Raw genomic sequence first — 57,671 nt, 5'->3', positions numbered from 1 at the left:
AATACGCTTCGGCAACAACGACCTGCTCGGCGCCATGGTCGCCAGCTTAAGCGACGCAGACCAATACCAGATTCTCTCCACCGCTCCGGGCCTCATAGACATGGACGGCGATGGACAAATAATCCCCGTCGTCGAAGAGATTACACCCGAGATCCAATCCCTCGCCAAAGGCACAAACTCGCCTACCGCCGTGGGAGGCATGGTTTCAAAGCTAGAAGCCGCCAAACTCGCCGCCGAATCCGGATGCGAAACCTTCATCGCCGATGGCTCAGACGAGAATATCATCCTCCGCATCATTGACGGCGAAACGATCGGCACTCGCTTCAAAGCGTCGGCTTCCCCCATGGGATCGAAAAAACGCTGGCTCGCCTACTTCCAACGCGCCAGCGGCTCTATCGAGATAGACCAAGGAGCCTGCAACGCTATCATCCAACGTGGAAGCAGCCTCCTCGCAGCAGGAATCACCGGAGTCCAAGGCCATTTCAAGGCGGGCGACGTGGTAGACATCGTGAACACCAAGGGCGAAGCGATCGCTCGTGGCGAAACGTCCTTCTCAAACTCCGAAATCGAAACCATCGCCAACAAGGGAGCCGAAGAACTCAACGAACTCTACCCTGACCGCAAGCGACTTGAAGCCGTACACCGCGATGCGCTTGTGCTACTGTAGAAGCCGGAGATAATACACTTCCGGAACCCAAGAAAACCGAATGGACTTTGACCTCAGCCCGACAAGCAACGCTTTTGACATTCCCGAAATAGACTTTCGGGCCGAGCTAAACGACGAACAATTCGCCGCCGTCACAGCCGAACCTGGACCACTTCTCATCCTCGCCGGAGCCGGTTCGGGCAAGACCCGCACCCTCACCTACCGTGTCGCCTACCTCTTGAGCAAAGGCGTTCGTCCCGGCGAGATCCTGCTCCTCACTTTCACCAACAAAGCCGCCAAAGAGATGCTCGACCGCGTCGAGGAACTCACCGCGGTAGAAGGTCGCAGCTTCTGGGGAGGCACCTTCCACAGCATCGGACACCGTCTTCTTCGCATGCACGGAGAAGCCATCGAACTCCCTAAGAACTTCACGATTCTCGACGCGGGCGAAGCGGAGACCGTCCTCAAGCACGCCGTCGAATCCGTCGACTCTAGCTTCTTCAAAAACAAGACGCACCCCAAGCCGGGCCCTCTCTCCTCCATCATCAGCATGGCCCGCAACACCTGCGAATCGATCGAACGCACGATTCTCGCTTTCTTCCCTCAACACCACGAGTTCATCGAACGCATCGAAGGATTCGCAGAAGCCTACGAGAAGCGAAAGCGCGAACAAAACGTGGTCGACTATGACGACCTGCTCGTCTTCTGGTTAAAGCTCCTCGAAACCGCTCCCGAAGTCGCGGAACACTACCAGAATCGCTTCCGTCACTGTCTCGTCGACGAATATCAGGACACAAACGTGCTCCAAGCCGCCATCGTCGACAAGATGGCTCCGCACCACCGCATCATGGCGGTCGGCGACGACGCCCAGTGCATTTACTCCTGGCGCGGCGCCAACTTCGAAAACATCCTAACCTTTCCTGATCGCCACCCCGGAACGGAGATTCTCCGCATCGAGACCAACTACCGCTCCACACCCGAAATCCTCACCATGGCCAACGCGATCATCCAGAATCGCACCAGCCAAGGTTTCGAGAAGGAACTCAGAGCACACAAGCCCTCTAGCCAGAAGCCATTCGTGGTACAGGCCATGGACACTCGCGAACAGGCCCAGTTCGTCATCACTCGCATCCGCGGACTCATAGACGAAGGCCGCGACCCACGAGAAATCGCCGTCCTCTACCGCTCCCATTTCGTCGCCCTAGACATGCAAATGGAGCTCTCCAGAGCGGGAGTCCCCTATCAAATTACCAGCGGCGTACGCTTTTTCGAGCAAGCCCACATCAAGGACCTCGTCGCCCACCTTCGCCTCGTCTACAACCCCGCCGACGTTACCGCCTTCCTTCGCATCTTCTTGCTCCTCCCCAAAGTCGGCGAGAAGACCGGGCAAAAGCTCTACGACCACACAATCGCCGTCGCCAAGAAGCACGAGATCGATTTCATCGATGCCCTCCATCACCCGGATACGATTAAGAAAGCCCCAGCCGCCGCCCGGGCAGACTTCGAATCCCTCGCCATCAGCCTGCGAGACATGAAGCAAATCGCCGACACCGGCTCGCCCGACGAGGTCGTACAGATGGGGATCGACGGCTGGTACTCCTCGTACTTGCAAGGCGCATACGCCAACTATTCCAATCGCCTCGAAGACCTCAACTCCCTCGTCGGTTTTGCGGCTCGCTTCGAAGAGATGCAGGAGCTGATCGCTCAAATCACTTTGCTCAACTCAGAGACCTCTGGACGCATGGAAGACTCGGACGAAGCAATCCGCCTCACCACCGTTCACCAAGCGAAAGGTCTCGAATTCGATATCGTATTCGTAATCGGAGCTGCCGACGGCTTTTTCCCCACCCGCCGCTCGATCGACGTCGGCGATACCGAAGAGGAACGCCGCCTCTTCTACGTAGCCGTCACCCGGGCACGCGACGAACTTTACGTCCTGTACCCAAAGATGAATACAAAAGGCGGCCCAAGCATGTTCCTAAACCCAAGCCGCTTTCTCCAGGAAATATCTACCGACCTTTTCGAGCCGATTCGAATTCGTCGCAACTACGGTTGGTAGACAAAGCCGCATCAATCCACCATGAAGACCCTTTTCACCCTCATCGCCCTTCTCCTATTTGCCGCCAGCGCAAACGCGGAGCTGACCATCATTTCTACCAACCACCGCGACGCCGACTCGTTCAAGCGATTCAGCGAGTTCTTCACCGGCAAGCACAGCGACGGGCGCTACTCCGTTTTCCGCAGCGACGAGACCAGTCGGGACGGTTTCTACGTGTCCTTGCTCGCCAAAGACAAAAGCATCTTGCCCAAAGTATCCGAAGTAAAAGTACAGTACGTCAAATCAGGAAGCCAAGACATCCACTCCTTCACTCTGCCCGTTATCGAACTGAACAAGAAACGAATCCTCGTAGGCTTCACCGGAGGCGAATGGGAAAGCGGCGACTCGCACCCAGTCGCGTGGAAGATCGAGCTCCTCGACTCCTCCAGCAAGCCGATCGATTCCGCCCAAAGCTTCCTCTGGTCAGAATAACCCGTAGCGCGGTGCTTCAGCCCGCGAACTCACATGCCAGATTGGACTCCCTGGAAAACGCTTCCCCTAAAAACGCCCTTCACTCCCGACACCCTTGCTGAAACCCTCGACGGAGGCCAAGCCTTTCGCTGGAACTTCCAGGAAGAAGAGAATTGCTGGCAAGGAATCTGGGGACAAAACGTAGCCCGCTTACGACTCTCAGAAGATGGTGAATTAAAGTACTCGCTCCCGAAACAAAGCAAGGGCACCAAGCAGGAACTCAAAACCTACCTACGCACCGACTTCGACTGGGACGCCGCCATAGACCAGCTCCCTTGGAGAAGCGATCCACACCTTGCCACTTCACTCAAAGCCTATCCCGGCCTGCGAATCCTGAAGCAGCCCTTTGCAGAGGCAGTTCTCTGCTTCCTTTGCTCAGCCACAAAGCAGATCCCACAGATCAAGGTCATGTGCGAACGCATGGCGGAATCGCTTGGCAATCAGATTCACCCCGGTATCCACGCCCTTCCTACATGGGAGCAGCTAGCAGCAGCGAGTGAAGCGGACCTCCGCGCCCTTGGTCTCGGCTTCCGAGCCAAAAATATCAAGAAGACCGCCGACCTTCTAGCAAACAACCCCAAGCTTCTCAATCAGATCGAAGCGGCACCTTACCAAGAAGCCAAAGAACGCCTTGTCCAACTTCCAGGAGTCGGTGAAAAAATCGCCGACTGCGCCCTCCTCTTCGGCGCCGCAAAACTCGAAGCTTTCCCCGTAGACACTTGGATTATCAAGGTCCTCGAAAAACGCTATAATTTAACAGGCTGGAACCCACCTCAACTCTCCCAATTCGGCCGCGTCCACTATGGAGACTACGCAGGCTTCGCACAGCAATTCATCTTTTCCTACGAACGCTCAAACCCATGAAAACCAGAGAGGACCTCACTCAGCACCTACAACGTATCGATGGGCGACCGTATCCAGCTTACAAAGACATTCGAGGTCGCTACGATTTCGGTTTCTTCAGCCTTTACGTCGACAAAGTCCAAGGAGATCCCTTCGCCTCCCCCTCCCGCCTCTCCGTCATTCTCCCGCACGTCGAGTCCGAACTCCCCACCGACCTTTTCTCAAACGCCTCCCGCCGTACTGGCACTGAAAACTACCTCGCCCTAGAATTCTCGAAAGCGTGCCGACAAGCCTCCGGCCGAATGGGCTCGGGAAAGTCTGGCCTCATCGCCATCGACACACCTGGCCAAGAACTCCTGCAGCGTAGCTGCCTCGAAATCGACGAGGACTCAACTATCATACGCTTCTCCGTCGGCCTCCCCGCAAACGGACGCCGTATTCGCGGGCGCTCCGCCGCCGAACTGCTATGCGAAGAGCTTCCTGGCATCGTCGAGGACACGCTCTGCTACGATCATATCGACACCTCGAAAATCAAGTCCTTCGCTGATACGGCTGAAGATGCCGACACCCTACGCTCCCAACTCGCAGGTCGCGGACTCGTAGCGTTCGCCGCAGACGACGCCATTCTCCCCCGAGCCTCCGGCATCGATCAACGCCCAATGCAAGGAGCCGTCCCTTTTCGCTCCCCCGATTCACTCCGCCAATCCTTCGATCTTCCTCACGCTGGAACCGTATCCGGAATGGCCATACCAGAAGGCGTCACCCTCATCGTTGGTGGCGGATATCACGGAAAATCAACCCTTCTTGCCGCCCTCGAACGCGGAGTCTACAATCACCGTCCTGGTGATGGCCGCGAACTCGTCGTGACAAGGAGAGACGCAACAAAAGTGAGAGCTGAAGACGGACGGTCCGTCGCCAAGGTCGACCTCTCTCCTTTCATCGGGCAACTCCCCGGCGGCAAAGACTCCTCCGCTTTTTCAACCGAAAACGCGTCCGGCTCATCATCCCAGGCAGCCTCCATCATCGAAGCACTTGAGGCTGGCAGTCGTACGCTCTTACTCGACGAAGACATATCGGCGACAAACCTACTCATTCGCGATGCTCGCATGCAAAAACTGATCGCACGCGACAAAGAGCCGATTACACCTTTCGTGCAACGAGCTCGCTCGCTCTACGAGGAATGTGGTGTATCCACTGTCATCGTACTCGGAGGTTCCGGCGACTATTTCGAACCAGCGAACCTTGTTGTCGCACTCGACAACTACATACCCCAAGATCTCACCGTCGAAGCCAAGGCCCTCTGCGATAGCCCTCGCAACGAGATTCCACTGGATCCCGAGACCCTAGCCTTGAGTCCGCAAGACTCCAAGCGCTTCGCGAGGTCCGAATCGATCAACCCCTACGCTCGCGGTCGCAGCCGCGTCAAAACCAGAGATAGCCGCTCCCTGACTTTCGGCGACGACGAGATCGACCTATCGCTCATCCCGCAGCTCATCGACAACTCCCAAGCCAAAACCATCGGAGCCGCCCTCCTCTTCGCCCTCGAAGAAGGCTATTTCGAAAACGCTCCTATCCCTCTCGCCTTGAACAAGAGCCTCGAGGCTGCCGAAACGGATCGCCTCTCGACACTTGGCAAGGGCGACTTCGCAGAAATCCGACTCCAGGAACTCACAGCCGCCCTGAACCGGCTTCGATCCCTCCAAATCAAGTAGCAATGCAGAGCAACTCCCTCTGTATCGTCGTTCTCACCGATTCCCTCTATTTGCCCGGCACCCTTCGTCTGATCGAATCCTGGAAGACCCGCAATCCCGAGCTGCCCGTCATCGCCTTAAGCCGCGACAGCGAAGTCCTCACCCACCCCTCGCTCATTGCTCAGTGCGAACAGCGCCACCGAATCGACAAATCCGAATACGACGGGATCCGCCCCTACAAAAAGAGTCGCTCCAAACGACACGCCGAAACCTTCTACAAGTTCGAGGCTTTTCAAGATTACGGTTACGAGCGAAACATCTTCCTCGATAGCGACCTCCTTTGCCTTCGCCCCGCTCCCCTTCTCCTCCAAGCCAGCCAGCATCAGCTTCTCGCCGCGATCGATACCGGATTTAGAAAGACCCGAGGCTACAAAGGACATGCCACCGAAATAAACACCGGAGTCCTCTCCATCCACAAGTCGATCCAAGGAAACGCCTCGGTAGAGCAGTTAAAAACAATCGCCCGGGAGAACCCAGGACGCAGCGGCTATAACGCCGGAGACCAAGGCATCATCAATAAGTGGATACAAAGCCAAAAGATCGATCTAGGCCTCCTCCCGACAGAGTACAACTTGATCAAAAAGGACTACTCGGACACAACCGAACTCGAAACCTGCCGACTCCTCCACTTTTGCGACCGCAAACCCTGGTTTGCTCCGCGAGATGCCCCGAGCGGACTGGAAGCTCTCTGGACTGGCAACACCGCTCGCCATAAGCCAGCGGACTAGACTGAATAAACATCAGAAATACTCCCCTCCACTCGCCACTCCCGGACGATCCGCCTGGCCGCTTTGACCTTGAGGCGAAGCCCCTCAAAGATAGCCTTCCACACAACCATCAAAAACAAGCATCGTGTCCTCAGCAGAAGATCCCAAAGACTTTCTAGAACCTACCCGCAAAACCACTGGACGCAGACGGGTAACCAGAACCCTCCGCAAACCGTCGGTCGACATCTGCGAAAACCTACGCCACTACCTCACCACCTACAACCGTGAGCAAGCCCTGCCCATTCGTTACAACCAGCTTGAACGATTCCAGATGGGAGCCCCTCTATACGATGCGAACGGAGAGGACACTCTTTGGGAAACCCTTATCTACGAGCCCTTTATCATGCGACAGCTCAACGAAGGGCTGAAGCGGGTGTACGCCATCCTAAAAGCGGGCGGAGACGAGTCCGTCATGGAGCACCTCTACGTGGACCGGATCGACTACTGCGTCTTCGGAAACTCAAAACCCTTCCGCATCCGCATCGTCAATTCCCGCAACGACAACCAAGACTACTTCTACGTCAAAAAGGCGGATGCCTCCCGCATCTACGGTCTCGAGCTCGAGCACCTGCTTTCCCCAAACCGCATGTTCTACATCACCTTCGGCGACACCCTAGTCGAAGAGCACGTGGTCGGACTGCCCGGAGACATATTCATCGACGACTGGATGGAAAGTAAACGGCTCAAAGCCATCCGTATCGCCAAGGAAATGATCAAGTTCAACGAGCGTTGCTTCGTAAGACTCCTTGGAGATATGCGCCCCTACAACTTCGTCGTCGGCATCACACCAGACTTCGAAGATACTCAGCTTCGTATCCGAGCCATGGATTTCGACCAACAGTCCTACGACGGCCGGAAAAACTTCTACCTCCCGCAGTTCTTCAAGGAAAACAACCCCATCGTCGAATTCTGTGCCCGCCACATCGATACAAAGACAGCCCTCCAGTATCAGCACGAGGAGCACGCCTTGATATCTCGACGGATCGACGCGATCCACCTCCGGCTCAAAGCCCTCCTGGATAGCATGTCAAACGATACGCTAGCCCCACGCGAAAACGTAATGCAGCTCCGGGAAGGCCTTGCCACACATTATAAAAGCGATCGCTTCCTGCGCTGCACGTCCATGGGAGCCCTCGTTAGAGAAAGCCTCGAACTAATGAGGGAGCGCGTAGTTGGCTAACACGTGGCTGCAATGATCGTCGACAGCCACATCCACCTCTACCCTCCGGAAGTCTTCAGCGCTCCTAAGGCTTGGGCGGAAAAGCGTGGCGAAACGTACTGGCTCTCTTGCGTCGCCCCTCCAAAGGGCAAAAGCCTTCAAGCCTGGAAAACAGTCGACGAGCTCCTCGAAGACATGGACGCAGCAGGGGTAGAACATGCCATCATTCTCGCCTGGTATTGGGAAAAACATGACAGCTGCGTCGAAAACCAAGCATGGCAAAAACAGTGGATTAGCCAACACCCGGACCGTTTGTCTGCCCTTGCTCCGTTCAACGCGTTGGGAGGAGAAGCAGCAATCGACCTCTTTAAGTCAGCCCTCGACTCCGGTTTCAAAGGCCTTGGAGAGCTTAATCCCCCCGCTCAAGGATACGCCTACTCAAATCCCATCCTGCATCAAGCGCTTGAGCTCGCAGGGCAATACGACGCAGTCGCAAACTTTCACGTTACAGATCCGACGACTCACGACTACCCGGGAAAAATCACCACTCCCTACTCCGAGCTTCTCAAACTCGCCAACGAACACTCTAGCACTCAGTTCATCTTCGCTCACCTCGGCGGCTGCGAAGCCTTTCGCGTCAAAGAATCAGCTCCCGCAAACGTCTATTACGATACCGCCGCCTGCCCGCTTCTCTACAAAGAGCCCGTGTATCGTAAATTCTGCGACACCATCAGTCCGGACAAAATCTTGTTCGGGACTGACTATCCGCTTCGCGTTTTTCCCAAGGACAAAAACTCTCCAGAGTTTTCAGCGCCCTTGGCTGAGCTGACAAACACCACTCTTACCTCTTCCGAAACCAAAGCGATCCTCGGGCTGAACGCCCGCAAACTCTTCAAATTATCATGACGCTCGAAGAACAATTCGAAACCTTCCTCGACAAGGACCCGCAAGTCCCAGAAAGCGCATACGTCGCTCCACAAGCGACCCTCATCGGCGACGTTCGGCTCGGCGAAAACGCCAGCGTATGGCCAGCTTGCGTCGTGCGAGGCGACATCAACTACATCGAAGTCGGCGACCGCTCCAACGTGCAAGACGGCACCATCGTCCATCTGGCCGACGACTATCCCGTCATAATCGGCAAGGACGTCACCATCGGGCACGCCGCGATCGTGCACGCCTGTACCATCGAGGACGAATGCTTGATCGGCATGGGAGCGACCGTGCTGGACGGAGCGGTCATCGGTCACAACTCCATCGTCGGCGCCGGAGCTCTCGTCACCCCTCGCACCATCATCCCTCCTGGCAGCATGGTACTCGGCTCTCCCGCGAAAGTGAAACGCCAGCTCACCGAAGAGGAACAGGCCAAGATCAAGAACTGGGCCGCCAAATACGTGAAAGTCTCCGCCGCCCATAAAGCGAGACAGCAGAAGGATTAGTTTAAAGGAGTTGGCAATCGTGCCCTTTTGTCGCTAGTCGACACCCCAATGAAACTGGTTATCCATCCCGGCTTCCCCAAGTGCGGCTCCTCAGCCATACAGACTTGCCTATACGACAACTGGCGAACTCTGCGTGACGAGGGCATCGCACTTCCCGACAAGGACTTCAAGAGCCCCTACGATTCCACGTATCCGGACAAAGCACTGGGTCCCGCACTACTCTTCCACTACCTCGCAGAGGGTTCCGATCCGGAGGAATACCGCCGCCAACTCGACACGTTCATCGAATCGGCCCGCAGCAATAAGGCGCACACAGTCGTCGTTTCAGCCGAAAACCTAGCGAACTTCGGCCCCGGATACGAACTCGCCCTGAACGAACTCGCCAGCCGCTTCCAAGAGATAGAGCTCGTCATGTACATTCGCAAGCAAGACGACTTCTTCCTCTCCGCCTGGACTCAATGGATCTACCACCAAGGCCAGTCATTCGATTCCTTCGTCGAAGAACGCCTAAATTCCCTGTATCCAAATTACGACACAAACGTAGAACGCGTCCTCAACTCCTTCCCGACCTGCCAAGCGAAAGTCATTCCGCTCGTTAGAGAAGCCCTAAAAGGCGGTTCCCTAATCGACGATTTCCTAGATAAAATAGGCTCTAAGCTTACGATAGAAAAACAGGACTACGCCGCCACAAACCGGTCCTTAAATCCCTACCTCTGCGAAGCCCTTTCAAAGGTGGGACGCTTGCAAAAAGAGCCATTCTCCAATCGCCTTCGCGTCCTTCTGGAAAGGTACGCAGACGAAGAGATCCTTTTCAGAAAACACCCTGAATTCGCCAGCTACTCAACCCGTACCCGAATCTTGGATGCGTTTGAGCCCTCCAACCGATCCTTGCACAAGAGATGGTTTCCCGAGATCGATTTCGACAGCGTGTTCAGCGTAGACCCTTCACTGCAAACAATTGAATCTGAGGAGCCCAATATCCGCAGAGAACGCCAAGCGGAAGCACTTCAGTTCTTCGCAGATCTTTGCGTCAGGCTATTCAGCGAAGTTCAATGACACCGCTTGCTGCCGATTCGCACGCTTAAGACTCCCTCAGCTTCGGGGCAACAAACCAGCAAGCAGCCAACAACCCCCAGCAAAGCCAGACGAACCAGTCACCGTGCTTCACATAAAAGGTCTCCTTCCCGATCCAGCGACGATCGCGAGTGATTTCCAAGGTCGCTGAAGATTGCACCCAAGGTTCGATCGCGCCCTTGATGCTGCCGTATTCGTCGATCCAGCCCGTCCATCCATCGTTGCCCACCCGCAAGACTGGACGCCGCGTTTCCACTGCCCTGAGGACCGAGTGAGAGCGATGCTGGGCTGCGGCCGAACTCTTTCCGTACCAAGCGCTATTCGTCGCCACGTAGAGAAGACTCGCCCCTTCCTTGACCGCCTCACGCGCAATCGCAGGAAAGACATCTTCAAAGCAAATTAATGAGCCCACTCGCAGAGTCGTATCTTCAAGGTGCAAGGGAAGAAGCTGCGTTTTCTCCCCTGGGAGAATATCTCCATTGATCGGGACCACCTTCTCCATCCACGGCCAAAGCGAGCGCAAGGGAATGTATTCGCCAAACGGAACAAGGTGCTGCTTCGAATAGTAAAGCGGAAACAAGCCGTACTCCGGACGAATCTGAAAGACGCTGTTAAACCAGTCACGATTCCCCGCCTCACCTTCGATGCCAAGCGCCCCAGCAAAGATAGGAACCCCCAGTTGTGTCGCAAGTCGGGTGCCCCAAGATTCCATCGGACCGTCATCGTTTAACGGATACGGCAGAACCGTTTCCGGCCAAAAAACGGCGGCGGGCCGCGCCCCTTTCATCCCCAAGGTATAACGCTCCAAGTCGCTAAGAATCTTTCGCTCCGCCTCCGCGTCCCACTTCTGGTCCTGAGGAACATTGGGCTGAACCACAGCGGCCCGAAACGTGTCTTCGCGCTCCTGCCCCGAACTGAGCCGAAGCAGCAAAAAGCTAATCCCGACCACAAAGGAGAGGGCGATGTAGAACTCAGGACAAATCCCACGCTTCCGCGTGCGAGCATACTCCACCAGACGGATCAGGTAGGCCGCGATTCCAAAATTGAGCAACACGAGGGCAAACGAAACAACCCAGCTCCCAAACACCGACGCGCTTTGCAGCATAATCGGCTCGTTCACCTGGCTCGCCGACAGCGGCAGCCAAGGGAATCCAGTAAAAATATGAGTCCGGATATGCTCGATAACCACCCACAGAGCCCCCGCTCCTATTGCCAAAGGCACACCTGACCAAAGCCCCTTCCCTTTCGCTCTCCTCGCAATGGCTGCCACAGCCCAAGCCCAAACCGCGAAATGCAGCCCCATAATCCCCGCAAGCATAATCATGCCCGCCCAAGTTACATTATGTAGCCAAAAGATGAGTACAATCCACGAGCCCCAGCCAATACCGAGCCCCGACAGAAACACCGTGCGAGAACGAGGGACGAAGCTCAACCAGACCACGAACGGGACCAGAAAGACATACGCAGCCTCGTTCACTTCGAACGGCGGGAAGCTCACGATATAGAAAAACGGCGTCAGCAAGCAGGCCAAAGCAAAGGCGATGCTTTGGTTGTGAGACTCGAACCATTCCGCGAGACGGGTGACCATGACCGGACTCTGCCCAAGAGCACTAAGCGGGCGAAGCTCAAAATACCCCAAATCGAAAAAGAAACGCTAGATCACTCGGGGATTCTCCAAGACGAGGGACAAAAAAAGGCGCCCCAGAGAAACTGAGGCGCCCGCGCTAAAGACAAGGGTTATGAAAAAGACGAAGTAGCTAGAACTCGAAGGTATTGCTCACCGTAAAGGTCGTCGGTTCCGCTATTCGGTACGCGGCCGGCGTACCATCCGGCTGCACCGTGACAGGGATCAGCTTCTTATCACCAAAGGCGTTTCTGATATTAAGCTGGATTCTCCAATCCACCGAGTCGTTCAAGATCTTCTGCGAGCGCCCTATCCAGAAGTCGAAGGAATCCTCCGTCGGTCCATAGTAACGCTTATTCGCGTCGTAGCCATCGAGGGTCGAGTTGAGCCCGAAACCAGTTACGTTCTCATCCTGCCAACGGTAGCCCATACCAACGTTGCTGCCCTTCATCACGCCATCGGAGAAGTCATAGTTAGCAACGAGGTTGAAACGCCATGGACGAAGCTCGGGCACATCGGTTCCATTGAGAGCCAAAGCGAGCAAGTATGCAGGATAGGTCTCGTTGTTGAACTTGTCGCGAACGGTTCCACCTGCTCCTGTTTGCAACGCCCAGTTGCCTGGACCCCAGAGACGCATATCACCCATAGGCCCGAGATAATCCTGGTATCTCTTTTCAATCCACTCGGAGTAAGCTCGGCCGAGATTGAGACGTTGCGCCTTGGTCTTGGAGCCATTGAGAGCGATGTTGAGATTCTCGGTCGGATTGAAGACCAACTCGAACTCAGTACCTTCAGAGAGCGTGTCACCCGTAACGGCAACCGAATTCATGCTCCATTCGCCGGTACCCATGTTGTAGCCTGACATACCCCAAGCGTTTTGGAACGCGTCAGGAACTGGCTTTGAAAGCCAATCCTCGGTAGACCTACGCTGGATGTCGTACTGCTCGTCGATGCCAGCTTGACTGAAGGTATTCTCATACCCGTCGGACCATGGCTCACGCCCTTCCGAATCGTTAACCAAGTAGTCGTAGGACGGTTCCCAACGGAGCGTATGGCCAGCGCCAAAGGCGGAACCTTCGGAAGTGGTACCGTAGTCTCCGTTACCCGGCCAGATGCCGTCATCTTGGCCAAGGTGGTAAGCAGCCGCCTGTCCCCAAGCTTCACCCGCGCCGATAAGGTAAGCGTTGCCGAGCTCGTCGGACAGGGTCGCATTGTTCACCAAGGTCTTGTACTTGTTGATCTTCAGGTAGAGCTTTCCTTCCAGAGCTGAGATGTTGATCCCGTAGTCTTCCGTTTCACCGGTTGGCGATGGGATCGCATTACCAAGAATGTCGCGACGAGATGCGTTTGGCTGGAAGTTCGCAGACTCGTTGTAGAAGGCGGACAAGGTCATGCCCCATGGGAGCTGCTCGGTAATCGATTCCGGCATGTGCACCACGATGCTGTATGTACGGGTCTGACCTTCGACTTCGTTGTAGAAATCAGAAGCAGGATCAGTCGCATACACCCAATCTGGATCCGCGTAGTTGGTGATCAGACCACCGACTTTGTTTGGAGCTCCAGCAGAACGGTTCAAGTCCGTGTCGCGTCTCCATCCCGCCATCGGGACAACATTGCCGCCGAACATGAAACCTTGCCATACGAGAACTTCCGAATCGATCTTGTCGATGAACTTGGAGGCCTGCGTGTAAGGACGGTTCGCATCGTTGTAGGAGGACGAGTTCGGGTTCACGATTGGCAGATCGTACTGGATGACGCTCGCCGAAGTGGAGTCCCACTGCATGATTCTGTCGCTCGCCGCTTCCTGGATAGCTGTGAGTCGAGAAAGGTTCAGACCTTTGTAAGTCGAGGAACCACGCAGATCCGGGCCGAGATATGTGATCGTAGTAGCGTCACGTCCCGCCTGACCGACTGCTACATCAGAGGTCGGACCGTAGCCGCTGCCAACAAACCAATTGTTCCAGCCTCGACGAAGCTCAGTGATCTCCTGAGTGGTGTAGTTCGCGGTAAACGAGTGCCTACCGAGAACTCTTGCCAGCATGGAGTCCGAATCGAGCTTGTCGCGGAAATCGTAGTTCGCGAACGCCGTGAAACGCTGCGTGCTTCTCTCACGATCAACGCGTCCGCTACCTGCAGATCCGCCACCGCCGATCAGCATCGGGCGGCCAACGTTCGGATTGGGAGAGCCATCGATGAGCGTTTCCATAACGTCCACCGAGATCGTAGCAGCATCCCACGCAAGGAAGTGCTTCCAGCTCCAATCAACGTCTTGCTCGTCGAACACGACCTCAAAACCAAGCTGGTTGTCGAAGAACGTTTGGCTGAGGTTGACATTGTAAGCATCGAACGAACTGCTGTTTCGACGATTTTCACCTTCGATCAGGTTGTTGTAAAAATCGAATACGGACGCGTCAGTCAGTGACTTCGACTTGTACGGGCTAACAACAGAACCTGGCAGATCGAGGTTCTTGGCGATGTTGTTGTAAGAAACGATGCCCTTGTAAGATCCGTTGAAAGGATTGTTCGTACCACCTTCTGGATAATTCTTGCCTGAAGCCGCAAACGCAAACGACTGCGAAGTCGCATCCGCGCTGTTGAAGGCAACCACGTTACCGTCCCAGATTCGGTTACCCGCCGCGCCGAGGTAAGGATTGTACTCATCCTCAGCCTTGTTCGTCAGGAGATTCGAATTTAACCAAGGAACTGTAAGCTGATCCATCGACTCGAACCATGGAGTGATCGCGTCCATTGGTGGAGAGAGTCGTGGATTGATTCCGTCGATATCGCCCGTCTCGAAATTAGCGCGGATCTCAGTGTGAGCTCCGTCAGCTGCAAACAATTCAGGCTCCCAACGCAGAGCGACAAAAGCGCGTTGATCCTCTCTGAAAGCAGGATCCTGACGGTATTGCTTATCGTCATACAATGCCGAGAACCGCACCGACAACTTATCCTCGATCAACACGCGGTTCACATCGAGCGTTGAACGGAATGAGCCAAAGGAGCCGAACTCTACACCGATCTTGTTGGAGTTCTCGAAATTCGCACTGTTGATCGAGCTATTGATAATACCCGCTGGCGAACCGATACCGAAGAGAACCGAGTTCGCGCCACGCTGCAAATCCACTCGGTTCACATTGTAAGAATCCCAAGGGATATCAGAGAGGAAGAAATCGCGAAGATTATCCGCGCCAGCAAGACCGCGTACACGCGTATTGGATACAGGCTCGACGTGCGAACCATCGTTCAAGATAGCTCCATCGCCTTGGCCTGCGAAGTTACCACCTTGGCCCGCAACCTCAGTACCAGTAGTGTATACCAGAAGGTCTTCTGTCGTCTTCGAGTTGGTATCCTCCAAGAACTCGGCGGTGATCACTGAGATTGCAGAACCAACATCCTTGAGGTCCGTACGGATACGAGTACCAGCAAGGGTTGAAGTAGCGCGGTAGCCTTGATTCTCCGTTCCTTCTACCGTGAATGGTGAAAGCTCGAAAATCTCCTCATCTTCATCGTCCTGCTGAGCGAACGACAAGGGAGCAACTAGAAGCGCAGCGCCACAGAGCAAAGCCTGCCTGCTACGTCTAGGTCCTGTGTATCGATTTGTGTGTCTGATATTTTTATTCATTAGCGGTGTTTATGGTATTTGGGCGAACACGGCAGCCGGACACACCGAGCCCTACGGGCACGCGTGTACCTTGCGGCTATTGGGATCGCCGAAAATAGAAAGAGGGTAGCTGATTACAGGGTATGGGCCTCGGGGAAGGCCTCATTGGGGATTTTTAGGGAAACACGTTTTTCGCTGACTCTTGCAGTTCAGTGAGGGTTGAAAACGGGATTACTTAAATTCTCAAATACCTACGATGTCAATTTGATCCAGCCGGACCGACAAAAACTAAAAGAAGATCAACAAGCCCAAAAGGCATCTCTTAACACCCTAATTGTTAGCATCTTGCATGTATTCAAACATTTGACTATTTTATCCTCACGATAGAACAAATTTATCCGGATCATAAAATTCGTGAATATATCTCAAATCCAAAATCCTAACTCTAACCAAAAAGGTTCGTTTGCCTGAATATAGAATCCCGGATCGCACAAAACCGCTTCCAATCTTCACCGTCCAACCTAGCGGGCACACGGGACCGACAGAGCTTTTGCACAGCCTTCTATTTTGCCCCGATAGAGAAGATCCGCAGCGGGCCATCACTCAAGGTGAGCAAAAGCTCGCTCCGCCCATCTCCATCGAGATCGCCCCACGCTAGATGACGCGGGAAGCCATCAACCTCCAACCCCGAATCCTTGGGCAAAATGGCTTCGAACCCTTTCCCCTTCATGTTTCGCAGCAGGATTACATGCCCTTTCAAAGGACGATCTACCCAGAGTCTAGGGGCCCGTGGTTCCAAACTGAATACAAGATCCAGCCAACCATCCTCATCGTAATCAAGCGGCAGTATATCCATAGCTTGCCCCGATTGAACCCAGCGAGGCAACGCCTCCGGCGTAAACCGCCCTGGCTCTTTCTGGTAGAGAATAAGCGATTGGGTCTCAGCGATCTCAAATCGAGTAAACTCATCCAAAGCCTCCGATCCCAAAATTTCAAAAACATCCTTTTTAGCGTAGTCCTCGATCGACCGCGTGTTGCGCTCAACCAATCCTGGAAATTGGGCGGTATGGAGGATCCGGCTCTCTACAGGCAGTAGCCTCCCTTCGTGCGTGTAGCACTCGACATAGAGGTTTCGTCGTATCGGATCCGTTGGGACGAACAAAGCCAATGGCGACTCCGCACTAGGAACGTGCCGCAAATTTAGCCCACGATTTCCAAGCACGACATCCATCCGGCCATCTCCATCAAAATCTCCACTTGCAACAGAACTCCAATCCCCCGCTAAACCCTCTTCGTCGATGGCTTCCTTTGCCAGCACAAGCCCTTCATCGCCCATCTCCCCAAACCGGGGAGCTCCCCAACGCACCGCTTGCACGAGATCCGGCCGACCGTCACCGGTCCAATCAACCGAGAGCAATTCTGACGTATTTCCAGACCACGCGAACGCCTCGGCAAAATCGCTTTTTTCCTCCCTCTCGAAACCATCGTCTCCACGCCGCCAAACGACATTTCGCTCGTGAAACGGAAAACGCATCGATTTGCTCCCTCCGGCAGCGAGCAAATCCAAATCCCCATCCCCATCGCAATCAACCAGAGCCATGCTCGCCGTAGGCATAGCAGGAAAAGCGGGAGATCGCTTCCAACGTTCCAGTTGAATTCCGTCCTCGGATAACGAATACACCCGATCTGCATAATATTCGTCTCCCACATCCAATTCTTCGCCACCCGACGCAACAACAACTTCCAAGCGACCGTCCCCGTCAAGATCCTCACAAAGCAGGCCTAGGTCTTCCGCATCGAAGTCATCCTCAAACAGCTCATAGCTACCCGCCTCAAATCCAGCACCCTCCCGATTCCAAAGGATCTCCGTCTCATCCCCCGTTGCTCCGCCAAGCAGCAGATCTAGCCACCCATCGCCATTGAGGTCCCTCAATAGGATTGGAGGTCCCGACCGAAAGTCCGTATGCGGCTTCAACATTTGCCTCGGATGCAACCTGAAATATTCCTCGATGGACGCCATTCCAGATGGCACCGAAAAATCGCTCTCGCGAAAGATGGGCTCATCAGCCTTCTCAATTTCAAGCTCCTCTGACGCGACCTCTTCAATCAGATATCGATTTCCAGCCTTCAAGCCTCGAACAAGCTGAACCGTACCGCTCGGCCAAAAGATCTCCAAGCGGTCTATTTCGACCTGCTCCCCCAATCCAAAATGAGCGACCGGCTCGTCGGTTGACAGATATCCACGCGTCAACGTCATCTCTCGAGAAAGCACATCCTCCGCACGGTGGAGCTTCAGTCGAGCTCCTATACCGTATCGATTCGAGTCTCGCCCTTTCAACTGCACAACCACGCTCGATCCAGTCGCTAGATCATTTCGAAACACACTCAGCGGGGCATCCATATTGGAGGTTACGAGATCGAGATCCCCATCCAAATCCAAGTCCGCGAATGCAGCAGAAAAGCTAACCCCGACAACTCCAACCCCAGCACTTTCTCCAACCTCCTGAAACTGAAAGTCGCCAAGATTTCGATACAAAAGGTTCCGCTCGTCATAACGCGGAGCTTGCTTGAAATACGCCATTCTCTGCCAACCAGTCCTCGCCTTCTCCGACTTAACCCCAAGGTCTCCGTCGTGAAATGCACGAATCATTCCGTTGTTAAAGTAGACGTCCTGCAACCCGTCGTTATCCAAATCCGCGATACGCACCGCCCAGGTCCAATCAGTCGCCGCCAAGCCGGTCATGCGGGCAATCTCCGCAAACTGGCTCTCTCCGATTCGGGTAGACAGCATGTTTTGCATGTACTGGCTTGCCGTCGTGCGAGACGCATAAATCGATTTTGTCTCGATCGATGCCACCGTTCGCTGGTGTTTCTCGGGATCATCCGTCGCCATTTCCCCCACTAACAGTTCAGCTACTCCATCGTTATCCAGATCCCCAATATCCGCGCCCATGGCTGAATAAGGAGAAGTCACCAAAACGCTGCCGATGACATCCGAAAAGGTCCCGTCCTGATTGTTCAAATACAGACGATCTGCAGCTTCAAAGTCATTTGCCACATAAAGATCCGGCCAACCATCTTCATTGTAATCCCACCAGACCGCAGCATGCCCCTGTCCACGTCCAGATATCCCTGCCGCTTCTGTCACATTCACAAACACCCCATTCTGGTTTTCAAAAAGCAGATCAGGCATGCCGTCCGCGAAACCAGAAGCAGTCAGAAAGTTGCACTGCAGATACAGGTCTAAATCCCCATCCCGGTCGTAATCCGCAAACGAAGGAGCATTGGAGCCAGTCTCAATATCGAGCCCCCAGCTTACCGCAGATTCAACGAAAACACCTTTTCCGTCGTTAATGTACAACTCGTTCGGAAAGCCTGTATAGGTCGCATAGATGTCGAGATCCCCATCGTTGTCGATGTCCAACATAGAAACGCCCGCTCCGATTTTCCCTAAACTCAGAATACCTCGCTCACTCGCCTCCTCGCTAAATTGAAAGCCGCCTTTGTTTAGATAGAGCCGATTCTCGCTGTCCTTCCCAACCGCAAAGATGTCCGCGAATCCATCACCGTCTACATCGCCGAGAGCGACTCCCGCCCCAATCGTGCCTAAGAAATACTGATGCCACAATCGGGTCCAACGCTCTGGGTGATTGTATTCATTAAGGTGCGACACTCCTGAATAACCTGACTCGACCTGAACGAATCGCCCTTCACTCCTTCCATCATCGGTGAATGGGATGATCTCTAAGATGCCCTCTCCGAACGCTGAACGAACAGCCGTAAGAAAGAAGAGAATCACTGTAATTTGGATACTAGGCATCAAACAGAAAAAGCATCCTAAGATTCCGAGACTCTACAAACGAAAAGCGCCTCCCAAAACCAGGGAGGCGCCGAATTGAAAAGAAGTGCTTAGCTCGCTAGAACGAGAATGTATTGGTTAAGAACCAAGTCGTGTCTGCATTCAGACGATACTCACGGATCGAACCATCTGGATTGATGGCCATTGGAATCAGGCCGCCATCCGCTAGAACATCTCTGACGTTCAACTGGATTCGCCAGTTGATGTCGTCGTTGAGATCAAGCGAGTAGCTAGCCCACAAGTCCAAGTGATCCTCCGATGGACCGAAGATCGGGTTCATCGGATCGTAAACCAGGATTGGGTTTCCTTCTGGAGTTACACCAGCAGACTGAGGATATCCGATGCCCACTTCGTCTTCCCAGCGGAAGCTACCACCAATACCGAGACCCTTGAACTTACCATCACGGAAGTTGTAGTTGGTCACGACATTGAAACGCCATTCGCGAAGCTCGTTAACTGAAGTTCCTTCAGTCGCGAGACCAAGCTGGTACTTCGAGTAGAAGTCGTTGTTCCAACGAGTCTTGAGCGTGTTGTTACGGTCACCAGACCACCAGAGACGAAGGTCACCGTTGTCACCATTGTGGATTTCGTTACGAGCGGAAACCCACTCCTTCAGAGAACCTGCAAGGTTGTTACGAACCGCTTCTGTCTTCGCTGCATTGAAAGCGATGTTCCAGTTTTCAGTCGGGTTGAAGGTGAGTTCATACTCTGTACCTTCCGAGGTGATATCCGCTGTAGAAGTGAATCCATTTGGCTGAACACCAGTTGATTCGCTCCAAGGATCCCACCAGCCGTTTTGCCAACGCTCGTCAGATTGAGTCGCGCCCCAGGCATCCCAGAAGACTTGCGGAGCAAGGTTCTCTGTGAGGTTCGCAGTCACACGCTCCTGCCACGCTTGGGCTTCGTCAGGTGTCTGATCGAGACCGTCGTTGGCACGACCGTTGGCAGCCTTCCATGCTTCCCATGGAGCATCACCGTTTTGGTAAGGATTGTTAGCGTATCCACGCCAGCTATCGCTCCAACCTGGAACACCGTCGATAAACGCCTTATCACGCATACCTGCAGCGAAGAGGCTGGTTTCAGCAGTACCAACGTACCAGAGAGCTCCGTTTGTCGGGTCGTAAGAAGAACCGAATACAGTACTTTCGTACCAGTTAACCTTCAGAGAAAGGCGGTCGTTAAACGTGCTGATCACGAAACCATAGTCCTCAGTTTCACCATTTGGCGGAGCAAGAGGCTGGTTGAGGTGGTTCACACGAGACTCACCTGGCTGGAAGTTCGAAGACTCATTCCAGAAGACGCTCAACTTAGTGCTAGCTGGGAGCTCAGGAAGGAAACGATCAACGTGTACCACAACACTCTTAGACTTGTTCGTACCTTCGTATTCCTGAACGGAACCGAGAGCTTCGTTCTCGTTGTTCAAGTAAGCCGCATCCGCAGGAGTGTAGTCACGGAAGTTACCACCGTTTCCGAATGGAGTCGCACCTGTAGGATCGAAGATCTCACGAGGGTCGCCTGGGATACGAGGAGCGGTAACGGAGTACTGAAGCGACTCGTCATCACGCTCGCCGTACAGACCAACGATCGCACCGTTCCAGAAGAAACCTTGCCATACGAAAGCAGTAGAATCGACCTCTTCCGTCTTGGCACGGGCAGAAGTGATCAGGTCCAAACGGTCACCTTCGGTATCAACTAGGAAACCTGCATTGCGAGAGCTCCAGCCAATGTAGTTGTCTGGATTGTCTTGCTGCGTACCTGTTTCACCTGTCCAAGGACGAATGTACTCAGAGGTGAGGAAGTCGACGTTACGTGTCGCAGGGTTCGCCCAATTGGAATCCCAGAAGCGGATTGAAGAAACCGCGTTAGGGTTGAGCTTTGGAATCGGCTGTAGATTCAACCCGGACGCGCTAGACGTTCCGATCACAGACGGTCCGAGGTAGACAGCAGCCATGGTCTCAGCCTGATTAAGCGCCATACCAGAAGTATTGGTGTAGGCGCGGTAGGCATCGTCCGCTAGCCAGTTCTTGTAACCTTGGTCGTAGAGCGTGATGTCGTCAGAAGACTTCAAACCGGTGATCTGCTGCGTACCGAGCAGCTTGCCGAGGAAGGAATCCTCGTCAAAGAGGTCACCTCTACGGAGAACACCCACTGCTGTCATACGGTAGCTGTCACGCTCGCGCTCGTTAAGGCTACTTGCACCTTGAGCACGCTTGAAGATAACGGGACGTCCAACGTTCGGGTTAGGCGAGAAATCAGCCAAGTGAGAATTCACATCAATGGTGATTTCAGGTGACCAACCAAATGGGCTGGTTTGACCCCACTCGTAGGTTTCCTTGTTGTAGGCGACCTCGAATGCTACGCGGTTTTCCCAGAAGGACTGCTCCAGCTTGACGTTGTTAACTTGGAAGTCCTGCCACTCACGCTTGTTGTCACCATCGATCAGGTGATTGCGGTAGTCGAAGATCGAGCGGTCATAGATGAGCTCGTTACGGTAACCACCGAACTGAGCGAGCGGTAGACCGAGGTCGCGAGCCGCTGAACCGAGACCTGCAGGCGAGTTGATCGCACGGTAGAACGGGAAGTCGGTGCTTCCTGGGTCGTTCACGATTTGGCCATCAACCACGTGGATCAGATTGTTGTCGGAGGCAGCGATCCCTCCTACAGAAGCGTATGTCGCATCACCATCGCCCTTATCGGCGTTGGCGAAGTAGACGATCACACCATCGGTGTAATTCTCACCCATCCATGGATGGTTGAAATTCACTTGGTTGAAATAGCGTGGATCTTCCTCGTGGATGTATTCGCCTTGGATGTAGATCGGCGGACGGTCCATGTCGCCATCGCCGTCACCATCAAAACCGAAGTGCTCGTCAGTGTGGAACGCGAACGGGTGACCCGTCACTTGTGCTGGGTAGCCATTGGCATCCGCACCACCCTTCCAGAAACCAGACAAACGGTCTACTGGAGGACGAGAGCGAGGATTGTTGGAATTGATGTCCCCTGTCTCAAAATTAGCAGAGAGCGTGGTACGGGCAGAGTCCGTCTTGAGGAACTTCGGCTCGTACTTGGCGGCTACGAAAAAGCGTTCGTCGTCGCGCCATGCTTCCTCTTGGCGGAACTTGTCGTCCTTCTTCACGGCGGCCACGCGGATAGCGAGCTCATCCTCGAGCACAACCTTGTTCAGGTTGATGTGAGCACGAGTCGTACCGTAGCTGCCAAAACGAACCTGCACTTCGCCTTCGTCGGCCCAAGCAGCGGAATCCGTAGTGTTGTTGATGAGACCCGCCGGACTTCCAAGTCCAGATAGGATCGCGTTTGGACCACGCTGCATATCAACGCGATTCACGTTGTATCCATCCCAAGGGATGTCCGTCAGGAAGTAGTCGCGAGTATTGTCGGCCCGTTGCAGACCGCGTACGCGAGTATTGGCATTTGGACGTACCAAACCGAAACTCTCGTCACCGGCGAAGTTACCTCCTACGCCACCCACTTCCGTGCTGGTCGTGTACTGAAGAAGCGACTGGTTGTCCACAGCCCCGGTATCACGCAAGAACTCGTCGGTGATAACCGAGATAGCGGACCCAACGTCCTTTAGGTCGGTACGGATACGAGAACCAGCAAGGGTACTGGTCGCACGATAGCCTTCCGTCTTATCGCCTTCCACCGTAAACGGCGAAAGCTCGAAGATCTCCTCGTCTTCTTCGTCGTCTTGAGCGAAGGACAGAGGAGCAACTAGAAGCGCGGCGCCACAGAGTAGCGTCTGGGTGCCACGTCTAGACAATAGGTATCTATTTGTCTGTCTGATGTCTTTGTTCATGGTTGTCTTTGCGGTAGCTTGGCTCCCCTAACACCGGACACACCTCACCTTAGAATGCGGGCATGCGAACGGCAGAATAGAAGTGCCTAAATTAGTTTGCGGTAGCTAAATGTAGGATGGGCTAATGACTCACTAGCCTCATGGGGTGATGATTGGGGGTATTGAAAGGCGGTAACGGGTGATGGTTTGGGCAGAAAAATGCTTCAAGCATCAGTACAACTTAAAATCTCAAATGATCGAAGTGTCAAACGATCGAGAGGTTTTGCGTACGGAGTACTCCAAAGAACATTCAAATGAAAACAAGCTTCTATAAAAAGCTGAGGAACATAGACCTACATGAAGCCCGGTATTCCCCTCAATCAATTTCTGAAACAGGCATTGCTCTTACTATACACTAAACTGGAACCCGCCCCTTCGAAGCGTGAATATATCTCAAATCAAAGCCCCTAATTCTAACGTTAGCCAATTTAATGACAGAGCCTAAAACCCTCTACCTGGTAACAGGCATGCCTGCCGTAGGAAAAACGACCTTCGCTGAGCAACTCGCCTCCCGCCTCTCAGCCTGCCTCGTCGATATCGATTCCGCCACCGAGAGCATCGTACAAGCGGCGATGAACCGCATAACGGGCAATCCGGACGATCGCGACAGCGACGTCTTCAAAGAGACCTTCCGCGCCCCGATCTACGAAACGCTGTTCACCCTAGCCAGAGCCAATCTCGTCCATACCGACGTCGTGCTGACCGGTCCCTTCACCAAAGAGCTGCACAATCCCAACTGGCCCGCGGAGGTTCAGGTCAAGGTAGGCCGTTCCTGCCGCGTTAAATGCGTTTTCCTCCACTGCTCCGCCGAGCTCCGAAAAGACAGGCTCGAGGCCCGCGGCAACCCGCGCGACAGAGCCAAGCTGGAAACGTGGGAAACGCATCTTCAGTACTACGACACGGAGTCCTTCCCCGCGTATCCACATTTCGCAGTCGATACCGGCGAACCCGATGCCTTCGAGAACGCCGTGAGCCGCGGGCTGATCGACTAAAGCTTGCCCGACTGCTCCTGCTCGAGACGGGCAATGTATTCACTTACATTACACGTGAGCAATCGCGTGCCATCCTTACGCACTTCGAGTACCTTGTTCACCAACGGGTCGAGGAAGTCACGGTCGTGACTCACAAGGATAACCGTTCCCGGGAAAGCCTTGATCGCGTCCTGCAGAGTCTCCTTGCTTCGAATGTCCAAGTGGTTGGTCGGCTCATCGAGAATGATGGTATTAGCCCGCTTCATGAGGATCTTGGCGAGAGCGAGACGATTGCGCTCACCTCCGGAGAGAACCGTGGTCGACTTAAAGACGTCATCCTTACGGAAAAGCAAAGCGCCAAGCACAGCTCGAGGATTCGCGTCCTCATGCCCTGCTTCCGCAGCGGCCGCCTCCACTTCTTCCAACGCGTTCTTCTTGGGATCCAATTCCTCCGCCTGTTGCTGCGCGAAATAAGCCAGCACCGTATTCAAGCCAACATTACGCTCCCCTTCCTGGAACGGTTCCGTACCGGCCAAGACGCGAGCGAGCGTGGACTTACCAGCGCCATTGACACCGACCACCGCGATCCGATCGCCCTTATCGATGTGGAAGTTGAAGTTGTTGAATACTGTGAGGTCACCGTACTTCTTTGTCATCCCGACCAACTCAATCACCTTCTGGCTACTCGGCGGCGGCTCTGGGAAACGGAAATAGATTTTCTTCTCCGTCTTCGGCATCTCGATGATTTCGATCTTCTCCAAAGCCTTGATACGGCTCTGCACCATCGATGCCTTCTTCACGTTAGATCGGAATCTGTTGATAAAGTCCTTTTGACGCTGAATCTCTTTCTCCTGATTGGCCTTTTGCTTTCGGAGAGCGTCGAGGCGAGTCTGAGACTCCTTCACATAGAAACTGTAGTTACCCTTGTAGGACTCAATGTTGCCCATGCTGAGGTGCAAGGTGCGGTTCGTGATTGAGTCGAGGAAGGCACGGTCGTGAGAGATGACCATGATGGAGCCCTCGTAGCGGGTGAGGTAGTCCTCAAACCAGTTTTGGGCAATGATGTCCAAGTGGTTGGTCGGCTCATCGAGAAGCAGGAGCGAAGGCTGACGGAGGAGCAGTTTGGCCAACGCGATACGCATCTGCCAACCACCCGAAAACTCTCCGGTGTCGCGGTCCATATCGTCCTTCGAGAAACCGAGGCCCATCAGAACGCGCTCGATCTTAGACTTCATCTTCTCCGGCTCGTACTCTTCCAGCTTCTGCTCCCAGCCCCCGATCATGTCGATCATGTCGTAGTACTCCTCGGAGCTGGTATCCATCTCGGCCAGCTTCTCGTCCGCCTCGTCGATCTTGCCCTGCAACTCCAGAGCATCGTCGAACGCGGTTTCGACCTCCTTATATAGAGTACGGCCTTGCACCTCGATCCCGTCCTGCGGCAGGTAGCCGAGAGTCACCCAATCCGGCATCTCGAACTCCCCACGGTCGATCTCGACCTCATTGAGCATGAGCTTGAGCAATGTCGACTTGCCCGCTCCGTTCGAGCCAACCAAACCGATCCGGTCCCGTACGCCGACCGTCAGCGTGACATCGCCGAAAATAACTTTCTCGCCGTAGCGAAGGTGGAGGTTCTTGAGTCCGATCATCGTTCTTAAAAAGCGCAGCACCCTAGCAAGGGCGGAAAAAAAAACAACGGCTCATTCAGAAAAATCGAAAGAGCCGCCGAACAGTGGAAGGAAGAGCGACGCTACGGCCGAGCCGCAGAACCTCCCTCTTATCTCCTAAAGCCTAAATCCCTAAAGCCTCCTCTCACTAGTGAGCATGACCCAACTCGTAGCGGGCCGAAGTAAACTCCGTGAGCTGAATCCAAGACTTCCACATGGCATGGAGCTCCTTCTTCTGCTGCTTGATCTCAATCTCCAACAACTTCTTACGCTCTTCGGTCGCATCCTTCAGCTCCCGGATCTTCGCCATCAAGGCTGACGCCTTTTCCTCGAAGCTCTCAGAAAGATGCTCAAGCTTGGCGTGCAACTCCTTGGAGCTTTCATCGAGCTCTTGGCGAACACGCTCCAAAAGCAGATTCTTGTCCTTCTTGACTAGCATCTGGCGAAGCTTCACGTCGCTCACCCAACGGAGATTGGAAACGAGTCCCACCTTAGAAGCAGTCCAAATCAACCACTTTGTCGGATCGAAGTGGTACCAACGAACACCGTTACGGTAGTCGTTAGCCATCGTGTGGTGATAGTTATGGTAGCCCTCCCCGAAGGTGAATAAGGCCAAAACCGCATTGTCCACCGCGGTCAACTCCTTTGCATACGTACGAGCTCCCCACACGTGGCAGAGGCTGTTGATGAACCACGTACAATGGTGGATCGCGAACAGACGCATGAAAAAGCCGGCGAACAAAGCCGCAATCGGATGCATGAAAAAGCAGCCTATCCCGACTACCGCCAGATTCACCACGATCGTGATCAACGCATAGTTGTTGTGCTGGAACATCACCCGAGGATTCTTCAGCAGGTCCTTCACCAAGCGCTTATCCATCGGGTCATTGTAAGTGAACATCCACCAAATGTGCGCGTACCAGAAGCCCTTGTTGATATTGTAGGGATCCTTGTCGGTATCCACATGGCTGTGGTGGATACGGTGGTCATGCGACCATTGAAGAGCTGACGCCTCGATCGCTAGGCTGGAGGAAATAAGACAAGCCCACTCGTAAACCGGCTTAGCCTTGTAGGTATTGTGCGAAAACAAGCGGTGGTAACCCGCTGTGATCGAGAACACCGAAATCGCCCAGGTCACCCCAAACAGCACGAGCGACTCCCAGCTAAAGACTGAAATGTAGAAAGGTAGCAAAGCCAGCAGCAACACATGGTAGCCGGCGATGAACGCGAAAATTCCCCAGTTTTTGATACGCATAGTTTTTAGGACGAAGGTCCCAACAGGGCGCGGAAACAGCTCATTGGCCAGCCTATCTTACTATTAAGACATCTTTTTAATAAGTGTCCGCTCCTTATGACCCACACTTCTGCGAATTTCGCCAAAAGCGAATTGCAATCCCTAACAAGACCTGACACCTACCCCTGCAGGATTATGCAAGTATCACCTAATCATATCCGCGGGATTCTGATAGATATGGACGGCACCTTCGTCGACCACATCCAGACCATCACCCGCTGCTTCCAGTACGCGTGCCGCGAACTAGGCTTCCCCGAGCCCTCGACCGATAAGGTGAAACGAAGCATCGGAGGCTCCATGCCCGTCACCATCCAAAAATTCCTCCCGCCCGAACACGTCGAGGCAGGAAAGGAAATCTGGCGACGCCGCTTCGACGAGATCCACCTACAAGGCGTCGTCGTCCTGCCAGGAGCGTCCGAATTGCTCGACACCTGCCAAGCCACCGGAATCAAGGCAGCCATCTTCACAAACAAAACAGGCTCCCACTCCCGAGCCATCATCGCCAACGAAGGCTTCGACAGCCAGCTCGAGTTCGTCTTCGGCGCAGAAGACACGGCCTACCGCAAACCACAGCCTGAATTCAGCGCCGCTGCCATCGAGAAAATGCAACTCGAAGGCCAACAGATGGCCATGATCGGCGATTCCCCTTTCGATATCCATGCCGCACGCGCCGGAGGCATGCTCGCAATTTGCGTTACCACCGGCTCGCACACCAGAGAAGAACTCGAGTCCGAAGGCGCCGACCTCATCTTCGACTCCCTCTCCGAAGTCGCAGATTGGCTCAGACGGTAGGTACCGCGCAACGCGACATTTGAGGCGCTCAGCGGCGAAACACGTGCTTGCGCGCGATCCCCGTTTCGCCACGCTTGGCCCCACCTTGCCAGCCAAATCCCACAACCAAGAAATCCTCTCCGGCGTCCTCGAACGCATCATCTTCTTCAACGAAGAAAACAATTACACCATCGCGGAGCTCCGTCCGGGAGACGGCAGGGAAAAAACGGTCATCACCGGCCAGCTCGGCGGCGTCCAATGCGGCGAAACCCTCCGTATTCAAGGAACTTGGACCAAACACCCCACCCATGGCCCGCAATTCAAAATTGCCTCCTTCAAGTCCGAGCTCCCCGCATCCATCTACGGGATACGCAAGTACCTCGGCAGCGGACTAGTAAAAGGCGTATCCAAAGGCCTAGCCGAACGCATCGTACAACGCTTCGGCGACGACACGCTCCGCATCATCTCGGAAGACTCCGCCAAACTCCAAGAGGTCTCCGGCATCGGCAAACAACGGGCCCGCTCCATCAAAGAGGCCTGGGATGAACAAGTCGTTCAACGCGAGCTCTTCATCTTCGGCCAAACCTATGGACTCTCCCCAGCCCTCTGCCTACGCATGTACAAGCAGTTCGGCCCCGAAGCGACCAACATCCTCCGCAACGAGCCCTACCGCGCCGCTCGCGAAGTCCAAGGCATCGGCTTCAAAACCGCCGACAAGATCGCCATCAACACCGGCATCCCCAACGATAGCCCCCAACGCATCGACGCCGGCGTCGAATTCGTCCTGCAAGACCTGCAAGACGAGGGGCACACCGCCTTTCCGCTCGAGGAACTCAATACCCTCGCTTCGGAAACGCTGCAGGCCGACATCGAAATCATCCGCGCCGGGGTCGACCGCCTCCTAGAGTCCAAAGCCCTCCGAGCCACCGAAGCCATCAACGGCCACACCTACCTCCAGCTCCCCTACAACTTTTTCGCCGAAGAGAAAATAGCCCTATCCGTAAAGCGCCTCCAAGAAACGCCCAGCGGACTCCCCCCCATCAAACGCGACATCGCCGCCGATTGGGCCGAAGAAAAAGCGGGCTTTGAATTTGGGGACTCGCAAAAAGACGCCATCAAAGGAGCCCTCGCCAACAAAGTCTTTATCCTCACCGGAGGTCCCGGTACCGGCAAGACCACTATTCTCAGGGCAGTCGTATCCATCCTCAAAGCCAAAAAGGCCAAGATCCTACTCGCCGCCCCCACCGGACGCGCCGCACAACGCCTCGCCGAATCCACCGGAGCCTACGCCCAGACCATTCATCGGCTCCTCAAATTCGATCCCTCCGAAGGCGGCTTCGTCATGAACGAAAACAAGCCGCTTTCCGCAGACGTCGTCATTGTGGACGAAGCCTCCATGCTAGACGCCCGCCTAGCGGCCGCCCTGCTGCAAGCCATCCCTTCCCAAGCCCACCTCGTTCTGGTCGGCGATGTCGATCAGCTCCCCTCCGTCGGTGCAGGGAATATTCTAAAGGACCTCATCGCGTCACGAAAAATTAGATACGTCACCCTCGACGTCGTATTCCGCCAAAAGAAGTTCAGCTCCATCGTCCACTACGCTCACGCCATCAACAAAGGACAAGTCTCCCTTCCCGCCGCCCTCGAAGACGTCCGCCAACTCGATCCCAAAAAAGATTTCCAGTTCCTGTCCGCAACCGACCAAACCGACGCGGCCAATAAGGTAGCCCAAGTCTTCCAGACGTTCATCCGCGGAGAGCTTCGCCTCGATCCCGTTTCCGACGCCCAAACCCTAGCCCCCATGCACCGTGGCCTAGCCGGCGTCGGCAACCTAAATCAAACGCTGCAAGCCTCCCTCAACAAGAACACCGAAGCCATGCCCTTCGGCACCCTCAAATTCAAGGTCGGCGACAAAGTCATACAAACCCGGAACAACTACGATAAGAACATCTTCAATGGAGACATCGGCATCGTCACCGGCATCGACGGCTCAAACGGCCTAATCGACGTCGACTTCGACGGCATCCAAGCAACCTTCGACAAATCAGAGTTGATCGACCTCCAGCTCGCCTACGCCGTCAGCATCCATAAATCTCAAGGCAGCGAATACCCCGTAGTCGTCATACCACTACTCAAAGCTCACTTCATGATGCTGCAACGCAACCTGATCTACACAGCAGTCACCCGTGGAAAGAAAAAGATCATCATCGTGGGCGAGCCAGCAGCCTACGCCATGGCCGTGCGAAACTCGGACGCAAAATCCCGCTGCACGCTCCTCCAGGAGTTGCTCAGATAAGCCCCCAAACGGGCTAGAGCACTTTTCTTTTGAACAGTCGCACTTCACTTCAGGCATCTCAAAGTGGGAAGCGGCCTTGTGCCGCGATTCTCAGCGCCTAAACAAAAGAAAAATGCTCTAACTGGAAACTACACCTTCCGGAAGACCAACGAGACATTCGCCCCCCCAAAGCCGCTGCTATTGCTCAACGCAACGCTTGGACCTTCATCAAGGGTCTCACGAATGATATTCAGATCCTCAAACTCAGGATCGAGTTCGCGAATATGAGCCGAGCCTGGCGTAATCCCCTTCCGCAAACAGAGCGATACGATGGCCGCCTCCAAAGCGCTGGCCAGCGATAAACCGTGTCCGGTCAAAGCCTTCGTACTCGAAACCTTAGGCGAATGTCCTTGCTCGACGAATACCTTCTTCAAGGCACGCCCTTCGCTCAAGTCCCCCACATGAGTCGAGGTAGCATGGGCATTCACATAATCGATCTCGCCCGCAGCAATCCCACTCGACCTCAACGCTCTTTGCATCGCTTCAATCAAGCCGAGCCCTTCCGGGTGCGACATCGCGACATTGTGCCCGTCGCTCGCTTGGCCCCATCCAAGCAACTCCGCATAGGGAGTCACCCCTCTACGCTGTACCTCCTCTTCGCTTTCAAGGACAAGCACCGTTCCGCCTCCCGTACTGACAAAACCATTACGACTCTTATCAAACGGGCACGAAGCACGCTCCGGCTCCCCCTCCAAAGACAGCGCCCTCATCCCCGAGAACGGCAGCAAAGACTCGTCGTTCAAATCCTCCCCCGCCGCTACGAACATTCGCTTTTGCCGACCGAGAGCGATATCGTCGTAGGCATATCCAAGCGCATGTCCGGACGAGGCGCAGGCCGATGAAAATCCACACGAGTTCCCGCGAATCTTGAACTGCGCCACCAAATTGAAACTAAGCGTACCCGCGATCGAAGCGACGATGCCCGTCGGGGGACAACGCATCGGGCCAAGCTGGTGAAGGCGACTCGTATTCTGATGGATCAACCGCGCCGACCCAGCCGACGAGGTATAAATGCCAGTGTCCAGATTAGACACCTCCGCATCTTCGAGCCCCGCGCTCTCGATCGCCTGAGCCATGCAAGCGTGCAAATACGGGCCATGCGGCGGCAGAGACCGAAGCACATCCCGGCGAATCCGGTAAGGCTCAGGAAAGGTCCAATCCTCGAAATCGGCCGAGCTCACATCGAACCCTTTAACCGTACCCGCCAGCTTCACATCGCTCGGGATACTCGAATTTTGGGGACTGAAGGCTTCGAAGCCGTGCTTCAATCCACGTAAACTCTCTACAACCGCCGCCTCATCGTTCCCGATGCTGCTAACGATTCCGATTCCTGTAACAAATACTCGCTGAGCTCCCATTTCGCGTTCTGCGTTATCTCTGTGAGAGACAACACGATTCTCAGCGAAACAAGTCGAGCCTAAGCTTCCTCTTAAGCTTGTTCCTTAGGAGCAACGATCAGGGCGATCTCCTCTACGCTCGCAGCCTTCTCGCCATTGACCAGAATCTTGCCGGAGTAGACCACCATCGGATCGCGCCGACGCTTCAGCTCCACACTCAGCTCCAAGGTCTCGCCCGGCTTGCAAACGCGGTGACAACGAACGCCATCCGCCCCGGTGAAGAATATCGACTCTTCCGCCCCGTCCGCCTGCGACTCATCAGTCGCCAGAAAATGGAAAACGCCCAGCTGCCCCAACGCCTCGAGCATAATCGAAGCAGGAAAAACCGGATTATCCTTAAAATGCCCCTCCAAGAAATCTTCCTTTCCTGAAATAGCATACGTCCCGCTCGCGTTCTTGCCGTCGATCTCCGCAGTCTGGAGAAACAAAAACGGCTTCTGCTGCGGAAGTACCGCGGCAATCTGCTCGATCGGGTAAAACTTGCTCTTCGCAGTAACCTCTACCCCGGAAAGCTTGCCTGAGATGAAGCCCTTCAAGTCGCCCACCGTGCGCAGGTCCCAAAGCTCTTCGTTTTTAATACTCACCCCAAGCGATTCTTCTACCATCATGATGGCCTCGAACATGGTCAGCGAATCCATGCCCAGATCCTCCATGAACTTTACTGAATCATCACCATTTCTGAGCGTATCGATTACCTCCGGTTCCAGAAATCGCTCCACAATTCCAAGCACCACTGTCGGCACCAGCGACACGTCCCCACTCTGGCGAAAGGCGAGAGCGGCAGTGATCGTCTCTGGTGAACACCGTTTCAAGGTCTCCTTCAGGAGCTCTTCCGCGTTCGGTTCCGCGGGGCTTGCGCTTAGATTCGAATTGGTTCCCTCGTTTGACATGTAGAGCGTGAAAAATGGACCGACTGAGCAGCTTGTAAACAGCAAAAGCAGCCAGCGGACCACAAGTATAAGACCTGACGCCTGTTTCAAAAATGCCACATTGCGTTTCAAGCCCCAACAGGCCCCCCTTCCTTTTTAGATTGATTCCTCAAATCACATCCCCTGCTATCGCTCCGTCTCCAAGCCAAACCCCGCCTTGGAGCTGACGATAAAATGGAAGTAAACGCCAACGCGCCGATCCTGATACTCACACACGAGTTCGCTCCCACGAAAGGCGGGATTGCGACCTTCACGGAAGAGATCGCCCGGGCTGCCTCCAAGCTCGGACGCGCCGTAGAAGTCTGGGCGCCGCAAACCGAGGAAAAGTCAGAGCAAAACTACCCTTTTCGCATACGAAGACTCGACCTCAAAGGCAGCCAAGACCTCACCTGCCAAATCCGGCTCGCGATGGAAATGATCCGCGAGCGGCACCGCCTCCGCAACGCCATCCTCTACCTCTGCGAGCCTGGCCCCATCCTGGCCATGTGCCACCTCCAGTTCTTCAAGACCTTCAAGCCGGCCAAACTCATCCTGACCTTCCACGGCTCCGAGATCCAAACCTTCTACTCGCACCCCGGCAAACGCATGGCCGTCAACGCCCTGATCAAAAAGGCCGACCGCATCAGCACCCCATCGGAGTTCACCCACGGGCTACTCAAGCAACACTTCCCAGGAGCCAGACGCAAAACCTACCTCACCCCTTGCGCGCTTCGATCTGACTTCGCCGAACTGGAAGAGCGCTCCAGCCAAAGCTCGAAACGCGTGCACATCCTCACCGTCGGACGGCTCCACCCCCGCAAAGGGCAAGCCTTCATCCTCAACGCCCTACTCAAACTCCCCCGCTCCCTTCGACGCCAGATATCCTTCTGGGTCGTCGGCACCGGAAAGAAAAAGCACGGCTACGTGCAAGAGCTCGAGCGACTTGCCGATAAAGCGGACTTCGGAGTCACCTTCTTCGGCGACGTCTCCACCGAACAGCTGGAGGACCTCTACGCCCGCGCCGACATCTTCTCCATGACGAGCGTGAACTACCGCAAAAGCGTAGAAGGCTTCGGACTCGTCTACCTCGAAGCCGCGGCCCACGGACTCCCCATCATCGCCCACCGCATCGGCGGTGTCGCAGAAGCAGTCTCCCACGGCGAAAACGGAATCTTGGTCGAACCGGAAAACGGCAACGAACTCACCGAAGCCTTCGCCAAGCTGATCCAAAACAAGGAACTACGCGAAAAAATGGGCCGCAACGGCCGCTCCTGGGCACGCCGCAACACCTGGCTACAGTCGGCGGAACTACTCTTCAACCGCTGGGATATCACCATCGACCCAAGCGTCGACGATCTCGACGCCCCTTTGCGGCTCGCCGAAGGCGCCTAAAAAGAGCGCGAGCGTGCTTGTCACACGACTCCTCGGCCCCTTTCTTCCCTCCATGATCGAAAGCGTCTCCGAAATCCAAGTACGCTACGCCGAAACCGACATGATGGGTATCGTCTATCACGCCAACTACCTGCCTTGGCTTGAAATCGGACGCACCGAACTCCTTCGCGAAAACGGCCTTCCCTACAAAGAAATCGAAGACCGCGGACTCATGCTCCCGGTCCTCTCCGTAGACGTCCAATACAAACGGCCCGCCAAATACGACGACCGTATCACCGTTCACACCCGGATCAGCGAGAAGCCCTTCCTAAAAATAAAGATTCAATACGAAGTGAAGCGCGGCGAAGAACTCCTCTGCACCGCCTCAACCACCCACGCCTTCATGACCCCCGATGGTCGCCCCACCAAACCGCCCGCCTTCTTCCGAGACGCGATCGAATCAAAATTCTAGGTAGCGCGGCGCTTCAGCCCGCGTCCCCACCAGCCTGATACTCCTCCATCACGATGTCATCTTGCTCGCCCAAGCGAGCCTCCGCCAACAGCTCCTCAGTCTCAACTCCACAAAGCTGATACACCGCCCAAACGGCATGCGCGCGAACCAAAGCCTCTTCGTCCTTCCGAGCGAGTCGAAGCAACTCAGTCTTCACCTCGCTCAAAAAGCCCTCACATTCGTCATCCTCTTCCGGCCACCAGTCCTCTGATCTCAGCAAATTCCCTGCGGCGATACAGGCGTTGCGCTTCAACCCACGGTGCTTCGTACGTTTCACCGGCATTTTCCTGAACACTTCGCGAAAGGTTTCGATATCCATGCGAAGCAAGTCGAGCAGCCCCAAATCCGCGGCCGCATAACGAGCGTCTAGCAACTCCAATCGCCCCGCCTCCGCAAAACGATTCCAAGGACAAACGTCCAAGCATATGTCACATCCATAAACGCGTCCGCCAAACTTCGACCTCAGCTCGCGAGGAATCACACCCTTGTTTTCGATCGTTTGATAAGAGATACACTTTCGCGTATCCAAAATCCCAGGCTTCACAATAGCTCCCGTCGGACACGCATCCAAACAGCGGGTACACTTGCCGCACAGCAAACCAAGATGATCCGTCTTTTCCAAAGAAGGACGCGTCCGCTTTTTCAAGCCTCCATCCGCCTCGATCTCCAGCGGCACAAAAACGGTAGCGAGCAACAGCCAGTTGCCATGCTCCTTAGAGATCAACATCCCATTCTTCCCTTGCCACCCCATACCAGCCGCTGCGGCCCAGCCACGCTCCATGACTGGTCCCGTATCCGTGTAGTAGCGATACTCTCTCGGTCCAAGCCCAAACCGATCTTCCAGCAATCCGCCCAGCTCCTTCAACCCAGCCAACACAGTGTCGTGGTAATCCAAATACAGCGAGTATTTGGCAAATCCAGTCTGACTACGAGCGGTCTCACCTTCTGGGGGGAGATAATTGACCCCTAGCATGATCACCGAACAAGCCCCTTCTAATACAAAATCGGGATTCAGCCGCTTCTCGATCGAGCGGGCCAACCAATGCATATCCGCATGGAATCCCGCATCAATCCATTCTTGCAGGCGGCTGTCGGAAATCGGGCCCAAATCGGTGAACCGCACCGCATCAAAGCCAAGCGCTTGGATCGACTCGCGCAAGGCCTCCTTCTCCGCCCCAGCGATCATCGCCCCCATTGGCCGGCTTCAAGCTTGTAGGAGCGACACACATGTCCCACCACTTCGCTCACCGTACGGCCTTCGGTTAAAATGCAGCAATGCGCCTCACGATAGATAGGATCTCTCTTCGCCAAAAGCTTCTCGATCTCCGCCAGCGGATCTTCCACCTGCAGCAACGGCCGGTTCGAGTTGTGACGAGTGCGCTCGTAAATTCCCTTGGCTGTCGCCATCAACGAAAAGACCAAACCCTTCCCCTTCAGCACGTCCATCATTCCCGGCTGGACCGAGAGTCCCCCCCCACAAGAAACAAGGCAGCCCTCCCTCGCATGGCCCGAATCGACAAACGCGCGCTCCATCTCGCGAAATGCCGCTTCACCTTTTTCCGCAAAAATCTCCGGGATCGACTTCCCTTGCGCCGCTTCGATCGCGTGATCACTATCGATGAACTCCAAGCCCATGCGCTGAGCGACCTGGCGGCCGACCGTACTTTTCCCGGTCCCCATAAAACCCACGAGGTAAAGGTTTGGCTTATTGTTCATCTTCTTGCACCCAAAAGGTCCAAGCCCTCATAGTCTACCCAATTTTGACAAACCCTCCCTCCAGTCCCAAACACCACGACGCCATCATCTTCGGCGGAGGGCTAGCAGGCACCATCCTCGCCGAACGACTACACTCAGCAGGCAAGCAAATACTCCTCGTCAACGATCCCCAAAAGTCACGCTGCTCTCGAGTCGCGGCTGGTCTTATCAATCCGATCGGCGGAAAGCGCCTGAAACTGATCTGGCAGGCTGGCAAATTGATTCCTCACGCGAAGGCCTACTACCAAGAACTCGAATCAAAGTTCGGCAAGCAATTCTTCCACCCGCGATCCATCCACCGTGAGCTCGTAAACGATCAAGAGAAAAGCTTCTGGCAGAAACGCCTCGACGATCCAAATTACCAGCGTTGGGTCGGCGACTCAGCGGAAGACCACTTCACAATCCCTGAAGCCGGATACTTAGATACCAACACCCTTCTCGACACAATTCACGGCGAGCTTCAATCCCAAGACCGTCTGCTGTCTTCGAGCTTCAACTACGACGATATCTCGGTCACCGAGAGTGCAGTCGAATTTCGTGGACGAACCGCCAGACACGCTATTTTTGCCGAGGGCCACCTTGCCACAGGAAATCCTCACTTCCAGTTCGTCCCCTACAAACCGGCCAAGGGGATCATCGCCAGCATCAAACTCGTGGGAGCGTGCTTGTCACGCGATTCCAAGATCATAATCAAAGGGAAATTCATCGTCCCTCGTCACGACGGGATCATCCAAGTCGGCGCCACTTACAATTGGGATGACGCGAGCGATACTCCTGATGAGGCTGGAGTCGCCGAAATCGAGAGCTTCCTGAATCAACACTTCGGCCCCGGGAACTGGAGCTTCGAACAGATTCGAGCCGGAGTGCGCCCTGCCACCGCAGGAGCCTATCCTGTCGTCGGGCCTCATCCTGAAACCCCTCAAATAATCGCCTTCAACGGATTCGGCAGCAAAGGATCCCTTCAGATTCCCTACTTCGCAGGAGCTTTAAGCCAACACCTTCAGATCGCCTCCGCTGCCTCAACGGACACGCAGCTTCCAAGCGAAACGCTCCCCTCACGTTTTCTAAAAACAAAAAACAGCAAACCGAAACGCTGGATCGCCACCGAGGTAGCAAAAGCGGAGGTTCTCAAACACCTATCAAATGGCGACCTAGTCATAGATGCGACGGCCGGCAACGGTCACGATACTCAATGGCTAGCCGAATCAGTCACCTCCGAGGGACACGTATTCGCGTTCGACATACAGACGCAAGCGCTCGAAACCACGCGTCAACGCCTCGAAAAGCATCAACTCGACTCTCGCGTCACACTGTACCACGCCGGGCATGAGAACCTACTGGAAACCATCCCATCCGAATTTCATGGGAATATTTCCTCGATCGTTTTCAACCTCGGCTTCCTGCCCGGTGGAGACCCAACTCTGATAACCAAGTCGGACACCACCATCCAAGCTCTGAAGGCTAGCCTCCAACTCCTCAAGCCCGGGGGGCTTCTATCGATCACGCTCTACCCCACCCACTCGGGGGCCCAGGAAGAGGTAGAGCTTGTGCTCTCATGGTTCAACGATCTGTTCCCAGAAAAATTTTCGACCTACATGGAGCCACACCCTCAAGGCAATCCGCACTCCCCCTACCCGATATTTGTCAGAAAAAAGCCCTAGGAGGGCAACGCTCCGTCGTTGCCGCAGTGGTTTGAGTTAGTCTCCGCGGCAACGACAAGCGTTGCCCTTCCCCCAAACGGGTTCCCCATAAAAGAACACATTAGCGGGTCAGCCGGATAATCTCTTCCTCAAATTTCGGATACATCTTCAACAACTCATTTCGTTGCCCGATCTCGAACCCGGCCCATTCGAATCCCGGGGTCACAACACAGCTGATCAAGGACCAGTCAAACGTCCCTCCCTCAACAGGTATCCCGCCAAACCAACAACCAGCTTCAAACACCTGATGTGGCGAGTCCTGCCCCAAGAACTCGGTCCTACCTTTACCATCCGCATCGATGCGAAATACCTCAAACGCATCCCCATCGAGAAAGAAGAACTGCTCGACGGCATCCAAGCGATGCAAAGCCGAAAACTGTTCTCTCGTAAACAAAGCGTAGATCGTCGTGCAAATCGGCCGCCCAGCATCACCAGCTGCCCCAGTATGGATCCGTCGAAACCATCCCCCCTCCTCTGCGAGGGGCTCCAAGCCCAACTTCCGAATCACCTCGTCGACTTCTTCGTTCTTCATTCTAAATTCCTAATTCAGAAAAGCTCCCCCTGGTCCGGATTCTCGAGCAACGCGGGACAAAACGGAGCATAACGCTTCCGCCAATCATTCAGTTTTTTTATATAATACGTAGGATCATATCCCATCGAATCCTTGTCGTAACCGTCCACCGGATACGCTCTTTGCCAATCAGACGTTTGCCCTTTCTGCTTGGGCAAAATAAAGTAGGACACACGGTCCCCCATAGCCACTTCCCTCTCCATCTTAAGCGCCACTTCCAATGAAGCCCGACGCGGCTTCCCGCCTGCCTCGATCTTCTTCTGGTAAGCCTCAGGGTTTTGGCTCAGCACCTCCGACTTTGCGATCTGCCTTACCGGCATCTCTTGAGCCTCGATTCTCTTCTCTACATCGAGAGCTAAGCGAGCGGGATCGTCCTTGCTCGCTCCAAGCAAACAATAAATGAGCTTCCAAGTGAGATCCTTCAAAAACGGCTCGATTCCTCGCGATCGAAGCGCGGAACCTCGAATTGTCACCTTCTCCCCGTCAAACAAAGCGTAGTTCTTCGCCTTGTAGCAGAACATCGAACGGTACTTGCCATCGTATTCCAATTCGATCCCTTTCGGCAGTCCCTTCTGAGCTAGTCCCAACAGTTCCTCCTCGCGATCAAAGTACTCGCCGGCAGAGACATAGATACCATCCGTATCCGCTTCCAAAGGCTCACAGCCAGCGTTCTTAAAGAACTCAATTAGCGATTGCAAAATTTCGCGCCCCTTAGCCGTCACCTCAGCCGCTAAAGCCGCGTCGCCAAATCGCGCCCCCGAAAAGCCGAGGTATCCATAAAAGGAATTGATCAAGATCTTAAAGCTAGCCTGCCGAGCATTGTATTCGCTAGCCAATGACAAATCCTCCGTCTCGCGAGCCAGCTTCTTGTACTTCAAACGGTACTCCCGCAAACGCTTCAACATCGGGATGAACACACCCAAATGATCCCGCTTAGGATTTCGCCCGATCAAAAGCAGCAAGCTCGGATAAAGGGAAGCTACGTCAAAATGAAGCACGCGTTCGAACACCCCCTCTTCGAAGCTCGCCGTATAGCCACCCTCAAACGCGCTCACCTCTCCGGGAATCGGGCACGCCGCACGCGCATGGTAATACTCCTCCTGAAAAACCAGATCCACCTTGCTCGCCGATCCTCGGAGACAGGCCTCCTGCAAAGTCGTCGGGAACGCCTTCGCTTGCTCGAAATAAGTCGGCAATAAACGATCCGCCACCCCCTTCGTCTCTCTCAAATCATCGCGGAGGTACGACAAAAACGTCTCCCGGTCATCATCAAACATGTACTGGATCTTCGATCCCTCGATATAGGTTCGTTCCTCCCCCTCCTGAGACGTCACCCCGAAATACTTCGCCACATCCTTCAGGCCGTAGGACATCAGCTCGCGCGTGGTGATGTCGAAAATTTGAACCAACAAATAGGTATCCACCACCGAGCGCCCCGGGATGTCGCAACGCGTGTAGTCGATCATACGCTCGGCCACTCGGATCCGAGTCTTGCGAAACTTCGCCACCTGCCCATAGCGCCCCCAATTGACCGCCAGCTTGAAACGCTTCGCTCGGCGATGCAGATAGTCCAGGTCAAACTTGAAGATATTGTGCCCCTCAATCACGTCCGGATCCATCTCCTGAATACACTCGTTCAGCCGCTTCAGCAACGTGCGCTCACCGGCATCCGTTCGCTCTTCAAGAACGAGCGTCTCGACTCGTTCCCCACACTGGAGCCCTATCGCCAACACACGATCCCCTTTCCGTGTCGGGCTACTGAAACCACCCTCGACTTCACAAGCCGTCTCGATGTCCAGCTGCATCCGGCGAAGCTGAGAAAAGTGCATATCGCCAAACAGCCGCATCCGTTGCTCCATCAGGAACTGGCTTTCAAGCAACCGGATCCAGTCGATCGAACCACTGCGACCGTGCTGCTTGACGAAAGACTGATAACCCTCGAGCGATTGAAAGCGCACCAAATGGTCGTATTCGCCATCCCCCGACAACCGTTCCGCAATCAGTCCTTCTTCCGTCGCCCACGTATTCTCATCGCGTCCCCAAACAAAGGGGACAAACGGCTTTCGCTCCTCCTTACGGCTCCCGTCCGGAGTCGCCCAAGTCAAATGAGCCTCCCCCTCCGGGCCGATCCACACACCACACAGCGATTCCAAAATAGAAGCAGACATCCCCAACCGTAGCGCGGTGCTTCAGCCCGCGTCCAAACAAAATAGACGCCGAGCAATCGAACTAAACAGCCGAGTATTTCGCCATGAGGCGAATGTTCTCATCAACCTCCTCAGGCGAACGCGCCCCGATCGTCATCGCATCGAGGTAGCCCAAGTTCTGAGCGAACTTCATACACTCGTCTCGCTTGTCCAGCAGTTTGCCAGCTCCAAAGATTTTCATGCCGATAACATTGGCTCCTCGCTCCTTGAAGCGACGCTGAACGGGCATCACCTCATCAGGCAAGCCATCCATCTGAGCTCCGTAGGGATTTATGCGAGTCAGCGCAACCTCCACCCATTCCGTCTCCGCAGCCCGTTCAAGCGCTTCAAGCGTGTGGCAAGACATCCCCAGAGCGCGAATCACTCCCTCGTCCCGGTATTCCTGCAGCACTTCCAAGTAACCTGCCAGGTCCTCATCCCATTCCGGACTGGTCACGTTGTGCATCAGCAAAATGTCGATCACATCCACACCCAATTCCTGGCGGAAGCGGTCAACCGCAGTACGCGCCACCCGCCGTTGTTCCGCTGTGCTCAGCCCCTTAGGATCCTTGTCGTTGTACCGCCACCAAAGCTTGGAGAGGATCGTAATTTCCTCCCTAGGAATGAAGCGAAGCGCTTCCCTGAAATAGTAATGCGTCCCATAAAGGTCCGCCAAGTCGAACAAGCGAACGCCGCGGTCATAGGCATGACGCATCAAGTTCACAAATCCCTCGAAACCTTGCCTCGTTTGATCCGACTCCCGATTGAACCCCCTAAAGCCAGTCCCCTGCGCCAAACGCGTCGTCGTGATCCCGGTTTTCGCGAACGTCACCTTCGGCACCTCCGGCAAACGGTCAGTCGGCTTCGAGTAAGCGGCCGAGCCAAGCAAAGGAGCTGCAGTCGCGGCAGCAGCGATACGACCAAGAAAATCTCTACGTCTCATAGGCGGGGTTGGGGTTAAGCGCAAACACGCTACAAAATCACGACGCGCAATCCAACCCACAAATTGCGCAAACAAAAAGCCCCGAGACCCTAGACTCGGAGCTTATGAAAGTGACAATTGCCGACCTCGCTTAGAACGGACGGAAATACACCATGAAGAGCGCGATCGCCAAGGCAGCAGTCGCCCCGATGATGACAAAGCCCTTCGGCTTCTTGAACGCCATCCCGGCCAATGCCATAAGGAACAGCCAAGCCACCGCTTTCACGATGATCCAACCGCTTGTATAGCTGTAGCCAAGCTTGGCTATCAGGCCGAAACCGCCAACCAAAGCGAGCAGACCGATGACGCCATTGATCGCCATCAGCTTAGGCTTCTTGTGCTTCTGCGGATTCGCAGCGATGTAAAACACAGATCCAGAAAGCAATAGAATCGAGAGGACGTGGATTAGGGAATAGATCTTCGGGTCCATATAGGCACGACCTCTACCAAGCCTCTTCATAAAAGAGCAACTTATATTACGTTTCCCGCACAATCTTCCTCACCCTACCCCCCTCCAGCCCCCATTCGAGAATGAGACCGAGCGATGAGTCGCTGCCTAGGGATCGAAGCTCAGCTCCTCTTAAAAAAAAGACGCGTACCCCACCATTGTGCCGTATGCCGAAGGGGCTCATAGTCCTGTTTAAATACAGGTGGGCGACCGTTAGACAGCCTCTGCTTTCCGATTTACGGCCCAGCATCAACTACCCTCCGTGACTCCCGTAAAAGTAAAGTAGGCGATGAGCGTTTTATCAGCACCTCGAACACCGCAGGGTACGCGAAGGCCTTAGATACTCCAAACAAGGCCCGAATCGTCAAACCTATTGAGATCCCCCTACCCGATTTGGCTGTTTTTTAAAGAGTCCCCGGTAGGGCGTGACGGCCCGGCACGCAGCAGAAGCTTGATCCCCAACACGGTCTGCCCGGCGGTCAGACCCTACCATTTGAGAAATGGGCGACACTTAAAAACACGCCCACCCGTTTTGCTTTTCTTCACTTCGACCGACGAACAAGTCCACGAGCTAACCACAAGCAGACCAATATGTTAGCGATCAAAAAGCCAAGCACCGGCCCCTCTCCAAACTTCTCGCCCAAGCGATAGCCGCCGACAACGCCCAATCCAACGGAAACCGCAAGAATCTGCCAGTCCGTCATCAGCTTAGGCTTCGAAATCGCGAAAAAGAAAACGCTCGCCGCGGCGACCAAACAGCCCGCCGCGATCGAGGCGATCGCGAACTTACCCGCGTTTTCAGGATCGTTCTTCGACAGCGAGAGAAAATCCATTCCCGCAAACAAGAGTTGGTTAAAGAGCAAAAAGCCCCACCCCAGAGCGACTCCGAGCTGCCAAGTCGCCGGCAAATCGCCATCGCCCATCGGCAAACGCCGAGCCAAGTCGCACCCCGAGGAACAACAATCAGTCCCGTTCGCATGAGCAGAACCGCAGTGGATACATTCCTTTACCGTCATAATCGCCTCGAGCTAACGCTCGTCCTCCAAATCCTCCTCGTCGCCATATCCCGGCTCCGGCTCTTCCGACTCGCCCCAAGACATTTGGGAGATGATGAGCTCCTGCAGACTCGCGAACAAAGCATACGCCGCGTAGCCAATCTGCATCTCGTCAGTCCACTCCACCCCTTCCAAATCGCCTTCCTCCAACTGGCCGTCAGAAATCGGCTCGAGCATCGTGTCGCGCAGCTTCAAGCGAATCGCCGCGCAAGCGCGAATCACCGAATCCATCTCGTCCGAGCTGATCAGGGCACGCCCGCTCAGAAGAAACTCATCGTCAAAGAGATTGCGAATAACCTCCAACTCCGCCCGCTGCGAATTGAGCAAGTCGCTCTTCCAGAAATCCTCCAACAGCTCATCCTCGTCCGGAAACTCCGCAGGCGACGCCAACTCTGACTCGAGCTGCGTCAGGACAGGGCGAATCGCATCCAGAAGCGATTCCACCAACGAAGGATCTAGCCTGATCTCAATCTGTTTCATCGCGTTCCAGAATCGCTGACAAATGCCATTCCTGCAATTGGTAGACATAGCCCTCCGCCTTTTCGCGGTTGCCCTTCCAAACAAGAGACCGGCCCTTCTGATGCACCTCCATCATGTGCTCTTCCGCCTTGCTACGCGACATCCGGAGCACGCGCTCAAGCACCATCGTCACGTACGACATGAGGTTGACAGGGTCATTGAGCACGACCACGCCCCAGACGTCCGACAAAGCCGTCTTGTCCTCGGTCTCAGTCTCCGCTGCGGGAGAGCCGACGTTTGTCACAAATGCTACCATTCGAATCCAGTAGAGGTAGCGGCCGCTGTCCCTAGCGGCCATCGTGGTTTGCCCGCTGGGACAGCGGACTCTACCCCCTTAACGCTCATGCTTCAGCCTTTGCCTTGATACCCTCGACCAGCACCGACTCAGCATCGGCGATATCCACCTTCTGCATCTCGTCCTGGTCGCGCCACTTCATCTCGACTTGGCCGTTTTTCAGACCGCGCCCACCGATGGTGACACGAAGCGGGATTCCAATCAGGTCCGCATCCTTAAACTTCACGCCCGGACGCCCCTCGCGATCGTCAACCAACACGCTCGCACCCGCAGTCTTGGCAGCTTCACCAAGTTTTTGGGCAAGCGTATCCGCTTCTTCCATACCAGGATCAAGCACCGTGATGATCACCTGATAAGGAGCGACAGCCCACGGCCAAACGATGCCATTCTTGTCATGCTTCTGCTCGATGATCGACTGCAACGTACGAGAAATGCCAATACCATAACAGCCCATGACAGCAGGCTGCTTGTTACCATCCTTATCGACGTATTGAGCGCCGTACTCGGAGTTTTCGCTGTACTTAGTGCCGAGCTTGAAAATGTGCCCAACTTCGATCGCGCGCTGGATCTCCAGCGGCTTGCCCGATACAGGACAAGGCTCGCCGGCTTGCACCTTGCGGAAATCGCCAAACTTATCGATGTCGAGATCGCGTGAAACGTTCACGTTCTTGAGGTGCTTGGCCTTCTCGTTGGCACCGGTCACTCCATTGCCAACCAAGCGAATCGCTTCGTCCGCGTAAATGCCGTCCAGCTTGTCGCGGTTCGCGATCGTGCCCTTTACAGCTCCGAGGCTACCTGGGTAGGCACCCATCGCTTCAAAGATCTCATCCACAGTTGCAGGACGGATCAAAGCGTAGCCAAGCGAACCGAGCTTAGCTTCCTCCACTTGATCGCAGCCACGCACAACCACCGCAAAGAGCTTGTCGTCTCCAACAAAGAGCAAGGTCTTGTACTGCTGATCGGCGGGAATGTTGAAAGGCTCCTTCGCAAGTTTCTCGATCGTCTTCACACCTGGCGTGTCGAACTTCTCGATCTCGCCCACTGGAGCAGCGTCTTCCAAATCAGCTGGCACGAGGCCGCTCGTCGCCTTTTCCACGTTCGCCGCGTAGCCGCTTTCGATGTTGTAGACGACATCGTCGTCGCCCACTTCCGCAGGCACCATGAACTCATGGGAAAACGCGCCGCCCATCACTCCGGTGTCCGCTTCCACCGAGATGAACTTCAAACCGCAACGGGCGAAAAACTTGTCGTAAGCCCCAGCCATTCGCTTGTAGGTCGCCGTCGCCTCATCGTCAGTCGCGTCGAAGCTGTAGCCATCCTTCATGATGAACTCGCGGGCCCGCATCAGACCATAGCGGGGACGGATCTCATTGCGGAACTTGGTCTGCACCTGATAGAAAGTCTTCCCCATCTCACGGTAGCTTGTCGCTTCCGAGCCGATGAGCGGAGTGATGATCTCCTCGTGGGTCGGGCCAAGCACGAAGGCTGGCTCTTCTGGAAATTCCGCCTTTTCACCGGCGCTCGCCACTTGATACATGATCTCGCGTGCCGCATTCCAGCGCGGCCCCGCCTGCCAATACTCAGCCGGTACAACCGCAGGCATCAGCAATTCCATCGCTCCCGCCTTGTCCATCTCCTCGCAACAGAGGCGTTTGACGTTCTCCAAGGCCTTGTTACCCAACGGCAGAAACGCGTAAATACCGCTTCCGATCTTGCGCACGAGTCCAGCGCGTAGCAGCAGCTTGTGCGACTCGATTTCCGCTTCCGCGGGGCTTTCCTTGAGGGTTGGGATGTATTGCTTGCTCCAGTAGTCCATGGTTGTGAAGGGCCCAAAAAATGCGCCGCCTCCCCGCTCACACAATCCTTAAATACGACTTGAGTATGTGGGAAGCGGCCTTGTGCCGCGATTCGCCCACACCGCCCCTCCATTTCAGGCTTTATCTCGGAGGATTTTCGCGCTCCCTAGGCTGTCCGATGAGCACACCAGAACAGCCAAATCCCAACAAGCCTTTGCCCGACAGCATGAGGACCCGCGAGCCTTGGCCCATGTGGCCAATCGCCCTCGCCATCGTGGCCTTCATCGGCATCTACACCTGGATCCAGCTGGAATACCGCAAGGAAGGCCCGGCCTTCGAGCCTTACCAAGCCATGCAGGACCGCAAAAACGCCATCGCCCAGAAGAACTTCTACGAGTGGTACAGCCTCAAGAGCGACCGGAGCACAGCCCCCGTCGAAATCTCCGCCCCCGCCCAGTCTACATCACGAGCTTTTCCCGACGTTCTAGACCAGGTCATTCCCGAACAACTCAAGTACTACATGAGCAGCCGCCCGGTCCTGCTGCCCGGTTTCGTCAAAACCGAAAGCCCAGGCGAACTCACCCCTGGCCAACCCCTCCCCCTCCGCCTGCACGTCCCCGCCGCGTTAGTAGACAACGAGCAACTCCAGCTCCTCAGCTTCTACAAGGACGGAAAGCTCTTCATCCTCGCCACCCTCTACGTCGAAAGCCTCCAGAAATTCGACCAAAGCCTGCTCGAAGGCGACACCGCGCCAGTCAACTTCCTCATTCCTACCGGACCAATCGCCGCGGAAACCATCGACGTCAATTTCCTCAACCAAGATCGCCTCGCCGAATGGCAAATCACAAACCTCGACCCTAGCGCCGCAGTAGTCGAAGAGGAGGAAGAAGAGCAGCCAGAGAACTAGCCGCTTACTCTCCGCTTGCCAGCAGCCACGTATTCACTTGAATGCGATCACCTTACGAACGATGGACGCGAGCGATAGCGAACAAACGATCAAGCCCACCGACCTGCGTGGCATCCTAAACTACGTCCCCAGATTCCTGGGACAAACCTTCGTAGTCTCCCTCGACGGGTCCATAATCGAAAGCGACAATCTGCCGAACCTCCTGCTCGACATCGCCGTTCTCCGCAGCCTGCAGATCAATGTCGTCATCGTGCACGGGATCGGCAAACAACTCGCCGACCTCTCCACCCTGCGAGGGATTACGCCCAGCAACACCGACGGCAGCGGGCCCACCGACGACGCCACGCTCGATCTAGCGATCCGCGCCTCCTCTCGCGTCTCCCACCAGATTCTCGAAGCGCTGACCAAAGCGAAGCTCAAGTGCGCCATCACAAACTCCATCAAGTCCAAACCCGTCGGAGTGCTCAAAGGAGTCGACCTCCTCAACACCGGCAAGACCGATCAGGTCGACGCGGATTTCCTAAACCACCTGATCGCGAAAAACATCATCCCGATCATACAGCCAATCGGCTTTGACCGGGATGGCCACACGCTCCGCATCAACAGCGACGCTCTCGCAGTCGACACAGCAATCGCCCTCGGAGCGACTAAGATCCTTTTTCTCTCCGACGAAAACGGCTTCCGCCAAGACGGACGCCTCACCCAGCAGATCCCGATCGCCGAGCTTGAGGATTTCGTTGCCAGCGAACAATTCTCCACACTCACTCCCGCCCTCCAAAGCAAGGCCCAGCATGCCCTGCGGGGGGTAAAGTCTGAAATCGCTCGTATCCACATTTTGGATGGACACATCTATGACGGACTCATTCGCGAAGTCTTCTCAAACGAAGGAGTCGGCACCCTCATCTACGGAAACGAGTACCAGCAGATCCGCAAAGCGAAGCACGATGAGGTACCTCTCGTCTACCACCTCACTCGCAGTGGCGTAGCGCGCGAAGAGCTGATCGATCGCAGCATGTCCTCGATCGAAGAGAAGATCGGCAACTACTACGTGTACGAAGTCGACGGCAACATCATGGCCTGCGTGCTGCTCGACCGATTCGAGGAGGATCCCGGGCTTCGCGAAATCAGCTCCCTTTTTGTGCACCCTTTCTACCAACGGCAAGGCATCGGCCGAAAGCTCGTTCGCTTCGCCTGCCAGCTAGCCGAAAAAGAAGGCGCCGAACGCGTGATCGCGCTCTCCACCCAAACCCAGGACTTCTTCACCAGCCTCCTCGGTTTCGAGGAGGTGAGCCCAGAAATCCTGCCACACGAGCGCAAAGCCAGCTACCACGCCAACCAGCGCCAATCCAAGGTGCTGCTCAAGACCTTCAAAAGGTAGCGAGCGGATATCACTTCGGCTTAGTCCAGATACTTCGAGGCCGCTGAATCCAGACGGAAACGAGCAAGCTTTCGGAGTTCCTCCTCGTTCGCTCGACGGATCGCAGTTTCAAAAAGCTCATCCTCCGCAGTCTTTTCGCTGATGCTGCGGCTCAGGCTGTGCAGGCCCATCATCGCATCCGGAGAAAGTTTTTGAGGCTGGGCCCCACCGAGCAAGAGTTCAAATTTCTTAGTTTTCATAGTATTGGCTCCACCTCTTATATTCGGATTCTTGCTTGCGGTCTTTAGGGATCGGAGTTCCGTCCGATAGGCACTGAGAGGATCTTCACCAAACCGACTTGCCTCCCTGCCTCCTCCGACTCGCAATGAACTCACGTATCCGCATCGTCTCAGATATACATCTCGGGCACAAAGCCAGCGTCGTGGATGATCTCAAAGCGCTGCGACCTCTAGCAGAAGGCGTTGATTGGCTGATCTTTAACGGAGACACTTTGGAGACCAAGTACGGTGACATCGACTCCAGCCCCTACAATGCCGAGACTCAAAAAAAGCGATTCTGGCAAGAAGCGGAAAACTGGAACTGCGAAACGACATTGATCACCGGCAACCACGATCCGGATATCTCCGATCAGCACTCCCTCTCCATCATGGGCGGCCAAGTGTTCATCACTCACGGCGACGCGCTCTTCGCAGATATCGCCCCCTGGAGCTCGAATGTCGGAAACCTACGCAGATTCTCCGCAAATATCGATCCAGACGCCACCGGTTCCAGCAGCCAAGAGCTCCACGACTACCTCCAGCTCTACAAGCAAGCCACCCTCACCGCCCACCAGCACGACAAAAAATACAACCCCACCGCTTGGGGAAAAATCAAGATCCTCCTTCACCAAGCCTGGCCCCCAAGTACCCCTTTTCGCATCCTCAAAAGCTGGCGAGAAGTGCCTGATCGAGCCGCCTCCCTCGCCCAACGTTTCGGCCTGAACCCCAAGTTCGTGGTCGTTGGTCACACCCACAACCCAGGTGTCTGGAAAAGGGGTGAAACCACCATCATCAACCTTGGCTCCTATTTCCCTTGGCCTGGGGCCAGATGCGTCGATATCGCCTCCAACAGGCTCTCCATCAGAAAGATAAAAAAAAGAGAGAATCAGATCGAAATAGGGAAGCAACTCGCGACCTTCGAGCTAGAAGAGGTCGCCAGAGAGAAAATCCCCCACAAGGTGAGTTAAACCCCTCAACCCACCGTAGAGGCCCTAAACGAGCCCATTTGCGGAAATTCTCCGTAAAAGCAGGCCCATCGAGTAAGTTTTCAGCGAGTAAATCCGATGAAGAGGAGTCGCCTTGCGCGCGGATAAATCAACCTCGATCGACCTTACTCTATGAGCTTCCGTTTCAACCAACCTGGAGATTCCCGCGAATATGAACTCTCCAACGGCCAATCCCTCGACTTCAACGGGGGCGAATCACTGAAACTCACCAACCCGGACGACATCGCGGACATGGTCCCCCAAGGCCACGACGTGCTCGTCATGACCAAAAGCGGCTCGTCCTATCTGCTGAAAAACTTCCTGCTCGCCGACGATACCGAGCTTCAGCTCCCCGACGGCACCTCAATCACCGCCGACAACTTCGTCGCCCATCCCGAAGACGCCAATCCCGACCACGCCAACGACCATCTCCGCGCCGTCAGCATCGAGCCCGAAGACAACGGAGTCTCAGTCGCCCTCCAGAGCGTCACGCTGCTCTCCATCATCAGCCAGCTCTCCCAAAACACATCCGCCTTCGACGAATTCCAACTCAACGCCGACGGCAGCGAAAACCCAGAGCTTCGCAGCCACTTCAAATCGGTAACCATCTCCCTACTCGGCTCGAACGGAGAGTCCGGCGAACAAGCGCGAGTCGCCGAGCTTGCCACCCAAGAAGCCGATCACCACAGCGCACACGCGCGGGCAAACACCTTCGACGACGTTGAGGAAGACGATTCAGCGACGACCACAGGCGACGACGACGACACCAACACAACAGTCACCATCGACATCACCGATGTCATCGACACGACCACCATCGTAGACATCACTCGCGTCCGCATCACCACCACCGTGACCGGCGATGACGATGTCGTGCTCGATTCGGACACTACAGTCGACGACGACGGCACGGTGACGGTCATCGTGGATGTTGAAGATGGCGGAGGAGGCGACCAAGTCGATGTCGACATCATCGTCACCGACCCCGAAGACGATGATAAAGTGATCGACCGGACCGAACTCACCGTAATCCTCCCTGATCCCTTCAACGACGAGAACCTTACCCTAACACTCTCAAACTCATCCGTTCTCGAAAACGAAGATGGAGTGACCATCGGCTCGCTGAACGCCATCGGCATAGAAGACGAAATCGAAGGCCCATTCACTTACTCGATCATCTCCGACGAGCACGAACTCTTTGAAATAGACGGCTCCACCCTCAAGCTCAAAGACGGGACCAGCATCGACTACGAGAGCGCGCCAGAAACCTACTCGCTCACCCTCCGAATCGAAAACGACGAGGGCACACAAATCGATCGCACCCTCAGCCTCTCTCCAGCCGACGCCAACGACGGTCCCGAAATTACTGACATCAATTTCGAAGGCAGTGAAGACCTCGCCATCCCCTTCGAACGCGACGCCTTCGAACAAGCCTTCACCGACGAAGATCGCGATGACGAACTATCGGCCATCCGCATCGACACATTGCCACTAAACGGCACGCTCTTCCTCAACGGAGAATCCATAGTAGCCGGCCAGTCGATCGAATCAGACAGCATCGACGCGATATCATTCGTCCCCAATCAAGACTGGAACGGGCAAACCACTTTCGCCTGGTCCGGCTCCGACGGCACCGCTTGGTCAGGGCAAAGCAAGACAGTCAGCCTCGATGTCGAGAGCATCAACGACGCTCCTGTCACCACATTCTCCATCGGCTCCCAAACCGCCAACGAAGACGCGGCCTTCACCTTCGACCTCCCCGAAGGCCTATTCGCAGACGTGGATACAGGCGATACCCTCACCCTCAGCGCGGATCTGCCAGAGTGGCTGAACTTTGATCCCGAAAGCGGTAAGATCACCGGCGTCCCGTCCTTCGAAAACGTCGGAGAACACCGTATCGAGATTAGCGCTACCGACTCTCACGGAGAAAGCGCCATCACCTCATTTACGCTCGACATAGTAAACGTAAACGATCGCCCAACTTTCACCCAAATCCAGGATGTATCCATTGGCGAATACGATGATATCGACATCGACGCCGGCTCTCACTTCACAGACGAAGACTTGATCTTCGGCGACTCGCTCACCTTTTCCGGCGAGCTAAGCGACGGTTCCGCACTTCCCGAGTGGATTTCGCTAGATGCGGAAACGGGCAAAATCACAGGATCCCCTCCACAAGGAAGAGATTCCAATTTGGAAATTCGCGTCACAGCAACCGATCAAAGCGGCGAAGAAGTATCCAACACCTTCGCCCTCCACGTCGAAAACCAAAATGACGCGCCGAACTTGGATTCGGAGATTGAAGATCAAACGACCGACGAGGATAGCGAGTTCTCATTCAATATCGCCTCCAATTTCAGCGACAGCGACCTCGGCGACACGCTCTCTTACACCGCCACACTTCCAGACGGCAGCGACCTCCCTGACTGGTTGAGCTTTGACTCATCCACGGGCCAATTCTCCGGTGTGCCCGAAAATGAAGACGTGGGTATGCTCACTATCCAAGTGACAGCCAGCGATGGAGACAAAAGCGTCGACGACTTCTTCGCCATCATGGTCAACAATACCAACGATGGTCCTGTCGCTTCCGCGATCGTGGACCAGACGGCGACTGAGGACTCCGGATTCTCGCTCGACGTGTCCGATGCCTTCTCTGATGTCGACGTCGGTGACACTCTGAGCTACTCCGCTACACTATTAAACGGTAGCGAGCTTCCAGACTGGCTCGAGTTCGACGAAGCCACTGGCAAATTCTCAGGCACTCCTGAAAACGAAGACGTAGGTGAACTTTCGATACTCGTTGTCGCTTCCGACGGAGAAGAGAATGCAAACGCCATCTTCTCGATCGAAGTCGAGAATACGAACGATGGACCTGTTGCCACTTACATCCCTGAACAGACCACAGACGAGGACGCCCCTTTCATTTTCGACGTTTCCGACGCCTTCAGTGATGTCGATGCAGGTGACGAGCTAACATTTACAGCCTCCCTCGAAGACGGTTCCGAACTCCCCGAATGGCTGAGTTTCAACGCTCACACAGGCGAAATCTCCGGCACGCCGGAAAACGGAGATGTCGGGAGCATCAAGCTAAAGGTTTCCGCAAGCGATGGAGACGAGACCGCATCTACTACCCTATCTCTCACAGTTGAAAACACAAACGACGGTCCCTTTGTCACGACCAGTATCGAAGACATCGCGACAGATGAAGACTCTCCTTTCGAGCTAGATGTCTCATCGAATTTCGGTGATCCCGACTTCTTCGACGCTCTCGAATTCTCCGCGACCCTATCAGACGGCTCTCCCCTTCCAGAATGGCTAGAATTCGATCCGTTCACCGCGACCTTCACAGGCACTCCTGAAAATGAGGACGTAGGATCGATCGAGGTAAAAGTCATAGCCGATGACGGCGAAGCCTCCATTTCAGACACCTTCACGATTGAAGTTGAAAATACCAATGACGGACCAGTCGTCACATCGGACTTCAGCCCAATCAACACAGATGAGGATGCTGCATTCTCATACGATACATCCTCTCACTTCTCCGACGAGGATACTGGTGACTCGCTTACCTTCTCTGCAACACTAACGGACGGAAGCGAACTTCCTGATTGGATCTCAATCGATCCGATAACAGGTGAACTTTCAGGAATTCCAGAGAACGGTGACGTAGGCGAGATCAGTATCAAAATTACGGCTACGGACGAAAGCGGAGAGTCCACGAGCAATACACTGAAGCTTTCGGTAGAAAATACGAACGATGGCCCTGTCGCAACTCCGATCGAGGATCAAAGCATCGATGAAGACTCCGACTTCAACCTCGATGCCGGAGCCTATTTCTCAGACGAGGACTTGGGAGATACGCTGAGCTATTCCGCAACACTCTCCAACGGAGATCCACTTCCAGATTGGCTGTCCTTCGACGCCGAGAGCGGACAACTAACAGGCACCCCTCGCAATGACGATGTAGGCAGCATCGAGACAACCATCACCGCGAGCGATGGTCAGGTTTCAGCTCAGTCCAACGTCACTCTCGAGATAGAAAACACTAACGATGGCCCCACTGTATCTTCGAGTATCCAGAACACAACGACGCCAGAAGATTCTGCATTCGAACTCAACGTCAGTGACAACTTCTCGGATCAAGACCTAGGTGACACCCTCTACTATTCCGCGACGCTGGCAGATGATTCACCTCTTCCAGACTGGCTCACTTTCGACAGCGAAACCGGCACTTTCACTGGGACACCAGAAAACGGAGACGTTGGTCAGCTCTCAATCAAGGTCGTAGCCTCCGATGGGGAAAGCGAAGTATCCGACGAGTTCACACTCACCGTCAACAACACCAACGACGGACCAGTCGTAACGACCAGCATCGAGAACCAGCAAACAACGGAAGATGCGTCATTCCATCTCGATGTCTCAAGTAATTTCGATGATGAGGATCTCGGCGATATTCTCACTTACTCAGCTACGCTCGAAGACGGCTCCCCACTTCCGGACTGGATTAGCTTCAATAGTGAAACGGGCGAATTTTCCGGAACTCCACAAAACGATGACGTCGGCTCATTTGAGCTCAGAGTAACCGCAAGCGACGGAGAAGAGTCAGCCTCTCAGACCTTCGAGCTCGAAGTTGAAAATACAAACGACGCTCCCGTCGTTACCGTTCAGCTCCCAGATGTTTCCACGAACGAAGACGCCGAATTCAATCTCGATGCCTCTTCAGCCTTTGAGGACATCGATGCCGGCGACACCCTCAGTTACTCCGCGACCCTTGAAGACGGAACACCTCTTCCGTCATGGTTGAACATCGACTCAGAAACCGGTGTTCTTTCCGGGACTCCTGAGAACGATGACGTCGGAAGCATCAGCGTCACCGTAACAGCATCCGACGGGCAGGAATCAGTCTCCAACACCTTCTCAATTGAAGTCGAAAACACGAACGATGGGCCCCAAGCGGTGGCGATCGAGAATCAAACGACTGCTGAAGATACTGTTTTCACATTAGACGTATCCAACCGATTCTCAGACGAGGACGAGGGAGCAGAGCTAAGCTTCGAGGCAACTCAAGCAGACGGTTCTGCACTTCCAGCCTGGCTCGAATTCAACTCCGAAACCGGCACTTTCTCCGGCACGCCAGAGAACGATGATGTAGGTTTACTATCCATCGAAGTCACGGCAATAGACGAGTCAGGTTCAAGCGTAACAGAAACATTCAGTATCGAGATTGAGAATACGAACGACGGTCCTGTAGCGACCACGATTGACAACCAAATCGCCAGCGAAGATTCAGCCTTTTCAGTCGACGTTTCAGATTCATTCTCAGACGAAGATTTGGGCGATACACTTTCCTACTCTGCAAACCTAGAAAGCGGAGAGCCCCTTCCGTCCTGGTTGTCGTTTGACTCCGAGAACGGGACATTCAGCGGAACTCCAGCCAATGCAGATGTCGGCGAAATCAGAGTCTCAGTCACCGCAAGCGACGGAGCAGAGTCCGCGACAGAATCCTTCAAGCTTACGGTCGAAAACACCAACGATACTCCTACCCTTCAAGCCGAGATCGCCGACACGAACGCCAGCGAAGACTCAGAGTTTAGCTTAGACATTTCATCGAACTTCGAGGACGTCGACCTCGGTGACACTCTCTCGTATTCAGCTACCTTAGAAAACGGCGAAGCTCTCCCAAGCTGGCTATCTATCGATCCAGACACAGGCGAGCTCTCAGGTACACCTCAGAATGGCGATGTCGGGACCATCTCGATTACGGTCACCGCTTCAGACTTAGAGGGAGAAACAGCGACAGACTCTTTCAGTATCCAAGTTGACAACACAAACGACGGGCCAACCGCCACCGTCATTGAAGACCAGTCTACGGATGAAGACTCAAGCTTCAACCTCGACACATCAGAGGCGTTCTCCGATATCGATGAAGGAGACACCCTCACCTTCTCTGCCACACTCGAGAACGGTGATCCATTACCAGATTGGCTTTCAATCGACTCTGAAACCGGAGAGCTTTCAGGTACCCCTCGCAACCAAGATGTAGGCGAGATTTCGATTACCGTAACCTCTTCTGACGGTGAGGAGTCGGCCAGCACGAACTTCCAAATCGCGGTCGAGAATACCAACGACGGTCCGACTGCCTCTGACATCTCGAATCAAACGACGGACGAGGATTCAGCGTTTAGCTTGGATGTCTCCAGCAACTTCAATGACATCGACCTAGGCGACACACTCGTCTACGAAGCTACGCTAGAGGGCGGAGCGCCTCTTCCTGATTGGCTTTCCTTCGATGAAGACACCGGCGTATTTTCAGGAACTCCAGAGAACGATGACGTCGGCGAGATTTCAGTCACCGTTACAGCATCAGACGGGGAAGAAATCGTTGACTCGACCTTCAGCATTCACGTCGAAAACACCAACGACGGTCCAACTGCCACGGCGATAACCAATCAGACAACAGACGAGGACGCCGCGTTCAACTTGGACGTATCCAGCAACTTCGACGACGTAGACGCCAGCGACTCGCTTACATTCTCGGCCACCCTCGAAAACGGTGATCCGCTACCAGACTGGCTCTCAATCGACGAGGACACGGGTGAACTCTCAGGCACTCCACAAAACGGTGACGTAGGTTCTATCTCAGTCACAGTCACAGCAACCGACGAACCTGGAGAAGAAGCTTCCTCTACATTCGGTATCCAAGTAGACAACACCAACGATGGGCCAACCGCTACGGCGATCTCCGATCAGACAACTGACGAGGACGCCGCTTTCAGCTTGGACGTATCCGGCAACTTTGATGACGTAGACGCCGGAGACTCGCTTACATTCTCAGCGACTCTAGAAAACGGCGATCCGCTACCAGACTGGCTCTCAATCGACGAGAACACAGGTGAACTCTCAGGTACTCCGGAAAATGGGGACTTAGGTTCTATCTCAGTCACAGTCACAGCAACCGACGAATCCGGAGAGGAAGCATCCTCTACCTTCGGTATCCAAGTAGACAACACAAACGACAGGCCAACCGCCACAACGATCGACGATCAGACAACTGACGAGGACGCGGTGTTCAGTCTGGACGTCTCCGGTAACTTCAACGACGTCGACGCAGGAGACTCGCTCACATTCTCCGCGACTCTAGAAAACGGAGATCCGCTACCAGACTGGCTCTCCATCGACGAGAACACAGGTGAACTCTCAGGTACTCCGGAAAATGGGGACTTAGGTTCTATCTCAGTCACAGTCACAGCAACCGACGAGTCAGGCGAGGAAGCATCATCAACATTCTGTATCCAGGTAGACAACACGAATGACGGGCCAACCGCTACAGCTATCTCAGATCAGACAACTGATGAGGACGCCGCGTTCAGTCTGGACGTCTCCGGAAACTTCGACGACGTCGACGCAGGAGATTCGCTCACATTCTCGGCTACCCTCGAAAACGGTGATCCACTACCAGACTGGCTTTCAATAGACACAGACACAGGTGAACTCTCCGGTACCCCGGAAAACGGAGACGTCGGGTCTATCTCAGTCACTGTCACTGCAACTGACGAGTCCGGCGAGGAAGCATCCTCAACATTCGGCATCCAGGTAGACAACACGAACGACGGGCCAACCGCCACAGCGATCTCCGATCAGACAACTGACGAGGACACCGCCTTCAGCTTGGACGTCTCCGGAAACTTCGACGACATAGACGCAGGAGACTCGCTCTCATTCTCTGCTACCCTCGAAAACGGGGATCCGCTACCAGACTGGCTTTCCATCGATGAGGAAACAGGTGAGCTTTCCGGCACACCAGAGAACGGCGATGTAGGGTCTATCTCAGTCACAGTCACAGCCACCGATGAATCAGGCGAAGAAGCATCCTCAACATTCGGTATCCAAGTCGAAAACACCAACGACGGGCCGACAGCCACAGCCATCTCCGACCAGACAACTGACGAGGACGCCGCGTTCAGCTTGGACGTCTCCAGCAACTTCGATGACATAGACGCAGGAGATTCACTTACATTCTCCGCCACTCTAGAAAACGGTGATCCGCTACCGTCATGGCTATCTATAGACCAAGACACAGGTGAACTCTCAGGCACGCCAGAAAACGGCGACGTAGGTTCTATCTCACTAACCGTCACTGCAACCGACGAATCTGGAGAAGAAGCATCCTCTACCTTCGGTATCCAGGTCAACAACACGAACGATGGACCAACCGCTACGGCGATCTCCAATCAGACAACTGACGAGGACGCGGCATTCAGCTTGGACGTCTCCAGTAACTTTAACGACGTAGACGCCGGAGACTCGCTTACATTCTCAGCGACTCTAGAAAACGGTGATCCGCTACCAGACTGGCTCTCAATCGACGAGGACACAGGTGAACTCTCAGGTACTCCAGAAAACGGTGACGTAGGTTCCATATCGGTAACAGT

At 54.8% G+C, this 57,671-nt stretch carries 39 protein-coding genes and 1 other RNA gene (1 of these 40 running past the window's edge); 20 read left to right on the top strand and 20 right to left on the bottom strand.

The window, feature by feature from the left end; genetic code table 11:
- The 10 genes from proB to JIN87_RS21165 form a co-directional block, all read left to right on the top strand.
- Positions 1-667, top strand: partial view of a glutamate 5-kinase gene (gene proB, locus JIN87_RS21210; RefSeq protein ID WP_200357632.1) — the 3' portion only. Its footprint begins 419 nt before the window's first position; only the last 667 of its 1,086 coding nucleotides appear in the window; its start codon lies beyond the left edge, outside the window; it ends in the stop codon at positions 665-667.
- Between the two features lie 40 nt (positions 668-707).
- A complete protein-coding gene (locus JIN87_RS21205) occupies positions 708-2,705 on the top strand; it encodes an ATP-dependent helicase (protein WP_200357631.1) in 1,998 nt (665 codons plus the stop codon).
- Positions 2,706-2,726: 21 nt separating this feature from the next.
- On the top strand, positions 2,727-3,176 hold the full coding sequence (locus JIN87_RS21200; protein WP_200357630.1) for a hypothetical protein: 450 nt from the start codon (positions 2,727-2,729) through the stop codon (positions 3,174-3,176).
- Between the two features lie 33 nt (positions 3,177-3,209).
- Positions 3,210-4,079, top strand: a complete 870-nt coding sequence (locus JIN87_RS21195; RefSeq protein WP_200357629.1) for a DNA glycosylase — start codon at positions 3,210-3,212, stop codon at positions 4,077-4,079.
- Positions 4,076-5,770, top strand: a complete 1,695-nt coding sequence (locus tag JIN87_RS21190; protein ID WP_200357628.1) for an ABC-ATPase domain-containing protein — start codon at positions 4,076-4,078, stop codon at positions 5,768-5,770. Before JIN87_RS21195 ends, JIN87_RS21190 begins: the two co-directional genes overlap by 4 nt.
- 2 nt (positions 5,771-5,772) lie before the next feature.
- Positions 5,773-6,537: a glycosyltransferase gene (locus JIN87_RS21185; protein WP_200357627.1), complete on the top strand. Its 765-nt coding sequence runs from the start codon at positions 5,773-5,775 to the stop codon at positions 6,535-6,537.
- 223 nt (positions 6,538-6,760) lie between these two features.
- Positions 6,761-7,756 carry a hypothetical protein gene (locus tag JIN87_RS21180; RefSeq protein WP_345780806.1) on the top strand — a complete coding sequence of 332 codons (996 nt, stop codon included), beginning with the start codon at positions 6,761-6,763 and terminating at the stop codon, positions 7,754-7,756.
- Positions 7,757-7,768: 12 nt separating this feature from the next.
- Positions 7,769-8,641 (top strand): amidohydrolase family protein, encoded by an 873-nt coding sequence (locus JIN87_RS21175; RefSeq protein WP_200357625.1) that lies wholly within the window; start codon positions 7,769-7,771, stop codon positions 8,639-8,641.
- A complete protein-coding gene (locus tag JIN87_RS21170) occupies positions 8,638-9,171 on the top strand; it encodes a gamma carbonic anhydrase family protein (protein WP_200357624.1) in 534 nt (177 codons plus the stop codon). Before JIN87_RS21175 ends, JIN87_RS21170 begins: the two co-directional genes overlap by 4 nt.
- Positions 9,172-9,219: 48 nt before the next feature.
- Complete coding sequence (locus tag JIN87_RS21165; RefSeq protein ID WP_200357623.1) at positions 9,220-10,227, top strand: hypothetical protein; 1,008 nt, start codon at positions 9,220-9,222, stop codon at positions 10,225-10,227.
- Between the two features lie 25 nt (positions 10,228-10,252).
- Here the strand turns inward: JIN87_RS21165 and lnt are convergent, their stop codons facing one another.
- From lnt to JIN87_RS21145, 4 genes are all read right to left on the bottom strand, one after another.
- Positions 10,253-11,833 (bottom strand): apolipoprotein N-acyltransferase, encoded by a 1,581-nt coding sequence (gene lnt, locus JIN87_RS21160; protein WP_200357622.1) that lies wholly within the window; start codon positions 11,831-11,833, stop codon positions 10,253-10,255.
- A 169-nt stretch (positions 11,834-12,002) separates the two neighbouring features.
- Positions 12,003-15,491, bottom strand: coding sequence for a TonB-dependent receptor plug domain-containing protein (locus JIN87_RS21155; RefSeq protein WP_200357621.1), 3,489 nt, complete (start codon positions 15,489-15,491; stop codon positions 12,003-12,005).
- A gap of 541 nt (positions 15,492-16,032) precedes the next feature.
- Entirely contained in the window at positions 16,033-19,290 is a 3,258-nt protein-coding gene (locus JIN87_RS21150; RefSeq protein WP_200357620.1) for a VCBS repeat-containing protein, read from the bottom strand.
- A gap of 97 nt (positions 19,291-19,387) precedes the next feature.
- Complete coding sequence (locus tag JIN87_RS21145; RefSeq protein WP_200357619.1) at positions 19,388-23,146, bottom strand: TonB-dependent receptor plug domain-containing protein; 3,759 nt, start codon at positions 23,144-23,146, stop codon at positions 19,388-19,390.
- A gap of 470 nt (positions 23,147-23,616) precedes the next feature.
- Between JIN87_RS21145 and JIN87_RS21140 the strand changes: the two genes are divergently transcribed.
- The gene (locus JIN87_RS21140) at positions 23,617-24,177 is read left to right on the top strand and encodes a P-loop nucleotide/nucleoside kinase family protein (RefSeq protein ID WP_200357618.1); all 561 of its coding nucleotides are present in this window, start codon (positions 23,617-23,619) and stop codon (positions 24,175-24,177) included.
- On the opposite strand, the gene abc-f is transcribed toward JIN87_RS21140, so the two are convergent.
- Both abc-f and JIN87_RS21130 read right to left on the bottom strand, forming a co-directional pair.
- Positions 24,174-25,802, bottom strand: coding sequence for a ribosomal protection-like ABC-F family protein (gene abc-f, locus JIN87_RS21135; protein WP_200357617.1), 1,629 nt, complete (start codon positions 25,800-25,802; stop codon positions 24,174-24,176). The genes JIN87_RS21140 and abc-f overlap by 4 nt on opposite strands.
- 166 nt (positions 25,803-25,968) lie before the next feature.
- Positions 25,969-27,075, bottom strand: a complete 1,107-nt coding sequence (locus JIN87_RS21130; RefSeq protein ID WP_200357616.1) for a fatty acid desaturase — start codon at positions 27,073-27,075, stop codon at positions 25,969-25,971.
- Between the two features lie 174 nt (positions 27,076-27,249).
- Between JIN87_RS21130 and JIN87_RS28370 the strand changes: the two genes are divergently transcribed.
- Entirely contained in the window at positions 27,250-27,906 is a 657-nt protein-coding gene (locus JIN87_RS28370) for an HAD family hydrolase (protein WP_234033544.1), read from the top strand.
- Between the two features lie 85 nt (positions 27,907-27,991).
- Positions 27,992-30,178: an SF1B family DNA helicase RecD2 gene (gene recD2, locus JIN87_RS21125; protein WP_234033543.1), complete on the top strand. Its 2,187-nt coding sequence runs from the start codon at positions 27,992-27,994 to the stop codon at positions 30,176-30,178.
- 128 nt (positions 30,179-30,306) lie between these two features.
- Here recD2 and JIN87_RS21120 read toward each other — a convergent pair whose 3' ends face one another.
- Positions 30,307-31,575, bottom strand: coding sequence for a beta-ketoacyl-[acyl-carrier-protein] synthase family protein (locus JIN87_RS21120; RefSeq protein ID WP_200357614.1), 1,269 nt, complete (start codon positions 31,573-31,575; stop codon positions 30,307-30,309).
- Between the two features lie 71 nt (positions 31,576-31,646).
- A complete protein-coding gene (locus JIN87_RS21115) occupies positions 31,647-32,504 on the bottom strand; it encodes a phosphopantetheine-binding protein (RefSeq protein WP_200357613.1) in 858 nt (285 codons plus the stop codon).
- Between the two features lie 213 nt (positions 32,505-32,717).
- On the opposite strand from JIN87_RS21115, the gene JIN87_RS21110 reads away from it, so the two are divergent.
- Positions 32,718-33,914, top strand: coding sequence for a glycosyltransferase family 4 protein (locus JIN87_RS21110; protein ID WP_200357612.1), 1,197 nt, complete (start codon positions 32,718-32,720; stop codon positions 33,912-33,914).
- A 13-nt stretch (positions 33,915-33,927) separates the two neighbouring features.
- On the top strand, positions 33,928-34,365 hold the full coding sequence (locus JIN87_RS21105) for an acyl-CoA thioesterase (RefSeq protein ID WP_200357611.1): 438 nt from the start codon (positions 33,928-33,930) through the stop codon (positions 34,363-34,365).
- Between the two features lie 13 nt (positions 34,366-34,378).
- On the opposite strand, the gene queG is transcribed toward JIN87_RS21105, so the two are convergent.
- Together queG and JIN87_RS21095 are read right to left on the bottom strand one after the other, a co-directional pair.
- Entirely contained in the window at positions 34,379-35,599 is a 1,221-nt protein-coding gene (queG, locus tag JIN87_RS21100) for a tRNA epoxyqueuosine(34) reductase QueG (protein ID WP_200357610.1), read from the bottom strand.
- Entirely contained in the window at positions 35,587-36,120 is a 534-nt protein-coding gene (locus tag JIN87_RS21095) for a shikimate kinase (RefSeq protein ID WP_200357609.1), read from the bottom strand. Before JIN87_RS21095 ends, queG begins: the two co-directional genes overlap by 13 nt.
- Positions 36,121-36,164: 44 nt before the next feature.
- Between JIN87_RS21095 and mnmM the strand changes: the two genes are divergently transcribed.
- Positions 36,165-37,820, top strand: a complete 1,656-nt coding sequence (gene mnmM, locus JIN87_RS21090; RefSeq protein WP_200357608.1) for a tRNA 5-(aminomethyl)-2-thiouridylate-methyltransferase MnmM — start codon at positions 36,165-36,167, stop codon at positions 37,818-37,820.
- Between the two features lie 100 nt (positions 37,821-37,920).
- Here mnmM and JIN87_RS21085 read toward each other — a convergent pair whose 3' ends face one another.
- The 9 genes from JIN87_RS21085 to JIN87_RS21045 all read right to left on the bottom strand — a co-directional run bounded on the left by JIN87_RS21085 (position 37,921) and on the right by JIN87_RS21045 (position 45,731).
- Positions 37,921-38,391, bottom strand: a complete 471-nt coding sequence (locus tag JIN87_RS21085) for a cupin domain-containing protein (protein WP_200357607.1) — start codon at positions 38,389-38,391, stop codon at positions 37,921-37,923.
- 14 nt (positions 38,392-38,405) lie between these two features.
- Positions 38,406-40,598, bottom strand: coding sequence for a DNA polymerase domain-containing protein (locus JIN87_RS21080; RefSeq protein WP_200357606.1), 2,193 nt, complete (start codon positions 40,596-40,598; stop codon positions 38,406-38,408).
- A gap of 61 nt (positions 40,599-40,659) precedes the next feature.
- Positions 40,660-41,559 carry an aldo/keto reductase gene (locus tag JIN87_RS21075; RefSeq protein WP_200357605.1) on the bottom strand — a complete coding sequence of 300 codons (900 nt, stop codon included), beginning with the start codon at positions 41,557-41,559 and terminating at the stop codon, positions 40,660-40,662.
- Between the two features lie 130 nt (positions 41,560-41,689).
- Complete coding sequence (locus tag JIN87_RS21070; RefSeq protein ID WP_200357604.1) at positions 41,690-42,028, bottom strand: hypothetical protein; 339 nt, start codon at positions 42,026-42,028, stop codon at positions 41,690-41,692.
- 163 nt (positions 42,029-42,191) lie between these two features.
- A non-coding RNA gene (gene ssrS / locus JIN87_RS21065) (6S RNA) lies at positions 42,192-42,374 on the bottom strand.
- Positions 42,375-42,588: 214 nt separating this feature from the next.
- Entirely contained in the window at positions 42,589-43,062 is a 474-nt protein-coding gene (locus JIN87_RS21060) for a hypothetical protein (protein ID WP_200357603.1), read from the bottom strand.
- 12 nt (positions 43,063-43,074) lie between these two features.
- Complete coding sequence (locus JIN87_RS21055) at positions 43,075-43,581, bottom strand: hypothetical protein (protein WP_200357602.1); 507 nt, start codon at positions 43,579-43,581, stop codon at positions 43,075-43,077.
- A complete protein-coding gene (locus JIN87_RS21050) occupies positions 43,568-43,918 on the bottom strand; it encodes an ATP-dependent Clp protease adaptor ClpS (protein WP_200357601.1) in 351 nt (116 codons plus the stop codon). Before JIN87_RS21050 ends, JIN87_RS21055 begins: the two co-directional genes overlap by 14 nt.
- Before the next feature lie 43 nt (positions 43,919-43,961).
- Positions 43,962-45,731 carry a proline--tRNA ligase gene (locus tag JIN87_RS21045; protein WP_200357600.1) on the bottom strand — a complete coding sequence of 590 codons (1,770 nt, stop codon included), beginning with the start codon at positions 45,729-45,731 and terminating at the stop codon, positions 43,962-43,964.
- Positions 45,732-45,889: 158 nt separating this feature from the next.
- On the opposite strand from JIN87_RS21045, the gene JIN87_RS21040 reads away from it, so the two are divergent.
- Both JIN87_RS21040 and argA read left to right on the top strand, forming a co-directional pair.
- The gene (locus JIN87_RS21040) at positions 45,890-46,618 is read left to right on the top strand and encodes a hypothetical protein (protein WP_200357599.1); all 729 of its coding nucleotides are present in this window, start codon (positions 45,890-45,892) and stop codon (positions 46,616-46,618) included.
- A gap of 61 nt (positions 46,619-46,679) precedes the next feature.
- Positions 46,680-47,996: an amino-acid N-acetyltransferase gene (gene argA / locus JIN87_RS21035; RefSeq protein WP_200357598.1), complete on the top strand. Its 1,317-nt coding sequence runs from the start codon at positions 46,680-46,682 to the stop codon at positions 47,994-47,996.
- A 20-nt stretch (positions 47,997-48,016) separates the two neighbouring features.
- Here argA and JIN87_RS21030 read toward each other — a convergent pair whose 3' ends face one another.
- On the bottom strand, positions 48,017-48,235 hold the full coding sequence (locus JIN87_RS21030) for a hypothetical protein (RefSeq protein ID WP_200357597.1): 219 nt from the start codon (positions 48,233-48,235) through the stop codon (positions 48,017-48,019).
- A gap of 125 nt (positions 48,236-48,360) precedes the next feature.
- Here JIN87_RS21030 and JIN87_RS21025 point away from each other — a divergent pair, with 125 nt between their 5' ends.
- Both JIN87_RS21025 and JIN87_RS21020 read left to right on the top strand, forming a co-directional pair.
- On the top strand, positions 48,361-49,221 hold the full coding sequence (locus tag JIN87_RS21025) for a metallophosphoesterase (RefSeq protein WP_200357596.1): 861 nt from the start codon (positions 48,361-48,363) through the stop codon (positions 49,219-49,221).
- A 150-nt stretch (positions 49,222-49,371) separates the two neighbouring features.
- On the top strand, positions 49,372-57,671 hold an 8,300-nt coding region (locus JIN87_RS21020), incomplete at its 3' end, for a putative Ig domain-containing protein (protein WP_200357595.1).

Origin of the sequence: Pelagicoccus mobilis, from assembly GCF_016595505.1 — a bacterium.
Classification (GTDB): Bacteria; Verrucomicrobiota; Verrucomicrobiia; order Opitutales; family Opitutaceae; genus Pelagicoccus; species Pelagicoccus mobilis.
Note: the sequence above shows the minus strand (reverse complement) of the source record. Positions and strands in the feature narration are given on the sequence as shown.

What these genes read in the sequence shown, in the direction of transcription:
- JIN87_RS21205 (WP_200357631.1), top strand. Translation starts at nt 708, where the DNA reads ATGGACTTTGACCTCAGCCCGACAAGCAACGCTTTTGACATTCCCGAA.
- JIN87_RS21200 (WP_200357630.1), top strand. Translation starts at nt 2,727, where the DNA reads ATGAAGACCCTTTTCACCCTCATCGCCCTTCTCCTATTTGCCGCCAGC.
- JIN87_RS21195 (WP_200357629.1), top strand. Translation starts at nt 3,210, where the DNA reads ATGCCAGATTGGACTCCCTGGAAAACGCTTCCCCTAAAAACGCCCTTC.
- JIN87_RS21190 (WP_200357628.1), top strand. Translation starts at nt 4,076, where the DNA reads ATGAAAACCAGAGAGGACCTCACTCAGCACCTACAACGTATCGATGGG.
- JIN87_RS21185 (WP_200357627.1), top strand. Translation starts at nt 5,773, where the DNA reads ATGCAGAGCAACTCCCTCTGTATCGTCGTTCTCACCGATTCCCTCTAT.
- JIN87_RS21175 (WP_200357625.1), top strand. Translation starts at nt 7,769, where the DNA reads ATGATCGTCGACAGCCACATCCACCTCTACCCTCCGGAAGTCTTCAGC.
- JIN87_RS21170 (WP_200357624.1), top strand. Translation starts at nt 8,638, where the DNA reads ATGACGCTCGAAGAACAATTCGAAACCTTCCTCGACAAGGACCCGCAA.
- JIN87_RS21165 (WP_200357623.1), top strand. Translation starts at nt 9,220, where the DNA reads ATGAAACTGGTTATCCATCCCGGCTTCCCCAAGTGCGGCTCCTCAGCC.
- lnt (WP_200357622.1), bottom strand. Translation starts at nt 11,833, where the DNA reads ATGGTCACCCGTCTCGCGGAATGGTTCGAGTCTCACAACCAAAGCATC.
- JIN87_RS21155 (WP_200357621.1), bottom strand. Translation starts at nt 15,491, where the DNA reads ATGAATAAAAATATCAGACACACAAATCGATACACAGGACCTAGACGT.
- JIN87_RS21150 (WP_200357620.1), bottom strand. Translation starts at nt 19,290, where the DNA reads ATGCCTAGTATCCAAATTACAGTGATTCTCTTCTTTCTTACGGCTGTT.
- JIN87_RS21145 (WP_200357619.1), bottom strand. Translation starts at nt 23,146, where the DNA reads ATGAACAAAGACATCAGACAGACAAATAGATACCTATTGTCTAGACGT.
- JIN87_RS21140 (WP_200357618.1), top strand. Translation starts at nt 23,617, where the DNA reads ATGACAGAGCCTAAAACCCTCTACCTGGTAACAGGCATGCCTGCCGTA.
- abc-f (WP_200357617.1), bottom strand. Translation starts at nt 25,802, where the DNA reads ATGATCGGACTCAAGAACCTCCACCTTCGCTACGGCGAGAAAGTTATT.
- JIN87_RS21130 (WP_200357616.1), bottom strand. Translation starts at nt 27,075, where the DNA reads ATGCGTATCAAAAACTGGGGAATTTTCGCGTTCATCGCCGGCTACCAT.
- JIN87_RS28370 (WP_234033544.1), top strand. Translation starts at nt 27,250, where the DNA reads ATGCAAGTATCACCTAATCATATCCGCGGGATTCTGATAGATATGGAC.
- JIN87_RS21120 (WP_200357614.1), bottom strand. Translation starts at nt 31,575, where the DNA reads ATGGGAGCTCAGCGAGTATTTGTTACAGGAATCGGAATCGTTAGCAGC.
- JIN87_RS21115 (WP_200357613.1), bottom strand. Translation starts at nt 32,504, where the DNA reads ATGTCAAACGAGGGAACCAATTCGAATCTAAGCGCAAGCCCCGCGGAA.
- JIN87_RS21110 (WP_200357612.1), top strand. Translation starts at nt 32,718, where the DNA reads ATGGAAGTAAACGCCAACGCGCCGATCCTGATACTCACACACGAGTTC.
- queG (WP_200357610.1), bottom strand. Translation starts at nt 35,599, where the DNA reads ATGGGGGCGATGATCGCTGGGGCGGAGAAGGAGGCCTTGCGCGAGTCG.
- JIN87_RS21095 (WP_200357609.1), bottom strand. Translation starts at nt 36,120, where the DNA reads ATGAACAATAAGCCAAACCTTTACCTCGTGGGTTTTATGGGGACCGGG.
- JIN87_RS21085 (WP_200357607.1), bottom strand. Translation starts at nt 38,391, where the DNA reads ATGAAGAACGAAGAAGTCGACGAGGTGATTCGGAAGTTGGGCTTGGAG.
- JIN87_RS21080 (WP_200357606.1), bottom strand. Translation starts at nt 40,598, where the DNA reads ATGTCTGCTTCTATTTTGGAATCGCTGTGTGGTGTGTGGATCGGCCCG.
- JIN87_RS21075 (WP_200357605.1), bottom strand. Translation starts at nt 41,559, where the DNA reads ATGAGACGTAGAGATTTTCTTGGTCGTATCGCTGCTGCCGCGACTGCA.
- JIN87_RS21070 (WP_200357604.1), bottom strand. Translation starts at nt 42,028, where the DNA reads ATGGACCCGAAGATCTATTCCCTAATCCACGTCCTCTCGATTCTATTG.
- JIN87_RS21060 (WP_200357603.1), bottom strand. Translation starts at nt 43,062, where the DNA reads ATGACGGTAAAGGAATGTATCCACTGCGGTTCTGCTCATGCGAACGGG.
- JIN87_RS21055 (WP_200357602.1), bottom strand. Translation starts at nt 43,581, where the DNA reads ATGAAACAGATTGAGATCAGGCTAGATCCTTCGTTGGTGGAATCGCTT.
- JIN87_RS21050 (WP_200357601.1), bottom strand. Translation starts at nt 43,918, where the DNA reads ATGGCCGCTAGGGACAGCGGCCGCTACCTCTACTGGATTCGAATGGTA.
- JIN87_RS21045 (WP_200357600.1), bottom strand. Translation starts at nt 45,731, where the DNA reads ATGGACTACTGGAGCAAGCAATACATCCCAACCCTCAAGGAAAGCCCC.
- JIN87_RS21040 (WP_200357599.1), top strand. Translation starts at nt 45,890, where the DNA reads ATGAGCACACCAGAACAGCCAAATCCCAACAAGCCTTTGCCCGACAGC.
- argA (WP_200357598.1), top strand. Translation starts at nt 46,680, where the DNA reads ATGGACGCGAGCGATAGCGAACAAACGATCAAGCCCACCGACCTGCGT.
- JIN87_RS21030 (WP_200357597.1), bottom strand. Translation starts at nt 48,235, where the DNA reads ATGAAAACTAAGAAATTTGAACTCTTGCTCGGTGGGGCCCAGCCTCAA.
- JIN87_RS21025 (WP_200357596.1), top strand. Translation starts at nt 48,361, where the DNA reads ATGAACTCACGTATCCGCATCGTCTCAGATATACATCTCGGGCACAAA.